The sequence below is a fragment of the Paenarthrobacter nitroguajacolicus genome (assembly GCF_007786235.1).
Lineage (GTDB): Bacteria > Actinomycetota > Actinomycetes > Actinomycetales > Micrococcaceae > Arthrobacter > Arthrobacter nitroguajacolicus_A.
This window is the reverse complement of record NZ_VNFK01000019.1, coordinates 57,158-103,136: the sequence shown is the minus strand read 5'-3', so window position 1 is coordinate 103,136 and position 45,979 is coordinate 57,158. Positions and strand designations below refer to the sequence as shown.

At 64.2% G+C, this 45,979-nt stretch carries 43 protein-coding genes (1 of these 43 only partly in view); 14 read left to right on the top strand and 29 right to left on the bottom strand.

Features of this window, described 5'->3' with window-relative positions; translation table 11 throughout:
• Window positions 1-192: 192 nt before the first annotated feature.
• Complete coding sequence (locus FQP90_RS19725) at window positions 193-627, top strand: hypothetical protein (protein ID WP_144652762.1); 435 nt, start codon at window positions 193-195, stop codon at window positions 625-627.
• 158 nt (window positions 628-785) lie between these two features.
• Here the strand turns inward: FQP90_RS19725 and FQP90_RS19720 are convergent, their stop codons facing one another.
• Entirely contained in the window at window positions 786-2,132 is a 1,347-nt protein-coding gene (locus tag FQP90_RS19720; RefSeq protein WP_144652761.1) for an aspartate aminotransferase family protein, read from the bottom strand.
• A gap of 127 nt (window positions 2,133-2,259) precedes the next feature.
• Between FQP90_RS19720 and FQP90_RS19715 the strand changes: the two genes are divergently transcribed.
• Complete coding sequence (locus FQP90_RS19715; protein ID WP_144652760.1) at window positions 2,260-3,789, top strand: PucR family transcriptional regulator; 1,530 nt, start codon at window positions 2,260-2,262, stop codon at window positions 3,787-3,789.
• Between the two features lie 59 nt (window positions 3,790-3,848).
• On the opposite strand, the gene FQP90_RS19710 is transcribed toward FQP90_RS19715, so the two are convergent.
• The gene (locus tag FQP90_RS19710; RefSeq protein WP_144652759.1) at window positions 3,849-5,354 is read right to left on the bottom strand and encodes a CoA-acylating methylmalonate-semialdehyde dehydrogenase; all 1,506 of its coding nucleotides are present in this window, start codon (window positions 5,352-5,354) and stop codon (window positions 3,849-3,851) included.
• Window positions 5,355-5,674: 320 nt separating this feature from the next.
• Here FQP90_RS19710 and FQP90_RS19705 point away from each other — a divergent pair, with 320 nt between their 5' ends.
• Both FQP90_RS19705 and FQP90_RS19700 read left to right on the top strand, forming a co-directional pair.
• Window positions 5,675-6,715 (top strand): DUF4073 domain-containing protein, encoded by a 1,041-nt coding sequence (locus FQP90_RS19705; RefSeq protein WP_144652758.1) that lies wholly within the window; start codon window positions 5,675-5,677, stop codon window positions 6,713-6,715.
• A 105-nt stretch (window positions 6,716-6,820) separates the two neighbouring features.
• Window positions 6,821-8,539: a PHP domain-containing protein gene (locus tag FQP90_RS19700; protein ID WP_144652757.1), complete on the top strand. Its 1,719-nt coding sequence runs from the start codon at window positions 6,821-6,823 to the stop codon at window positions 8,537-8,539.
• A gap of 30 nt (window positions 8,540-8,569) precedes the next feature.
• On the opposite strand, the gene FQP90_RS19695 is transcribed toward FQP90_RS19700, so the two are convergent.
• From FQP90_RS19695 to FQP90_RS19680, 5 genes are all read right to left on the bottom strand, one after another.
• Complete coding sequence (locus tag FQP90_RS19695) at window positions 8,570-9,712, bottom strand: App1 family protein (protein ID WP_144652756.1); 1,143 nt, start codon at window positions 9,710-9,712, stop codon at window positions 8,570-8,572.
• A 26-nt stretch (window positions 9,713-9,738) separates the two neighbouring features.
• Window positions 9,739-10,464 carry an alpha/beta fold hydrolase gene (locus FQP90_RS19690; RefSeq protein WP_167510525.1) on the bottom strand — a complete coding sequence of 242 codons (726 nt, stop codon included), beginning with the start codon at window positions 10,462-10,464 and terminating at the stop codon, window positions 9,739-9,741.
• On the bottom strand, window positions 10,376-10,921 hold the full coding sequence (locus FQP90_RS23390; RefSeq protein ID WP_167510524.1) for a hypothetical protein: 546 nt from the start codon (window positions 10,919-10,921) through the stop codon (window positions 10,376-10,378). Before FQP90_RS23390 ends, FQP90_RS19690 begins: the two co-directional genes overlap by 89 nt.
• A gap of 182 nt (window positions 10,922-11,103) precedes the next feature.
• On the bottom strand, window positions 11,104-12,405 hold the full coding sequence (locus FQP90_RS19685; RefSeq protein ID WP_144652754.1) for a cation:proton antiporter: 1,302 nt from the start codon (window positions 12,403-12,405) through the stop codon (window positions 11,104-11,106).
• Window positions 12,406-12,472: 67 nt separating this feature from the next.
• A complete protein-coding gene (locus FQP90_RS19680) occupies window positions 12,473-13,063 on the bottom strand; it encodes a TetR/AcrR family transcriptional regulator (RefSeq protein WP_144652753.1) in 591 nt (196 codons plus the stop codon).
• A gap of 97 nt (window positions 13,064-13,160) precedes the next feature.
• Between FQP90_RS19680 and FQP90_RS19675 the strand changes: the two genes are divergently transcribed.
• From FQP90_RS19675 to FQP90_RS19665, 3 genes are all read left to right on the top strand, one after another.
• The gene (locus FQP90_RS19675) at window positions 13,161-13,994 is read left to right on the top strand and encodes an alpha/beta fold hydrolase (protein ID WP_144652752.1); all 834 of its coding nucleotides are present in this window, start codon (window positions 13,161-13,163) and stop codon (window positions 13,992-13,994) included.
• A 209-nt stretch (window positions 13,995-14,203) separates the two neighbouring features.
• Window positions 14,204-15,553, top strand: coding sequence for an MFS transporter (locus FQP90_RS19670; RefSeq protein ID WP_144652751.1), 1,350 nt, complete (start codon window positions 14,204-14,206; stop codon window positions 15,551-15,553).
• A 98-nt stretch (window positions 15,554-15,651) separates the two neighbouring features.
• Window positions 15,652-16,638 carry a malate dehydrogenase gene (locus FQP90_RS19665; RefSeq protein ID WP_144652750.1) on the top strand — a complete coding sequence of 329 codons (987 nt, stop codon included), beginning with the start codon at window positions 15,652-15,654 and terminating at the stop codon, window positions 16,636-16,638.
• A 6-nt stretch (window positions 16,639-16,644) separates the two neighbouring features.
• Here the strand turns inward: FQP90_RS19665 and FQP90_RS19660 are convergent, their stop codons facing one another.
• Complete coding sequence (locus FQP90_RS19660; RefSeq protein ID WP_144652749.1) at window positions 16,645-17,586, bottom strand: LysR family transcriptional regulator; 942 nt, start codon at window positions 17,584-17,586, stop codon at window positions 16,645-16,647.
• 71 nt (window positions 17,587-17,657) lie between these two features.
• Here FQP90_RS19660 and FQP90_RS19655 point away from each other — a divergent pair, with 71 nt between their 5' ends.
• Entirely contained in the window at window positions 17,658-19,406 is a 1,749-nt protein-coding gene (locus FQP90_RS19655; RefSeq protein ID WP_144652748.1) for an L-aspartate oxidase, read from the top strand.
• Window positions 19,407-19,437: 31 nt separating this feature from the next.
• Here FQP90_RS19655 and FQP90_RS19650 read toward each other — a convergent pair whose 3' ends face one another.
• The 12 genes from FQP90_RS19650 to FQP90_RS19595 all read right to left on the bottom strand — a co-directional run bounded on the left by FQP90_RS19650 (window position 19,438) and on the right by FQP90_RS19595 (window position 31,631).
• Window positions 19,438-22,302, bottom strand: coding sequence for an FAD-binding and (Fe-S)-binding domain-containing protein (locus FQP90_RS19650; protein WP_144652747.1), 2,865 nt, complete (start codon window positions 22,300-22,302; stop codon window positions 19,438-19,440).
• Window positions 22,303-22,439: 137 nt separating this feature from the next.
• Entirely contained in the window at window positions 22,440-22,673 is a 234-nt protein-coding gene (locus FQP90_RS19645) for a DUF6480 family protein (RefSeq protein WP_144652746.1), read from the bottom strand.
• Between the two features lie 125 nt (window positions 22,674-22,798).
• On the bottom strand, window positions 22,799-24,061 hold the full coding sequence (locus FQP90_RS19640) for an MFS transporter (protein ID WP_144652745.1): 1,263 nt from the start codon (window positions 24,059-24,061) through the stop codon (window positions 22,799-22,801).
• Complete coding sequence (locus FQP90_RS19635; RefSeq protein WP_244296876.1) at window positions 24,058-24,522, bottom strand: MarR family winged helix-turn-helix transcriptional regulator; 465 nt, start codon at window positions 24,520-24,522, stop codon at window positions 24,058-24,060. The genes FQP90_RS19640 and FQP90_RS19635 overlap by 4 nt, the downstream gene beginning before the upstream one ends.
• A 100-nt stretch (window positions 24,523-24,622) precedes the next feature.
• Window positions 24,623-25,495 carry an SMP-30/gluconolactonase/LRE family protein gene (locus FQP90_RS19630; RefSeq protein ID WP_144652744.1) on the bottom strand — a complete coding sequence of 291 codons (873 nt, stop codon included), beginning with the start codon at window positions 25,493-25,495 and terminating at the stop codon, window positions 24,623-24,625.
• Window positions 25,496-25,505: 10 nt separating this feature from the next.
• Complete coding sequence (locus tag FQP90_RS19625; RefSeq protein ID WP_144652743.1) at window positions 25,506-26,963, bottom strand: MFS transporter; 1,458 nt, start codon at window positions 26,961-26,963, stop codon at window positions 25,506-25,508.
• Between the two features lie 169 nt (window positions 26,964-27,132).
• Window positions 27,133-28,422, bottom strand: coding sequence for an adenylosuccinate synthase (locus FQP90_RS19620; RefSeq protein WP_144652742.1), 1,290 nt, complete (start codon window positions 28,420-28,422; stop codon window positions 27,133-27,135).
• Window positions 28,423-28,617: 195 nt separating this feature from the next.
• Window positions 28,618-29,148, bottom strand: a complete 531-nt coding sequence (locus FQP90_RS19615; protein ID WP_144652741.1) for a hypothetical protein — start codon at window positions 29,146-29,148, stop codon at window positions 28,618-28,620.
• On the bottom strand, window positions 29,145-29,816 hold the full coding sequence (locus FQP90_RS19610) for a hypothetical protein (protein ID WP_144652740.1): 672 nt from the start codon (window positions 29,814-29,816) through the stop codon (window positions 29,145-29,147). Before FQP90_RS19610 ends, FQP90_RS19615 begins: the two co-directional genes overlap by 4 nt.
• The gene (locus FQP90_RS19605; RefSeq protein WP_144652739.1) at window positions 29,806-30,330 is read right to left on the bottom strand and encodes a signal peptidase I; all 525 of its coding nucleotides are present in this window, start codon (window positions 30,328-30,330) and stop codon (window positions 29,806-29,808) included. Before FQP90_RS19605 ends, FQP90_RS19610 begins: the two co-directional genes overlap by 11 nt.
• Window positions 30,327-30,986, bottom strand: coding sequence for a SipW-dependent-type signal peptide-containing protein (locus FQP90_RS19600; RefSeq protein WP_144652738.1), 660 nt, complete (start codon window positions 30,984-30,986; stop codon window positions 30,327-30,329). Before FQP90_RS19600 ends, FQP90_RS19605 begins: the two co-directional genes overlap by 4 nt.
• Window positions 30,987-30,989: 3 nt before the next feature.
• A complete protein-coding gene (locus tag FQP90_RS19595; protein ID WP_244296874.1) occupies window positions 30,990-31,631 on the bottom strand; it encodes a SipW-dependent-type signal peptide-containing protein in 642 nt (213 codons plus the stop codon).
• Window positions 31,632-32,040: 409 nt separating this feature from the next.
• Here FQP90_RS19595 and FQP90_RS19590 point away from each other — a divergent pair, with 409 nt between their 5' ends.
• A complete protein-coding gene (locus tag FQP90_RS19590) occupies window positions 32,041-32,673 on the top strand; it encodes a uracil-DNA glycosylase (protein ID WP_144652737.1) in 633 nt (210 codons plus the stop codon).
• A gap of 221 nt (window positions 32,674-32,894) precedes the next feature.
• On the opposite strand, the gene FQP90_RS19585 is transcribed toward FQP90_RS19590, so the two are convergent.
• Complete coding sequence (locus FQP90_RS19585; protein ID WP_439898660.1) at window positions 32,895-33,962, bottom strand: ABC transporter substrate-binding protein; 1,068 nt, start codon at window positions 33,960-33,962, stop codon at window positions 32,895-32,897.
• Window positions 33,963-34,020: 58 nt separating this feature from the next.
• Between FQP90_RS19585 and FQP90_RS19580 the strand changes: the two genes are divergently transcribed.
• From FQP90_RS19580 to FQP90_RS19570, 3 genes are read left to right on the top strand one after another with little or no spacing between them, the layout of a single operon-like run.
• Window positions 34,021-35,160 carry an iron chelate uptake ABC transporter family permease subunit gene (locus FQP90_RS19580; protein ID WP_144652736.1) on the top strand — a complete coding sequence of 380 codons (1,140 nt, stop codon included), beginning with the start codon at window positions 34,021-34,023 and terminating at the stop codon, window positions 35,158-35,160.
• Window positions 35,157-36,212: an iron-enterobactin ABC transporter permease gene (gene fepG / locus FQP90_RS19575; protein ID WP_144652735.1), complete on the top strand. Its 1,056-nt coding sequence runs from the start codon at window positions 35,157-35,159 to the stop codon at window positions 36,210-36,212. Before FQP90_RS19580 ends, fepG begins: the two co-directional genes overlap by 4 nt.
• Window positions 36,209-37,030: an ABC transporter ATP-binding protein gene (locus FQP90_RS19570; RefSeq protein ID WP_144652734.1), complete on the top strand. Its 822-nt coding sequence runs from the start codon at window positions 36,209-36,211 to the stop codon at window positions 37,028-37,030. The genes fepG and FQP90_RS19570 overlap by 4 nt, the downstream gene beginning before the upstream one ends.
• 64 nt (window positions 37,031-37,094) lie before the next feature.
• Here the strand turns inward: FQP90_RS19570 and FQP90_RS19565 are convergent, their stop codons facing one another.
• From FQP90_RS19565 to FQP90_RS19545, 5 genes are all read right to left on the bottom strand, one after another.
• Complete coding sequence (locus FQP90_RS19565) at window positions 37,095-37,517, bottom strand: DUF3151 domain-containing protein (RefSeq protein WP_039239501.1); 423 nt, start codon at window positions 37,515-37,517, stop codon at window positions 37,095-37,097.
• Window positions 37,517-38,536: a class II fructose-bisphosphate aldolase gene (gene fbaA / locus FQP90_RS19560; protein WP_144652733.1), complete on the bottom strand. Its 1,020-nt coding sequence runs from the start codon at window positions 38,534-38,536 to the stop codon at window positions 37,517-37,519. Before fbaA ends, FQP90_RS19565 begins: the two co-directional genes overlap by 1 nt.
• Window positions 38,537-38,714: 178 nt before the next feature.
• Window positions 38,715-39,647 (bottom strand): endonuclease domain-containing protein, encoded by a 933-nt coding sequence (locus tag FQP90_RS19555; RefSeq protein WP_144652732.1) that lies wholly within the window; start codon window positions 39,645-39,647, stop codon window positions 38,715-38,717.
• Between the two features lie 131 nt (window positions 39,648-39,778).
• Window positions 39,779-40,477, bottom strand: a complete 699-nt coding sequence (locus FQP90_RS19550; protein WP_144652731.1) for a TrmH family RNA methyltransferase — start codon at window positions 40,475-40,477, stop codon at window positions 39,779-39,781.
• Between the two features lie 95 nt (window positions 40,478-40,572).
• Window positions 40,573-41,745, bottom strand: a complete 1,173-nt coding sequence (locus tag FQP90_RS19545) for a hypothetical protein (RefSeq protein WP_144652730.1) — start codon at window positions 41,743-41,745, stop codon at window positions 40,573-40,575.
• A 261-nt stretch (window positions 41,746-42,006) separates the two neighbouring features.
• Here FQP90_RS19545 and FQP90_RS19540 point away from each other — a divergent pair, with 261 nt between their 5' ends.
• Both FQP90_RS19540 and FQP90_RS19535 read left to right on the top strand, forming a co-directional pair.
• Entirely contained in the window at window positions 42,007-42,837 is an 831-nt protein-coding gene (locus FQP90_RS19540) for an HAD-IIA family hydrolase (RefSeq protein WP_144652729.1), read from the top strand.
• Window positions 42,838-42,848: 11 nt separating this feature from the next.
• Window positions 42,849-43,604 (top strand): tyrosine-protein phosphatase, encoded by a 756-nt coding sequence (locus FQP90_RS19535; RefSeq protein WP_144652728.1) that lies wholly within the window; start codon window positions 42,849-42,851, stop codon window positions 43,602-43,604.
• Between the two features lie 6 nt (window positions 43,605-43,610).
• On the opposite strand, the gene FQP90_RS19530 is transcribed toward FQP90_RS19535, so the two are convergent.
• From FQP90_RS19530 to FQP90_RS19520, 3 genes are all read right to left on the bottom strand, one after another.
• Window positions 43,611-44,735: a thioesterase domain-containing protein gene (locus tag FQP90_RS19530; RefSeq protein ID WP_144652727.1), complete on the bottom strand. Its 1,125-nt coding sequence runs from the start codon at window positions 44,733-44,735 to the stop codon at window positions 43,611-43,613.
• Between the two features lie 93 nt (window positions 44,736-44,828).
• Window positions 44,829-45,401, bottom strand: a complete 573-nt coding sequence (pyrE, locus tag FQP90_RS19525; RefSeq protein ID WP_144652726.1) for an orotate phosphoribosyltransferase — start codon at window positions 45,399-45,401, stop codon at window positions 44,829-44,831.
• 10 nt (window positions 45,402-45,411) lie between these two features.
• Window positions 45,412-45,979, bottom strand: partial view of a LacI family DNA-binding transcriptional regulator gene (locus FQP90_RS19520; RefSeq protein WP_144652725.1) — the 3' portion only. 419 nt of this gene lie beyond the right edge of the window; only the last 568 of its 987 coding nucleotides appear in the window; its start codon lies beyond the right edge, outside the window — the gene reads right to left on this strand; its stop codon occupies window positions 45,412-45,414.

The following is a 45,979-nucleotide window of genomic DNA, read 5'->3' as shown; positions in this document are numbered from 1 at the left end:
GACTTCCAAGGCGCCACCTCCACCATCGCCTTCTCCTTCACCGGCACCCAGCGCACCGAAACCACCAAGTAACCACCCACCGGCACCACCACCAAGCCCCGCCGGGTCTGATCGGATTCACTACCCCAGCCCGATCAGCCCCGGCGAACACCCATGGACAAGAACCACGACCTAAAGAAGGAGGACGGCACTATGACAACGCGGAACAGCTTCCTGCGCACCTTGGTGATCGTCGCCGTCGTCGTTCTTGGTCTGGTAGCTGCCCCCACGGCGGCCTTTGCCGCCTTCACGGACATGGACCGGGCGACTCCCGCTTTCTCGGCCGCGAGTATTCCGGCTCCGGCCAGTGCCAACGTGACCATGAGCTGCTCTTTTGGGCTTCGCGCCACGGTCACGGTGAACTCGTTCAGCGCTGCCACCCACGCCAACTATCACGACGTGAAGCTCTTTGATCGCTCCGGAAACCTGGAATTCACCGGCGACCTGAGCAAGGCCAGCGGCAAGAGCTACACTTCCGGCCTCGAGATCATCGGCACGTGGACCTACGAGATCCGCGGATACTACAAGGTCCCCGGCACCTCCAATACGTGGACGGGGAAAGTGCTCAAGGGAACGCTGACCTGCTGAGTCCCTGCCGTACCCAGAAACTCCAAGGGCCCCGACACGCTAAAGCAGATGGCGTCTCGGGGCCCTTGGCCTGTTCGCCTGCGATGAGCCCCAGGGTGGCACCAGAGTGCGGGAAGGCTACGAAGCATCCCGGTACCTGGCCGAGTTCCCCGAATCTGTCAGCGGACGGCGGCCAGGGCGTCGTCGTATATCGCCAAAGCCTGGCGTACTTCTTCGGGGGTCACGACGGCGGGCGGCACCACGTGCACGCGGTTGTCAGCAATGAAGGGCAACAGTCCGCGGTGGAGCAGTTCCGCTTTCAGCTTGCCCATGAACGCGGGGCTGACAGGCGTGCGGGCCTGCCGGTCTTCGACCAATTCCAGGGCCCAGAAAACGCCACGGCCGCGGACTTCACCGATGACATCGTGCTTGGCGGCGAGGGCTTTAAGGCCGGGCTCCAGGTGATCGGCGCCGATGCGCGCGGCGTTCCCAACGATGTTCTCTTCCTCGAAAGCCTCGATGGAAGCAACGATTGAAGCCGCTGCCAGGGGGTGGCCGGAATAGGTGAGACCGCCGGGGAAGACTCGATCATCGAAGCCTCGCGAAATTTCTTCCGAGATAATGACGCCCCCCACCGGGACGTAGCCGGAATTCACGCCCTTGGCGAAGGTGATGAGGTCAGGCCGGACGTTGAAGGCGTCCAGGGCAAACCAGTCGCCGGTACGGCCGAAGCCGGCCATGACCTCGTCAAGGATCAGCACGATGCCGTGCTGATCGCAGAGGGCGCGGACGCCTTCGAGGTACCCGGGCGGCGGTAGCAGGATCCCGGCGGTACCGGGGACCGTTTCGAGGAGTACGGCGGCCACGGATTGCGGCCCTTCAAGTTCAATGGTCCGGCGCAGGTGCTGCAGCGCGCGTTCAGCTTCCTGCTCCGGGGTTTCGGCCCAGAACTCGGAGCGGTAGAGGTAGGGACCAAAGACGTGGATGTGGCCGCGCGAGTATTCGTTGGGGATGCGGCGCCAGTCGCCGGTGGCCACAATCGCGGCGCCGGTGTTGCCGTGGTAGGAGCGGTAGCGGGAGATGACCTTGTCCCGGCCAGTGTGCAAACGAGCCATACGGATGGCGTTCTCGTTGGCGTCCGCACCGCCGTTGGTGAAAAAGACCTTGTCCATGTTCGTGGGAGCGTGGGAAAGGATCTTCCGGGCTGCGAGGGCACGGGTGTAGTTTGCATGCGCGGGAGCCACGGTGGTGAGCGTGTCCAGTTGTTGCTTAATGGCCTCCACCAGCCGAGGGTGCTGGTGGCCGATGTTGGTGTTGACCAGTTGGCTGGAGAAGTCCAAATAGGTCCTTCCTTCGTAGTCCCACACCGTGCTGCCCGAACCTCCGGCAATGGCCAGGGGCTTGAGCGAACCCTGCGCAGACCAGGAGTGGAAGACGTTCGAAGTGTCCAAGGATGCGACCTCGGCGTTGCTCAAGTCCTCCACGTTGTTAGCGGGAGCGGCCAGAACGGTCCGGGTGGGAGTCATGGGATGGTTCCTCTCGAAGGCGGGTGGGGCTTTTCCTCCATCATGGGTTTCGGCGCCCACGAACGCCTCCCGACATTTGTATAGTTAGCCTGGTCTGGACATACATTTTTCCAAGGAGCTCCTGAGCATGCCGCCCACTCTTAAGACGATCCTTCACAACAGCTCCCTCAACCTAAGGTTGGTAGTCCCTGAAGGTGCGGATCCCGCCTTGGAGGCCCCTGTTTCCTGGGTGCACAGTTCAGACTTGGACGACCCCACACCGTTCCTAGATCCTGGGCAATTGCTGCTGACGGATGGAACGCAGTTTTCAGTGGACGATGCCTCCGGGCCGCTGTACAGCGAATACGTGGAACGGCTGGTCAAGCACGGGATCAGCGGGCTGGGTTTCGCCACCCAAGTGATCCATGGAGTCCTGCCCCCGGGATTGGAAGATGCGTGCCGCCAGCAGGGGCTGCCGTTACTGGAAGTGCCCGACCGGACTCCGTTCATCGCGGTCATCCGCTTCGTGGCCGACTGGCTCGCCCGGGAGCAGCATGCACGGTCTGAATGGTCCCTCCAGGCACAACGCGCCATTGCCAGGGCAGCCCTCCGGCCCGACGGGCTCCGATCAATTTTGGCCGAGCTGGAACGCCAGCTCCATGGTTGGGTGGCCTTGTTCGACGCCGCTGGGAACCACATCCTGATGCCCCACAACCGTCCTGTGCCCTCAGCGTTGATGCCGGGCGTGAAAGAGGCCGTCACCAAGGCGCTGGACCAAGGCTCACGGTCGGTATCGCAACTGACGGTCGACGGCGAACAGGTCACCTTACAGACACTGGGGCGCCGCCACTATCTGCGGGGCGTTCTTGTGCTCGGCGCCATTGAACCGTTGGACCCTGCGCGTACGGACATCATCAACAGCGTGATCGCTTTGGCCAGCTTGGCCTTGGAGCAAACACGCACCCTGGACACGGCCCGCCGCCACCTGCGGGCCGGCGTTTTTGAACAGTTGCTGGCAGGAAGCACCGATGTTGCCGAGCGGACCGCACGCCAGGTCTGGGGCAGGCTGCCGGCAGAGCCCTTGGTGGTGACGGTGGCACATCAGCCAGGACAAGGGCAGAACCTGTTGGAAGCCCTTGAACTGTTGTCGGACGATCACCGCGGAGCAGTTTTCTATGCCCAACGGGACCAGAACGTGGTTGTCCTGGCAGGCGCCGCCCTGCAGGACAAAGTTGCCGTGCTCTTGGAAAGATATGGCGCTGCCGCGGGGGCATCCGGTGAGGCGTCCTTCGCCGACCTCGCCCGGGCGCTGAGGGAAGGTGAACGGGCCCTTCAGCGGGCCGTTGAGCTGTCCCGACCGCACGTGGCCTTCGACCAAATCTCTGAAGGCGGCATGCTGGGATTGCTCCGGCGGGACGAAGCCGGATCCGTCGCAAGGCGGCTCGTCGATCCCCTCGCCAGGCACGACGAAAGAGAGCAGACGCAGTTGCTCCCCACAGTGACAGCCTGGCTGCGAAACAACTGTGTGTGGGACAAGACTGCGCGCGAACTGGGAATCCACCGGCACACGCTTCGCAACAGGATCGATGCTGCCGGGTCCGTCCTGGGACTCAACCTCGACAGCCTGCGCGACAAGCTGGAACTGTTTGCCGCCGTCGAATTTCTGGAAGAGCGTTAGCCGAAAAAGGGCGGGATGTGAGAGAGCATCCAGCAAGTCCGACGCTCGCTCACATCCCGTTAGTTCTGCGGGAAGCCCAGGTTGATCCCGCCGTGGCTGGGGTCGAGCCAGCGTGAGGTGATGGCCTTTTCGCGGGTGAAGAACTGGAAGCCCTGCAAGCCGTAGGCCTTGGAGCTGCCGAAGATGGAGTCCTTGAAACCGCCAAAGGAGTAGTACGCCACGGGCACAGGGATCGGGACATTAATGCCGACCATCCCCACCTCGACCTCGGCCTGGAAGCGGCGGGCCGCACCGCCGTCGTTCGTGAAAATCGCCGTGCCGTTGCCAAAGGCGCCGGAGTTGATCAAGTGCACGCCCTCTTCGTAGCTGTTCACGCGGACCACTGCCAGAACGGGGCCGAAGATTTCCTCGGTGTAGACGCGGGAGGTGACCGGGACGTCGTCGATCAGTGTGGGGCCGAGCCAGAAGCCGTTCTGGTCTCCATCCACGGTGATACCGCGACCGTCCACCACCACCGTGGCGCCGTCCTCGATGGCGACATCGATGTAGGAAGCAACTTTGTCGCGGTGCTGGCGGGTGACCAGCGGGCCCATGTCGCAGTTGCGGCGCCCGTCGCCGACCTTGAGCGTAGCCATGCGTGCGGTGATCTTTTCGATCAGCGCATCGGCGACAGGTTCGACGGCGACCACCACGCTGATGGCCATGCAGCGTTCGCCGGCGGAACCGAAGCCGGCGTTGATGGCGGCGTCGGCCGTCAGTTCGAGGTCGGCGTCGGGCAGGACCAGCATGTGGTTCTTCGCGCCGCCCAGGGCCTGGACGCGCTTGCCGTTGCGGGCGGCGGTCTGGTAGATGTACTGCGCGATCGGAGTGGAGCCGACGAAGGAAATCGCCTTCACATCGGGGTGTTCCAGAAGACCATCAACGGCTTCCTTGTCGCCGTGCAGGACGTTGAATACGCCATCCGGGAGTCCCGCCTCGGTGAAGAGGGCAGCGAGCCAATTGGCCGCCGTCGGGTCCTTTTCGCTCGGCTTCAACACCACGGTGTTACCGGCGGCGATAGCGATCGGCAGGAACCACAGCGGCACCATGGCGGGGAAGTTGAAGGGGCTGATGATGCCCACCACGCCCAGCGGCGACTTGGTGGAGTAGACGTCGACGCCGGAGGAGACATTCTCTGAATGCTCACCTTTGATGAGGTGCGGGAAGCCGGTGGCCAGTTCCACGACTTCCTGGCCCCGGGTGATTTCTCCCAGGGCATCGGAGACCACCTTGCCGTGCTCGGAGGTGATGATCTCTGCGAGTTCGCCCTTGCGCTCGTTCAGCAGTTCCCGGAAGCGGAAGATGATCTGCTGGCGTTTGGTAATGGACAGGTCACGCCAAGCGGGGAAGGCCTTGTGCGCGGAGGAGATGGCCCACTCGATGTCCTCGGCGTTGCCAAGGTTGACCAGCTTGGTTTCCCTGCCCAGGGCGGGGTCGAAGACCGGGGCGGTACGGTCGCCCGACGACGGGGACTCGGCGCCTCCGATCCAGTGCGGGACCACCTGGAGTTCGTTGATTTCAGACACTGCGTACTCTTTTCTGCCGACGGGATCGATGTGTGAAGCATCCGGTTCAACCGTAGGGAAGGGTCCAGCCGCAAACAGCACTACATTGAGCGAAAAATCACCAGCAGGGTGGACATATGTACAGGACTGGTTTGGGCGCTCAGGACCCCTGGCTATACAACTTGGAGCCGCTGTTGAGGCAGGGAATCGCCTCATGATTCGTTCAGATCACCAAATGGCCAACCTGTCATGACAAGTTGGCCATGGTCCATTTGCCGGCAATTCATCGGACGTCTTTACGTTCTGAGGGTCAACGCACCCCTTGAGTGAAAGGTTCCATCATGACCTCCCCCAGCCGCCGCTCTGCAATCGCAGCATCAATCGCAGGGCTGGCTACCATCGGCGCCACGGCCGCCGTCGCTTCTCCGGCGCAGGCCGCCGGGAACGGACACGGCAGCAACCGCCCTTCCGGCAAAGCCACAATCTTCACCGTCATCAGCGATATCCAAGGCGATCTGGCCGATTTTGATCTGGCGCTCAAAGACATCGAAAGTACCAACCCCAGCAAGCGAAGCGCGGGCCTGGTGGTCAATGGCGACATCACCCCGCGGGGCTACGACTTCGAGTACGACGCCGTGCGGAAAGTGCTGGACGCCAACACCCACGCCGCCAATGTCCACTGGGCCATCGGCAACCACGAGTTCTACGTCCCCAAGTACTCCAATCCCAACACACTCGCCCAGGCCACGTGGCCCAACGGAACTACTGAAGCTTCGCTCTTCCAGAGCTTTTTCACCTTCACCGGCCGGGACAAGGTTTACACCGAAATTGACCTTGGAGGCGTGCCGGGGCTGATCCTGGGTACCGAGAAGTACATGCAATACCACGATGCCAAGCTGTGGGACGAGGTCTGGCTCAGCGAAGAACAGCTCATCTGGTTCGAGCAGCGTCTGGCTTACTGGGCCCGCAAGGGACAGCCTGTCATGGTCTTCACCCACCACCCGTTCCCGGACACGGTCTCCGGGACCCGCAACAACCTGTACAAGAAGGACTACCTGCAGGTTGACCGGCTCTTGGGCATCCTGGGTAAGTACAAGAACGTCTTCGTCTTCACGGCCCACACCCATTGGGCGCTCCAGTTGGCTGACTGGGAAGTTCGCCGCACCGTCCCCGGCACGGGCAACCTGCAGGGATTCCAGGTCATCAACACCGGCGCAGTCCAGACCCTCTGGGAGGACAATGGAGCCGGCGGTGAGCGCGCCCTGGATGGCCGTGAAGCCAGTGGGCTGCAAGTAGAGGTCTACAAGGACTGCGTGGTGGTCAAGGCCCGCGACTATCGACGAGGTGAATGGATCAAGGAAGTTCAAATTCCGCTGTTCTAGCAGGGCCCAACTCCCCCAATCGTTCCCGCCCGGTTAACCTCCCTGCCATCCGGCTTCCCTACTGTGATCCCGCTGGGGGATCGGAATCAACAGAGGGAAAGCGCTATGTGCACCGGAGAAGAAAACACGACCACCCACAGTAGAAGTGTGGAGCTGGCCGACGCCGAGTTAAAGACCATGGGACTGAGCCGCCGACGCATCCTGCAATCGGCCGGCATTCTGGCCGCCGGTACAGCAGCTTCAGCCGCGATGACCCAGCCGGCAATGGCGAACCCGGGCGGGAACGACCCCCAACTGAAGTGGCTCGTCGGTGACCATCACGTCCACACGCAATACAGCCACGACGCGAAGTACATGATCAAGCAGCAGCTGGACACCGCCCAGGCCTACGGCGTTGACTGGCTGGCCTTAACGGAACACAGCAACTTCGGCCATGCCAACAACGGCGGCGCCGTCAACGCCAACAAGGAAATCCAGGCGCAGCGGGCAGCACGTCCTGACCTGCTGATCTTCCAAGGGCTTGAGTGGTACATCCCCGGCGCAGAGCACGCCTCGGTCCTGGTAGCGCCCGGCCCCAACGAAGTCCACCTCCTGCGCACCTTCGAACTCGTGTGGGACGGCAAGCTGAACCAGTGGGAGAAGCCAACCCCCGGCACGGCACAAGTGGAGACCTTCGAGCGCAAGGCCGTGGAAGCCATCGCTTGGTTGGCCAATCAACGGCGCTCCGGCTACATCGAGGACGTCGTCGCCCTGGCCAACCACCCCATGCGCCTGGGCATCGATTCCCCGCACGAACTCCGGGCGTGGCGCGACGCCGCCCGCGAGGTCATGATCGGCATGGAAGGTGCACCCGGTGCCCAAGGATCAGGAGTGAGCCAGTTCTCCAGGGCCGGTGACCAGCGCGGCGAATACACCAACAACCCCACCCAATACAGCTTCCCCGGCTACCCGGCGGACTCCTTCCGGCCCTACGGCGGCTTCGACTGGGCCACCGCAACCGTGGGCGGCGTGTGGGACTCCATGCTCGCCGAAGGGCTGCCGTTCTGGATCACGTCCAACTCGGACAACCACCTCACGGTCAAGGACACGTGGAAGACCGGCCCTTACCCCGCCGAGGAGCCCTACCTTAGCCTGCCCAATGAATTCGACCGTTGGTCCGTCACCGGCAAGCGACCCGACCCGTTCGACTCCGGCGAGAAGCAGGGCGGCAGCGACTACTGGCCGGGACAGTTCAGCCGGCTGCACACCGGCGTCACCAAGCGCTCCTACACCGGCGTCCTGGAAGCCATGCGCAACGGCCGCATGTGGGTGGACCACGGACACCTGCTGCAAGGACTGGATGTCCGTGTCCGCGAAGTACGGGGAAACGGCAATGGCAACGGCCGCAACGGCGTTACCCTCGGTTCCCGTCTGCAGGTGAGGCGGGGCGCCGACGTCGAAATTTCCATCACCATTACGACGACGGGCTACCGCAACTTCGCGGGCATCCTGCCAAAGCTTGCCCACGTGGATGTGATCGGCGGTGCCGTCACTGGCGCAGCGTCCGACCGCGACACCTTGAAGGCTCCTGGAACCACGGTCTGGAAGCAGATTGATGTATCCGGCCGCACCGGAACGTTCACCATCAAGCACGTCATTAAGGACGTTCAAAAGTCCTGCTACTTCCGCCTGCGCGGGAGCGACGGAAATCGCCACGGCGCTGGGTACTACGGTGCTTCCGTGGACCCCGCCGGCCCCCTTCGCCACGGTGACAACCTCGGCGACGCCGATCCGTGGACTGACACTTGGTTCTACGCCAACCCTGTGTTCATCGACGTCGCATAGCTGCTGCTTCCGCAGCGGGGGCGGATGCAGTCAGTCGGTGGCTGCTTGAATGTCGCCTTCCTCAGGATCGTCGGCAGACCGGACTTCGTTCCGGATAACACCCAACTCCTCAAGCTGGGCCGACATCCCTGCACCGTCCGGGGCGTAGATCCACGGGACCCCGGGGGTGGGTTGCCCGCCGGACTTCGAGCGCCCGCCCGCGAGTACCGCTTCGCCTGCGGAGAGTTGGCGGATCGCGATGGCCTTGACGTTCTCCGGGTGGCGCTGGGCGAATTCGGAATAGATGGCTTCGTCGTGCTGTCCGTCGTCGCCTACCAACAGCCACTTGACGTGGGGGAACTCCCCCGCGAGGCGTTCCAAGGAGTTCCGCTTGTGCTCCTGGCCGCTGCGGAACCAGCGATCAGGAGTAGGGCCCCAGTCCGTCAGCAGTTTGGGACCGGCAGGGTAAAGGTTGCGGGACAAGAACCGTGACAACGTTGGGGCCACATTCCAGGCGCCGGTGGACAAGTACAGCACGGGCGCGGACGGCGCCGTCCTGGCGATCCGCTCGTACAGCACCGCCATGCCTGGTGTCGGGGTCCTCGCGTGCTCGTTGAGCACGAACGTATTCCACGCGGCCAAGAAGGGCCGGGGCAGCGCCGTGACCATGACGGTGTCGTCAATATCGGAGACGACGCCGAAGTCAGTGCCGTCCGCGACAATCCGCACGGGCGCCTCCACGGTTTCGGATGCACCGGACTGCAGGGTGATGGTGTGCCACCCGGAGTCGAGGGCTACCGGAATCCGGGCGTCCACCACGCCGCCGCGGTCAGCGACGACATCATGCACTGTGCCGGCGATAGTCACTTTCACCGCGGCGTTGGCCACGGGGGCACTCGTGAAGTTTCGCCAGCCGCGCATGCTTTCCTGCAACGGCTTGGCGTGGCCTGCGGCGTCCCGGGGATCACTGCGCACCACCCGGGCGAGTACCCGAACCCAGGACGTGGAACCGTAGCCTGTATAAGGAATCACGGTCTCCACCCGGCCACGCCGGATGGCAAGGCGCGTCTGGAAACCCAGCCACGCGTCGTCGAGCCTCATGGCGAGGTGGCGACGCCCGTTGCTGGCCGGTTTGGGACCGTCACTTTCAACGGCGTCGGATGGGGGGCGCGGTTTCATGGGACGGGGAGACATACGTCCAGTCTTCCACGGCCTGCCCGCTACGGCAGCGCCGCCATCCACTTCATCAAGTACGGCATGGCATCCAGCGCAACAGTCCCGTGAGTGGCGTCAGGCAGGACATGGGATTCGACGGCGGTCCCGCCTTGCGTCTGGGCCGCGACGTACGCGGCGGTGATTTCCGGCCGGACCAGGGTGTCTTTTGCCCCTTGGGCGACGAACAGCGGAGCGGTCAAGGGAGCCTGTGCCGGGGTGTTCTCTGCCAGGAGTTGGCTCCAACCGGGTGCCTGCGTCGGGTCGCCGGTCACGAAGGAACCGATCAGCGGGTTGGCAATGGTGTGCAGCTCACTGTTTTGGCCAAGGAGGCAGAGTTCAGCCATTTTGGGAGCCGCGGCCGCCCCGGCAGGAGTGAGAATCGTGGTGAGCGGATCATTGGGAAGCCGGGACGAGTAGGCCTGCGCGTAGGAAGTAAACGCGTACGCCCCGATGGTCACTCCTGAGACGTCACCAATGTCCGCGCTCAGAAGGGCTCCGAGGTTGGTGGCAGGAGCCGCCACCGCCACTCCGGCGATGGCAAGTTCAGACGCATAACTGGCTGCCCGCTGGGCAGCGAAAATCGAAGCGTGCCCACCTTGGGAGTGGCCCCACAACACCACCCGGTTGCCTGCGCCGATCCCCTCAATCCCCCGGGCCGCGCGGGCGATGTCCAGGACGTTGGCCGCCTCCGTTGCACCAATCAGGAACGACGAAGGACCAGCGATTCCCATCCCCGGCGTAATCGGTGGCAACCACCACGTGACCCGCAGCCAGGAGGTCCGACAGGCCTTCAATGAAGACGAACGGTGCAATACCACTGGAAGGAGCGCACCTTGGCGCCGTTCCGGTGGTGGGGTGCGCCCAGGACACCACCGTGCGGGTGCCATCGGCGGCGGGAGCATCCGGTGCGATGACAAGACCCGAAACCAGTGTGTCGGCCCCGTCGACGTCGGTGGAGTGATAGAGGACTCGCCAGGCGATGGCGCCTTGAGGGGCTCCGACCACTGGTTCCTGCCGGACGATAGTGCCGGGAGCTGCCGGGCCCGGCGCAGGCGTCGGTGCGATGTAGAACGGAGCCACGGCCTTCTCAGCGGCCGCGCCCTCCCCCACCCGGACACCAAAATCGATCAGCCGAACCGCGCCGGGGGCCACCGCTATCCCAACAACGATCAACACACTGAGGAGCACTCGGCGGACAATTGTTCCGCGGCGGGACCGCGCATGCGGTTCGTGGGATCGCGTCCGCCCGCCAGCCATAGTGGCCCCTCTGATTCGGAAGTGGGAGTTGTACCGAGAAACATACGACGCGTTCGCGAGTAGATGCCAGAACTTTGCCAAAGACCGTAAGGCGGCACCCCGGCCACCCCGCCCTACACTGCAGTGGCCGGAGCGCGCCCTTCGTCGCCATGCTGTTTGCGCGCTTCAGCGAGCCGAAGCCTATCCAGCCTGTTCATCAAGGGCGCAGTGGTGGCCCCATGCACCACGATCGACAAAGCCACCACCAATCCAACCAGCGCCCACAACCCGCGTGCCTCGGCGTCGAAGTTTCCATGGCTCAGTGCGAAGGCAACGTAGAACAGAGAACCGATTCCGCGGATCCCAAAGTAGGAAATGGCCAGGCGTTCGCGGGGGCCGGTCTTACCGCGCATGAGCCCGATCCATCCGGCCACAGGGCGCACCAGCAGGAGGAACGCCAGGGCTACGAGTACCTCAGGCCAGCCAATCCCTTCCAACAGCCCGCGGGCTATGGCACCCCCGAGGAGGACCAGGATCACTACCGTCATCAGGCGCTCGAGCTGCTCCACATAGCTGTGCAGCACTTGGTGGTACGCATGGTTGTGCTCGGCGGATCGAATGGTCAGAGCACAAATGAAAACTGCGATGAATCCGTAGCCCGCCACCATTTCCGTGGCGCCATACGCCAGGAACGTAGCCGCCAGAGCCACGAAGCCCTCGGAATGCTCGGACAGGCGAAAACTCTTGCGCCTTGCAGCGAAGAAGACCAGGCTCAACAGCTTGCCCGTTCCGAATCCGATCAGGACGCCCGCAATTGTGCGCCACAGGATGTCCAGGGCAACCCATTCCCCCAGCCAGGCCGCGGGCGCGGCCCCCACCAGGCTGATGAGGATGGCGAGGTAAACGAAGGGAAAGGCAAGCCCGTCATTCAGCCCTGCTTCAGAGGTCAGGGCAAAGCGGACCTCGTCTTCGTCCGGGTCTTCTTCACTGTCCGCCGGTTTGCCCACCTGGACCTCAGAGGCCAGCACCGGGTCGGTGGGGGCGATCGCCGCCGCGACAAGGATGGCAGCAGCCAACCCCAGGCCCAGCACCCACAATCCCAAGAGCGTCATCACCAGGATGCACAAGGGCATGACGATCCCCAGGAGACGCCACGTGGTGGACCAACCACGCCACCGGAACGGTCGGTCCAAAGCCAAACCGGCGCCCATGAGGGAAATGATGACGCAGATTTCGGTCAGATGAGTTGTGAACTCCCCATATTTGACGGGGTCAGGATCCGGCAAATCGGGGAGCAAAGTGAACGCCAGGATTCCGCTGCCGAGGAAAACCATGGGCATGGACAACGGCATGCGGCGCAACAATTTTGGCAAGACGGCAGCGGCCAACACTGCAAAGCCGGCCGAGAGGAACAAGATGCTGGGGATTTCAAACACGAATAGTCTTCTTCCTGCCGCGCCGTTCGGCGCGTCTCAGAAGCCTAGTGCCGCCAGCGCTGTTCTGCTATCCAGCCGATCCAGCCGATCCAGCCTGGGCAGTAACCAACGCCGCGTCAATCAGCACCTCGGCAGCTTGCCGCGCCTGGCCGGCAGCGTCGGGCGTTCCGGCGATGGCCGCCGTCGTTTGTGCGCCTTCCGCGAGAATAGCCAGCTGTGGAGCCAGGTAGGCCGGCGCACCTGCCGCCTTGGCAAGCTGACCGACGTACTCCTGGAACGATTCCTTGTGCTTCCGCGCATACTCAGCAACGTCAGGGCTGATGGCACCGAGTTCGGCGAAGCTGTTGATGAAGCCGCATCCGCGGAAGGAGTCCTGGCAGAACCATCCGGCCAGGTAGTCGAAGATGGCGAGGAGCCGCTCCTGGGGCGTTCCCGCTTGTTGCACCGTAGCGTCGAGCCCCTCCGTCCAGGACTGATGCCGGCGTTCCAGCACGGCCATGACAATGCTGCTCTTTGAGGGAAATTCCGCGTAGAGCCTCTTCAACGAGACCCCTGCTGCTGTGCGAAGTTCATCCATCCCGACGGCCTGGATGCCCTTGGAGTTGTAGAGCTCGTCGGCAGTGGCAACGATGCGTTGGCGGAGTTCGGAATTATCCATGCACCCATTCTACTTGCATTGAGAACGAACGTTCTCTACGATGGAGAACACCAAGGGAGAACGCTCGTTCTCCACTTCGAGAAAAGGGACACAGATCATGGGCTTCATCAAGGTTGGCACCGAGAACAGCACGGACATTGAGCTCTACTACGAGGACCACGGCGCAGGCCAGCCTGTTGTCCTGATCCACGGCTACCCCCTCGACGGCGGCTCGTGGGAAAAGCAGACGGCAGCCCTGCTGGACGCCGGCTACCGCGTCATCACCTATGACCGCCGCGGCTTTGGCAAGTCCAGCAAGCCCACCACGGGCTATGACTACGACACCTTCGCAGCAGACCTCAATACCGTCCTTGAAACGCTCGACCTGCAGAACGCCGTCCTGGTCGGCTTCTCCATGGGCACCGGCGAGGTGGGCCGCTACCTCGGCACGTACGGCGAAGCCCGCGTAGCGAAGGCTGCGTTCCTGGCATCCCTCGAACCATTCCTCCTTCAGACCGACGACAACCCCACGGGTGTCCCATCCTCCGTGTTCGACGGCATCCGCAGCGCAGCCATCGAGGACCGCTACGCCTGGTTCACCAACTTCTACAACGACTTCTTCAACACGGACAACTTCCTGGGGAACCGACTCAGCGAGGAAGCCCTGCGCAACGCCTGGAACGTGGCAGCCGGCTCGTCCTGGTACGCGTCCTTCGCAGTGGTGGACTCCTGGCTGACGGATTTCCGCTCCGACATCGAGAAGGTCACCGTCCCGTCGCTCATCGTCCACGGCACCGACGACCGGATCCTGCCGATCGACTCCACCGGACGCGAGTTCACCAAGCGCCTCCCTTCCGCCGAATACGTTGAAATCGAGGACGCACCGCACGGCATGCTGTGGACGCACGGCGCCGAGATCAACCAAGTCCTCCTGCGCTTCCTGGCCAAGTAGCAAAACAACGACGGCGGCAGGTCGCCTCGCGGTTCCATCGGGACCCGGGCGAGCTGCCGCCGTCGCGCGTTGACGTAGCGCACGTCACGTCCTATGCTTTATGAATCGATTCAAGAAGTAACCTTCCTCACGCTGAATGAGCACCACTTCAGTCTTGGATGGGAAGAGCTCTTGTTCCTTGCCAACGACGACATAGGAGTTCAGACGCAATGACGGTCATGCACGGGAGGGATGTCCCCTCCAGCCAGGACGAAGCCACCGGTCACAAAGATCCGCGGAAAGCCGCCATGAGCGGCTGGGTCGGAAGCGCACTGGAGTACTACGACTTCGCCCTCTACTCACTGGCAGCGACTCTTCTCTTTCCCACCATCTTCTTCCCCACCGAGAATGCCACCGTGGGCATCATTGCCTCGTTGGCTACCTACGCCGTCGGCTACGTTTCCCGTCCGCTCGGCGCCGTGGTCCTTGGCGCCTACGGCGACCGGCACGGACGTAAAAAGGTACTCGTCTTCGCGATGCTGCTCATGGGCTTCGCCACCTTTGCCGTCGGCCTCCTGCCGACCTACGGACAAGTGGGGCTTCTTGCTCCCGTCCTTCTGGTGATCCTCCGCTTGGTGCAGGGTTTCGCCGTTGCGGGTGAACTCGGGGGTGCCAGCGCGATGATCGTTGAGCACTCTCCCGATGCGAAGCGCGGCTTCTTCGCGAGCTTCAGCCTCCAAGGCACGCAAGTGGGGTCCATCCTCGCCACAGCCGTCCTGATTCCGCTCGCTGCGCTCCTTCCTGAGGAAGAGTTCCATTCATGGGGCTGGCGACTGCCGTTCCTGCTCAGCGCCGTGGTGATCGTGGCGGGATATGTCATCCGCCGCCGCGTGCAGGAGCCTCCCGCGTACCTGGCCCAGTCCGAGGACTCCGGGGCCAAACGCCGGTTCCCGCTGGTGGACCTCCTGCGCACCCATCCCTGGGTTCTGGTTCGCTGCATCGCAATGACCTTCACCAACGTGATCGGCATGGCCACCCTCATCTTCGGCGTGTCCTTCGCCACCCAGAAGGGCTACGGTATCGGCTTCTCCAGCAGCGAGTTCCTCTGGGTGACCATGGCCGCCAACGTAGCCGCGGTAGTCACCATCCCGATCTTCGGCGCCCTGTCCGACCGGGTCGGCCGGCGGGCACTCATGGTGGCCGGTGGGCTGGCCGGCGGCCTGCTGACCATGGGGTACCTGTGGGCCATTGAACAGGGAAGCCTGCCGCTCGTCTTCATCTGCGTTGTGATCGTGCAAGGCATCCTCTTCCAGATGTGGAACGCCACCTTTGCCACCTTCTTCCAGGAGCAGTTCCCCATGCGCATGCGGGTGACGGGCTTCGCGGTGTCACAGAACATCGGCCTCATGATCGCCTCCTTCTTCCCCAGCCTGTTCACCGCGATCGCTCCCCCAGGGTCGTCGAACATCCCCATGGTCATCGGCCTCACCACGCTTGGCATCTGCCTTGTCTCAGCCGTGGCCACACTCCTGTCCTCGGACACCAAGGGCAAGACCCTGGACGACCTCGAAGCCCGCTAGATCGTCGAAATCGCCGGAACGGCTCCAGTTCGCTGGTCCTTTCCGGCGATTTCGCGCGTCTCGAGCGATCTCGGAGCTAAGCCGGTACTGTCAATCGCATGAGCAGACCCATCAAGATCGCTGTGACCGGCGCGGCCGGCCAGATCGGCTACAGCCTCCTGTTCCGGATCGCCAGCGGTGCCCTCTTCGGCGCCGACACTCCTGTGCAACTCCGGCTCCTGGAGATCACGCCGGCGTTGAAGGCCCTTGAGGGTGTTGTGATGGAGCTCGATGACTGCGCGTTTCCCGCGCTCGATTCGGTGGAAATCGGCGACGACGCCGACCATATATTCGACGGCGTCAACCTGGCTTTACTTGTTGGCGCCCGTCCGCGTTCCAAGGGCATGGAACGCGGAGACCTGCTCAGCGCCAACGGTGCTATTTTCACGGCACAGGGCAAAGCCCTCAACAGGGTCGCTGCCGACGACGTCCGTATCGGCGTGACGGGCAATCCGGCCAACACGAATGCCTTGATTGCCATGAGCAACGCCCCGGACATCCCCGCCGCGCGATTCAGCGCCCTGACCCGCCTGGATCATAACCGTGCCCTCGGCCAGCTTGCTCGAAAAACACAAGTCCCGGTCGGGGAGATCCGCAGGATGACCGTCTGGGGCAATCACTCTGCGACGCAATACCCGGACATCTTCAACGCGGAGGTGGCGGGCAGAAACGCGGCCGAGGTGGTGAACGATCAGGACTGGATTGAGAACGAATTCATCCCTACGGTCGCTCAGCGGGGTGCAGCGATCATCGAGGCCAGGGGCGCATCCTCTGCGGCCTCTGCGGCGTCGGCAACCATCGATGCAGCCCGCGACTGGCTGCTTGGCACCCCCGAGGGCGATTGGGTTTCGATGGCCGTTGCCTCCGACGGCTCATATGGGGTGCCCGAAGGTCTTGTTTATTCATACCCAGTGACTACCTCAGGCGGAAACTGGGAAATTGTCGAAGGACTGGAAGTGAACGACTTCAGCCGCAGGAAGATGGACGCCACAGCCGCTGAGCTTTTCGACGAGCGAGCTGCCGTGGCTGATCTCGGTTTGATCTGACCGCCGTCAGTGCCGTGGAGTTGGGGTGACCAGGCGAGCAAGGTCGGTTCCGGGCGCCGCCAGTCGGTCCACTGTGCTGAAGATGAACTCCTGCATTGCGGCTACGGCTGCTGAGGGTCCAATGTCGTTGCGTCGGGCCAGGTTGACGGTCCTGGTCAGCGAGGGATTAATCAAGCGGGCACTACGGAGTCCGGGCCGACCGATGACTACCATTGCCGGCACCACCGCCACCCCCAGTCCCCGTTCCACGAACCGCAGCACGGCGTCCATCTCGGCGCCTTCCACGGCGATCACCGGTTCCAAGCCGCCGGCGGAGAACGCAGCGTCGGTAGCCATCCGCAGCTCATAGCTTCGGTTGAAAGCCACCTGCGGAATGCGCGCCAATTCTTCGAGGGTGAGTTCTTCCGGGGAAGCCGATCCGGAGGCGGAGACAACCACCAGTTCCTCGGTCAGCAACGGAATCAGTTCAGTGCCCTGCACGGCGGGGTCCGTTCCACGGGTGACCACCAGGGCCAGGTCCAGTGCGCTTTCGTGCAGGGCATCAACCAGGAATCGCGAACCGCCTTCAGTGATGTGCAGTTCCACTCCGGGATGCGCGCTTCGGAAGGAGGCCAACACATCGGCCACCAGTGAGACACACAGGGTAGGTGGAGCGCCCAGGCGAATGCGGCCACGGCGCAACCCTGCGAGTTCGTTCATCTGCTCCCGTGCGGTCTGCGCGTCACCGAGCATGCGCCGGGCGATGGGCAGCAGGAGCTCCCCCGCATTCGTCAGGGTCGCCCCGGACGGCCCGCGATGGAAAAGAGCCATTCCAAGATCAGCCTCGAGTGCTGCGATCTGCCTGCTGAGGGAAGGTTGCGCGAGAAACAGTTGCTCCGCCGCGCGTGTGAAATGGCCCACTCGGGCGACCGTCTCAAAGGAGCGTAATTGCTCTAACTTCATGGCCATAGCGTAAACGCATGGGCTTCACTCAAACAATTCATTGGAGACATGACGCAGCTCCTTTTAGCGTTGAAACCATGAACCTCAACACCAACCCAGAACGCCTTTTGTCTACCACCGTGCTGGTCATCGGCACGGGCGGCGCCGGCCTGCGAGCGTCCATCGAACTCGCCCAACAAGGCGTGCAGGTGCTGGCAGTGGGTAAGCGCCGCAAGCATGACGCCCACACGAGCCTGGCCGCCGGTGGCATCAACGCCGCTTTGGGCACGATGGATCCCGAGGACAGCTGGCAGCAGCACGCGGCCGACACCTTGCGGGAGTCCTATTTCCTGGCCGACCCGTCCATCGTCGAGACAGTAGCCCGCAATGCGGCCCGCGGTATCGAGGACCTTGAACAGTGGGGCATGCCATTTGCCCGGGAGGAGGATGGCCGCATCTCACAGCGCTTCTTCGGCGCGCACAAGTATCGCCGCACCGCCTACGCAGGGGACTACACCGGCTTGGAAATCCAGCGCACGCTGATGCGCCGGGCCGCAGAATTGAATGTGCCGATCATCGACACCGTCTACATCACCCGGCTGCTCGTGGCCGACGGCACCGTCTTCGGCGCCTATGGATTCGACATCGTTGACGGTACCCCCGTGCAGATCCACGCCGATGCGGTCATCCTGGCCGCCGGCGGACATACCCGCATCTGGCGGCACACGTCGTCCAGGCGTGATGAGAACACCGGAGACTCCTTCCGCCTGGCTGCCCTGGCCGGAGCCCGGATCCGCGACGCCGAGCTGGTCCAGTTCCACCCATCCGGCCTGGTGGAGCCCGACGACGCGGCCGGTACCTTGGTCTCCGAGGCGGCGCGTGGAGAAGGGGGAATCCTCACCAACGCGCTGGGTGAGCGCTTCATGGAACGCTACGACCCAGAGCGCATGGAACTGTCCACCCGCGACCGGGTTGCGCTGGCCGCATTCACCGAGGTCGCAGAAGGTCGCGGGACCCAGAAGGGCGGCGTCTACCTGGACGTTTCCCACCTGCCACGTGAAACCATCATGGAAAAGCTGCCACGGGTCTATCGCACCCTGATCGACCTGCAGATGCTGGACATCACCACCACAAAAATCGAGATTGCGCCCACCGCGCATTACTCGATGGGCGGAGTTTGGGTTGCACCGGAGGACCACGGAACGGGAGTGAACGGCCTGTACGCAATCGGCGAGGCATCCTCCGGGCTGCACGGCGCCAACCGCCTGGGCGGCAATTCACTGATCGAGCTCCTCGTCTATGGGCGTATCACCGGCGAGCATGTGGCCCGCTACGTCCATTCGCGCACCCATATCGTCCGGGATGCCGCTGCCGTCGGAATAGCCCGCGGGGAAATGCAGTCACTGCTCAGTGAACGCGGAACGGAGTCCGCTCGGCGGCTGCAGCGTGAACTACGCAACCTCATGACCGAACACGCCGGGGTGGTACGCACCGAACAGGGACTGGAACAAGGACTCGCCAAGCTGACCGCTTTGGAGGAACGTGCCCAGCTGGTTACCGCTCATCCGGACATAGCGGGGTTCGATGACCTGGCCCACGCCTACGACCTGCTCGGCTCCCTGCTGGCAGCACGAGCCACCCTTGAGTGCGCCCTTGAACGCCGCGAAACCCGCGGCGCCCACAACCGTGCTGACTTCCCCACGGCAGATCCCTCACTCCGGGGGAACTTTGTCTGGTCCACGGATGAGGGCGTCAGGTTCGAAAGCCTGCCGCTGGCTCCGGATTCCTTCCGCGCCTTGGCCGAGGCCAACGCGGACGACTCCGTCGCGGGGAAGCTCGTCGAGTAGAAGTCCGGAGCCAACCATCCTGGTCCGTGGTTCAGGATGGTTGGCGGGTGACCTCTTCCAGCAACTCCAGTACGTGCCGGTACTGCGAACCCGTTGCACGTGTCATGCCAAGTTCGCAGGTCCGGTTACAGGAGGCGTGGGCCGCGGCGTTCATATCCGCCACGTCGACTGCCTGACGTGCCGTCGCCGACTCCGTCAGTTCCGGATGCAACATTCCGCGGTCACCGGCAAACGCACAACATCCCCAGTTTTCGGGGATCTCCACGCGCGCTGCCACGGCCCCTGCCACTGCGCCGAGAGCATCATTGAGGCCCATCCGTGTGGACGAGCACGTTGGATGCAGGGCCAACGACTCAAGCTTTTCGTGCTGGGGCAGCCCGGGCAAGATCCGCTCGGCGGCGAAGCCGACGGCATCCACAATGCGCAGGGGAAGCTGACCGCCAACGGGGGTTTCCGATGCGACCGCATGGCGCAGGCCCTCCGTGCAGGAAGACGCATCACAGACAATGGGCAACTCCCCTCCCCGGGTTGCCTCCCGGAGGGCAGCCAGTGTCCTCGCCTTCATGGTCTCCTGGCCCTCCAGCATCCCCTTGGAGGACCATGGCGTTCCGCAGCACAAGCCGTCGATGCCTTCCGGTACCAGGAGCGTGATGCCTGCGCGGGCAGACAGCTGCTCGAAGCTGTACTGCACTCCTCGGCCCGAATCTCCGGAAGAGGCACCTGCCGGCCCAAACCCTGCCGGCCCAAACCCTGCCGGCCCAAACATCGTGCCCACGCACGCCGGAAAGTACACAGCGTCAGCGTCGCCTGCCGGGAGGGTTCGTTTCCGGGCCGCCCCGCCGGCTGGAAGCTCCGCGGAGTAGAGGGGTACAGTGTCTGCGCCCAACACTGCCCGCGCCGCTTTGTTGGGGAGCGAGATGACAGCCTCCGGAAGCTTGTCCACCACGGTCAAGGCAAGCGCTGCGCCGCGGGTGACGCCCTCCCAGTGCTTGGCTGCCGTGCTCCACGCGCCGTTGGCGAGTTTGCCGGCGTCGTTCTTCCTGAGACGCTTCACCAGCGATCCGGTGTTGATGTCCACCGGACAAGCAGTTTGGCACATGCCGTCCACGGCGCAGGTTTCCACCGACTCGTAGTGGTAGTCGCGTTCCAGCTCCTTCACCAACGCCAGGTCTCCGGCCAGCCGGGCAGACTCAATGGCCCGCAGCGTGACGATCCTCTGCCGCGGCGTGAGGGTGATGTCCTTGCTGGGGCACACCGGCTCGCAATAACCGCAGGAAACGCAGCGGTCCACTTCCTCCGCAACCGGCGGCGCCGTTTTGATGTGGCGAAGATGGGCCATGGGATCCTCATCCATCACCACACCCGGGTTGAGCATCCCCGCAGGGTCGAAGAGGCGCTTGACGGTGCGCATGACGTCATAGAGCTCGTCGCCGTACTGCCTGCGAACGTAGGGAGCCATGACCCGCCCGGTTCCATGTTCGGCCTTCAGTGATCCCCCTTCGGCCAGGACAAGGTCCACCATGTCCTCGGTGAAGGCGCTGTAACGCTCCAGCTCCGATGGTGTGGCAAAGGCGTCGGTGAGCATGAAGTGGACGTTGCCATCTTTGGCATGGCCGAAGATCACGCTGTTGCCGTAACCATACTTCTCGAACAACCCGATGAGCCCCCGGCACGTGCGGCCCAGGACTGGCACCGGGACCACAACATCCTCCAGAAGTGCCGTTGTCCCCTGGGGACGCGCCCCCGCGACGGAGGCGTAGAGACCTTTTCGCAGCTGCCACAATTGACCGCGTTCCCGGGCATCGGCGGTGAACTGCGCTGGGGTCGACAAGCCCAGGCCCTGCAGGACTCCGGCACCGCCCAAGCGAAGCTCCTCCAGCTGCTCGGCGCTGCTTGCGGAATACTCCACGAGCAGGGCGGCATGGTCGCGGACCGCTATGTCATGGACGACGGCGGGCGCCCCCTTGAGCGTCTGGCCCACCTTCAGTGACAAGGCATCCATCAGCTCAATGGTTGCGGCCCCCGTATCCACCAGCGTGGGCAACGCTTCATTCGCTGACTCAAGGTCGGGGAAGACCAGGAGGCCGGCAGCAGCGTGCTGGAGGAGTGGAATGGTCCGGAAGACCGCCTCCGCCACAAAGCCCAAGGTGCCTTCGCTGCCAATGATCAGATGAGCCGTGATGTCCACCGGGTTCCGGTAGTCCAGCAGTGAGTTCAGCCCATAGCCCATGGTGTTCTTCATGGAAAACTGTTGGCGGATTCTCTGCACGGAATCCGGGTTGTTCCGGACACGCTCGGCCAGCCGGGCCAGGCCCCCATACAGTTCCGGCTCCACGGCGCGGAGCTTTTGATCTGCATCCGGTGCCCCTGTATCGATCACCGTTCCGGAGGGGAGCACCAAGGTCAGGGATTCCAAGGTCCGGTAGCTGTTGTCCACGGTGCCGCAGTTCATGCCGGAGGAATTGTTGGCTACAACGCCGCCAATGGTGCACGCGGCTTCGCTGGCCGGGTCGGGCCCGAACTTTCGACCATGGCGTGCCAGCCTTGCGTTCAGTGCCCTGACCGTCACGCCAGGCTGGACGCGGACCCTGGCGCCGTCGTCGAGCACCTCGATGTCCCTGAAGTGCCGGCGAACGTCCACCAGTACGCCGTCGGTGACAGCTTGACCGCTCAGGCTGGTACCGCCGGAGCGGAGCGTCAGCGGCACGCCCTGAAGTGCGCTGGCCCGCAGCAAACCACCTACCTCGGCAGCGCTCTCCGCCGTGACCACCGCCTGCGGAATCAGCAGGAAATGCGAGGCATCGTGGGCGTTCGCGTGCAGATCGATCGCCCGGGTACTGACACCCTCTGGATTCTGCACGGCCGCACGGAAGTCGGCCAGGTCAAGGGAAGCCACTAGGCACCATCCAATTCGGTACGGGAACGCAGGAGGACCACGGTGACAGTCGCCACCAGTCCCACGTCCCAGCCTAGTCCGGAGTGGTGATGCCTAGTCCGGAGTGGTGAAGCGCCCCGGGCCATTGCCTACGCTCGCTAGTCGAAGAACCCCACGATGTAGCCGATGAAATAGAGCAGCGACAGCAAGACGCCCGCACCGATCGCCGCCAGCCAGAAGACCTGCGTGCCCTTCCTGGGTCCGCCCTCATCGTGGCCCTGCGGCCCTGCAGTCGAGGCTTCCCCGGGAGGTGTCTCGCCCGGCGGCACCCCTCCTCCGGGTTCCAGGCCAGTGAGCTTGTCTTCGTAAGGATCGGGGTTGCTTCCTGACACGGTAACTCCCTTGACGGCACGACTGGTGCTTTTGTTCAGCGTATCGGGCGGGGCGCAGCGCGCCTAGGGGGCGTTTGCTGCGGGAGGTTTGCGCCCGTCGTCGTCAGCGTGCGTCCGTTAGCCACTCAGGAAGGTTGGGCTGCGCGCCTCCGGAGCCGGGCCCCGCGTATGCGTTCACGCAGTGTCTTTTGGCTGCGGCGGCTGACCAGGACAATCGAGGCGATGCCCGCGACGAGGACTACGGCACCGCCCGCTGCCACAGCCCATCGGGGGCCGAACTCTGTGCCGATCCAGCCCATGAGCGGAGCGCCAATTGCGGTACCCCCTTGCAAGATGGCGAGGTACAAGGCCAAAACACGCCCGCGGAATTGGGGTTCCACGGACAACTGGATGGTGGTGTTGCAACTGTTGAGGAAGGTGATCGAGGCCAGTCCGACCGGGACCAGCACAGCGGCGTAAATCCAGAAGGTCGGGGAGATGCTGGCCAGGAGCGTGAAAGCACCCAAGCTCAGCGCTCCCCCGAGCATGTAGCGGAGCCGCGGGCCGGAGCGGCGGGCAGCAAGCAGCGCACCTGCAAGGGTGCCCACAGCCATGATGGAGCCCAGAAGTCCGAATTCCTCCGGTCCCATACCGAACTCGGCGGCCGACATCATGGAGTTGGTGACCGGGAAGTTCATGCCGAAGGCCCCCAGGAGCCCCACCATGACCAGGATGAGGACCAGGTCCGGGCGCTGGCGAACGTAGCGCAGGCCGTCCATCACCTGATGCTTGCCGCGGACCACCGGGGTGCTTGGCTCGAGCTGGGAGACCTTGACGCGGAAGAGGGAGATGATGACGGCCACAAAGCTTGCCGCGTTAAGCAGAAACACGGGCCCGGTGCCGATCCACGCGATGAGCACGCCGGCAATCGCCGGGCCGGTAAGCCTCGCGCTGTTGAATGATGCGGAGTTCAGTGCCACTGCGTTGGAGATTCTGTCCGGTCCCACCAGTTCCGAGACGAACGCTTGCCGGGCCGGACCGTCGATCGCTGCGGCGATTCCCAGTGCCAGTGCGGCCAAATAGACATGCCACAACTCCGCTACGCCCGTCACCACCAAGAGGCCGACAACCAGCCCGCAGATCCCCATGGCGGTCTGGGTCCACAGCAGGATCACGCGTTTGCGGTAGCGGTCGGCAAGCACGCCTGCGTAGGGTCCCAGCAGCAGCATCGGAAGGAACTGCAGTGCAGTGGTGATTCCCACAGCCGTCCCGGAGTGGTTGGTGAGGACCGTCAGGACCAGCCAGTCCTGGGCGACGCGCTGCATCCACGTTCCAATATTCGACACCAGGGCGCCCCCGGCCCAGAGCCGGTAGTTGGGATTTTCCAGCGCCCGGAACATGGCACTCATTTGGCGCTCATTTCCTGCATGATGTGCGCGGCGCGGCTGAGCGTCAGTCGGTCCTCCTCGCTGAGTCCCGCAACCCGCTGGGCCAGCCAGGCCGTGCGTTGGCTGCGTGCCTCCGCCAGGACTTCCTGTCCTGCGGGAGTGATGCTGATCTGGACCTGGCGTCCGTCTCCTGGATGGGATTGGCGGGCGGCGAAACCCTGGTCCGTCAACGCGTTCACTATCCGGGTCATGGAGGGGGCCTGGACGTGCTCCCGCTCCGCGAGTTCCCGAAGGGTCTGCGAACCGGCGTTGAGATGGGCCAGCACTGTGTACTGGCCCGGGGTAATGACATCGCCGGTGGCTTCGATGCGGAGCCTGCGCGATGTGCGCATCACCGCGGTTCGAAGATCGATGGCCAAGGTATCGGCACGAATGCCCTCTGCTTCGGGGGCTGCGGTGGATGCTGGGTTGGTTGCCGTCACTGGGAGGCGCCTCCTGGGATGGGATAATAGTTAGCAATGCTAATTAGCTCCGCTAACTATTATGCTCCCCTCCATGGACGAATGTCGAGCGGTGGATCGGTTAGTGCCGGCTGGCAGAGTCGCGCGTCGACGTGCGGAGCCGGTACAGGCTGGTAGTCGCCGTGATGTAGAGGTCCTTGCCATCAGGCCCGCCGAAGCACACGTTGGAAACCCGCTCCGGAACGTCGACGGCGGTCAGCAGCTCGCCGTCGGACGAGTAGACGCGCACGGCCGACCCCGCGGACGTCCACACGCGCCCTTCGACGTCAACACGGAATCCGTCCGAGGCTGCGTCGTCCTCCAGCTCAACGAAGGTCCCACCAGCCCCGCACCCGCCGCCGTCGACCGGGTAGGCAGCGATCCTGAGCGGTACCCCGAGCCCCGGTCCCGCCGTATCCGCCACATAAAGCAGCGATTCGTCCGGGGAAAACGCCAGTCCGTTGGGGTGAATGAGGTCCGTGACCACGGCCGTCAGTTCTTCCGTGATGGGGTCGAAGCGGAACACGAAGCAGCCATCATATTCCTGCTCACCTTCGTACCCTTCAGTGGTCCCCGGCAGAATCCCGTACGGCGGATCCGTGAACCAGACTGTGCCGTCCCGCGCCACCACCACGTCGTTGGGCGAATTGAGCCGATGGCCACCGAACGAGTCGACGATGCCTGTCACCACGCCGTCGTGATCCCGCTCAACGCGCCTGCGGCCGTGGCTGCACTGCACCACGCTGCCGTCGTGGTCCAGGGTCCGCCCGTTGGTGTATTCGACGGCGGTGGCGTACTCGCGCGTCTGCGCTGTGGCGGGGTTGAACTCCAGGATGCGGTTGTTGGGGATGTCGCTCCAGCGAACCGTCTGCGACTGCGGAACCCAGAGCGGGCCCTCGGCCCAGACTGTTCCTTCAAACAACTTCTCCAAGGTGCCGGTGATGAGTTCGTCCATGCGTTCGAGACTAGTCGTTGGCAGGTTCCGAACTGGGATTCCTGGCTGGTTCCGTGGTTCCGGCTTTGCTCTCCGCCGGCATGGCAAGGACTGCTGCCACAGTGAGGACGGCGCTGGCCAGCACAGCCAGGAAGACGGCTCCGGACGCTTGCACCGTGGTTTGCGGATCCGGGCCGCCGCTGGGACCGTTGGCATAAATGGCATTGGCCACTGCGCCAAGAACCGCCACACCAATGGCACTGCCGATGGAGCGTGCAAAGAGGTTGGTACCGGTGACCACGCCGCGCTCGTTCCACTCCACGCTGGTCTGAGCGGCAATGAGGCTCGGCGTTGCGACCAACCCCAGGCCGAGTCCCACGATGAAGCACGCCACGGCCACCAGGAGGACGTTGGGGGATGAGGCAGTCAAGGCAAGGACAGCGGTGCCAATGACGGTGATCAGGATGCCGATAATGGCAGTCTTACGGAAGCCGATGCGAAGGTAGAACCGGCCGGCCTGCGACGCGCTGATCGGCCAGCCCAGCGTCAGGGCTGCCAGGGCCAAGCCAGCGAGCAGAGGTGACGTGGACAAGGCGCCCTCAAGGAACGTGGGGACGTAGGAAGTAAGCCCAAGCATCACCGCACCAACACCGAAAGCGACCATCGCCGTCGTCGCCAGGAGCCGGCGAGAGACCACCCAGGGCGGCAGCACCGGCTCTGCGGCCTTCCTTTCGACCAGCAGGAACGCGACGAAGACCAAAGCTCCCACGGCGAAGACCGTGATGCTGATGGGCGAATTCCAAGCCCAGGCCTGGCCGCCCTGGAGGGCTCCGAGGATAAGCAGGCTCAAGGAGATGGTCAGGAGCCCGGCGCCCACGTAGTCGATCCGGTGCTTGGTAGGCTCAACGTTCTCGTGGAAGGTACGGATCAGCATCCAAGCGGCCAGGAGGCACAGCGGAATGTTGATGAGGAAGATCCACCGCCAGATGCCAAGGGACGCGAAAAGGCCTCCGAGCGTTGGTCCCACGACAGACGAAACAGCCCACACGCTGGCCAAGTAGCCTTGCACTTTGGCACGCTCGGCAAGCGTGTAGATGTCGCCGGCAATCGTGATCGCCACAGGCTGGACGGCGCCCGCCCCAAGTCCTTGAAGGACCCTGAACGCGATGAGTGCCGGCATACTCCACGCCACTCCGCAGAGAATCGAGCCGAGCAGGAAAAGGCCGATGCCGAGCAGGATCACCGGCTTGCGGCCCAGGACATCCGAGAGCTTGGCGTAAACGGGCACTGAAACGGCCTGCGCCAACAGGTAGGCGGAAAACAGCCAAGGGAAGGAGGCGAACCCGCCAATGTCCTCAACGATCGAAGGCACTGCCGTGGCAACTATGGTGGCATCGATCGCCACCAAGCCCGTTGCGAGCATCAGTGCAATAAGGATTGGTCCGCGCCGGGAACGGAACCCGACTCCTTCTTCAGTTGCTGTCGTCATGTCTCTGGTCCCGTCGTCATCACCGGTTTCGTTCCACATGGCGTAACCCCGCATGTCGGCGAATTAGTCCCGGATTCACGAGCCGTTCGACCGTGGAACAACAACGGCGGTCCACCTCCGGTTCCGTAAGGAACCAAGGTGACCCGCCGTCGTCGAAGTTCAGTAAAAGCTAGTCGTTGATCAGGTCGTGGACCACGATCGTCTGGTCGCGGTCCGGGCCGACGCCGATGGCCGAGAAGCGCGTACCGGAGAGCTTTTCGAGGGCCAGCACGTAGTTGCGCGCGTTCTCCGGGAGGTCCTCCAGGGTGCGGGTGCCAGTGATGTCCTCGGTCCAGCCGTCGAAGTACTCGAAAATCGGCACTGCGTGGTGGAACTCGGTCTGCGTCATGGGCATTTCGTCGTGGCGCACGCCGTCAACGTCGTAGGCGACGCACACCGGGATCTGCTCGATGCCCGTGAGGACGTCCAGCTTGGTGACGAAGTAGTCCGTGAAGCCATTGACGCGGGAAGCGTGGCGGGCCAGGACGGCGTCGTACCAACCGCAACGGCGGGGGCGGCCGGTGTTCACACCGAACTCGCCACCGGTCTTCTGCAGGTACACGCCCATTTCGTCGAAGAGTTCCGTGGGGAACGGGCCTGCGCCAACGCGCGTGGTGTACGCCTTGATGATGCCGATGGACCGCGAAATACGGGTGGGGCCAATGCCCGAGCCAACAGAAGCGCCGCCGGCTGTGGGGTTGGACGAGGTGACGAACGGGTAAGTGCCGTGGTCCACGTCCAGGAACGTCGCCTGTCCGCCTTCCATGAGCACAACCTTGCCTTCGTCCAGGGCATTGTTCAGCTCAAGGGTGCTGTCGATGACCAGCGGGCGAAGCCGCTCGGCGAAGGACAGGAAGTAGTCCACGATCTCATCCACCACGATGTCGCGGCGGTTGTAGACCTTGACCAGGAGTTCGTTCTTCTGGCGCAACGAACCTTCCACCTTCTGGCGGAGGATCGACTCGTCGAAAACGTCCTGGACGCGGATGCCCAGACGGGCCACCTTGTCCATGTAGGCCGGGCCGATGCCGCGGCCGGTGGTGCCGATGGCGCGGCTGCCGAGGAAGCGCTCGGTTACCTTGTCCAGCACCTGGTGGTATGGGGCTACCAGGTGGGCGTTGGCCGAGACGCGCAAGCGGGAAGTGTCCGCACCGCGGGCTTCGAGGCCATCGATTTCCTGGAAGAGTGCCTCGAGGTTCACCACGCAGCCGTTGCCAATAATGGGAATGGCGTTGGGGCTCAGGATGCCCGCGGGAAGGAGCTTCAGCTCGTACTTCTCACCGCCAACAACCACGGTGTGCCCGGCGTTGTTACCGCCGTTGGGCTTGACCACGTAGTCAACGCGGCCACCGAGCAGATCGGTTGCTTTGCCTTTGCCTTCGTCGCCCCACTGGGCTCCGACGATCACGATAGCGGGCATGGGATCCTCCCCCATTCTTTCGGGCCAGGCCGAGATGGCTAGGCGCCGTACATGAGAATGCCCCGACGTTACCGGTGCAGCCTGCCACAAGGGCTGGCATGCGCAAGAGTTCGGGGCTCTTACCAGCCAAGTTTAGCCGATGGCGCCGCTTTCTCTTGTGTCAAGGCACAGTGGTGGACCACTCGGTGAAGTTTGCTACGCCACATTGGTGCACGATCCCCCGATGCCTGCAAGGATCCCCGCATTTGCCCGGACGGACACCGGCGTGGACCTCCAACCGTTGGCTGAGGTGAAGATATCTATGTTGAACTGGGTGTTGAATCCCAGGAGGCCACCCAACAGCGTTGCGGGTATGTCAGTGGTGTAGCCGGCCGGTGATCCTGTGGTGTTGGACGGCCCCGGATAGCCCTGCAACGTGGTCACCGTGGAACCTGCCGTGACCAGGTGAACGTCCATGACGGTGTCCGTCAGATTCGGATAGCCGGCCGGTGGCTTCCAAAAGACCCGCACGTACGCCCCAACCCCAAGGAAGACCGGGTGGTACTCGCATGGGCCGTTCAGCGTGGCAGGGGGAATGGTGATGGTCCCGAAGCTGCCGCGCACAACCTCGTCCCGCTGCCACGCTGCCTCAGTCACGGAATGCGGGCTCGAGGCCGTGAAGAGCAAGACCAGCGGTAACAGCAGGGCGCCAAGAGACGCCAGGACCCTCTTCGGGGCCTTTTTCATGGGCCTGCACCCCGCAGGCGCGACAATCCAAACCCGGCCGCCACGGCAAGGAAACCGAGGAGCGCAAAACCGCCCAGCCTGGCTCCCGTTTCAGCCAAAATGCTCGACGGCGGCCCGGTTGGCTGCGCCGGGACCGAACCGGAGGCGCCGTCCCCGGAGGCACCGTCTCCAGAGCCGCGAACGCCCACCACGATTTTCATCCGACTCCCCCGCATTTCCTGCGGTACGTCCTTTGCGAGCCACGCAGTCACCAGAACGTACTGTCCCCTGGTGACGGCCCATCCGGGTTCCATGAGGTTCATTCGCAGGCCTTCGGCCCGATTCAACTCTGTGGGCGCCAGCAGGCTCCGGTGACCTCCCGGGCACATGCCGCCGGACCAGGGCTGATCGCACGCACGCAACTCAACGCTGAGGTACTTCCTGAGTCCTGCGTCGTCATTGGCGCCTGGCTCCAGCCAAATTTCCAGCGTGCCCGCCGCTTCACCCGGCGCGCGGATGCCAATCGCCCAATCCGCACTCCCGCCAGGGGTGAGGTGGTGCACCTGGCCAGCCGGACCGGCGTCGAGCTCCAACCAACCGGAAGGTTCCCCGTCCGCCCCGAAAGCGGGAACGGCACCCAGCAGGAGCACGCCTGCCAGCCCTGAAGCCCAAACCCCCTTACGCCGCAACGTGCTGCCCGCTCCTCCGCCGCGGCGCGTGGCGGGGCCACAGGACCCATGTCACCAGGGCGGACACCGCCACAGTCGTGGCGCCAAGGACCACCGGATTGGCCGCCGCTGTCAGCGGATAGGCGAGTCCGGGCGCGGACCAGAGAACCAGCCGTACGCGCTGCACTACATAGGGTGCGGGGTCGGATTCGGTGTTGGCGTCGCCTTTCATGGTGATGGTCCGTGCTGCCCCGTCCGCGGGCCCGATTGTTTGGACCCGGTGCGTGATGGGGAGCTTTCCCGGCCTGTCCACGGTCACGACGTCGCCAATGGTGACCTCGGCTGCGGGGATCTCCCGGACCACGGCGAGTGATCCAGCCGGAATGGCTGGTGCCATGGAACCCGTCTTGAACATGACCAACGTGATGTTGAACAGGAGTGCGCAGACAACGGCAAGGATGCACACGGCACCGCCCGCAGCTGCCATATTCAGCAGGGCTTCCCGTAGCCGGCCGCTGAGCGGACGGCGGTTCATGTGCTTGAGGTGGCAGTGAACTGCCAGGTAGCGGTGGCCGTCTGGCCCTGCAGGGCGTTGTTGGCGCCCACCGGCAGGGTGACCTCAAAGCAGAATTGCGTCGGCGCCCCGGGCAGCGTGGCCGTAGCGGCCGCCAAGGGATTCACGACGCCGGCCGCCTGGCCCGAGGTGAACGGCTTGGCTCCGTCGCTACCCACCACAAACGCAGGCGTCCCTGTGAAGGCAGACGCGGCGCAGGTGGCTGATCGCACCACCCGGTAGCGAAGCGCCGCCCCCAGGTCTGCGGTTCCGATGCCGCTGCTGGTCACCACAGGAACACCCAGGACAACCTCGCCAGCTATCGACGTCGCCTTGGTCCGGATGGCGAAGGGCGCGTAGACAACTGTGCCCGGGCTCATGGAAACGGCATTGAACACCAGCGCCGCCCCGGGAGATGCGTCGTTTGGGCTCCATGTTCCCTGGGCGTCATAGGGTTTGGTGACGTTGGATTCCGTGACGAACACGCTGGCCCCGAACGACCCTGCGGCAAAGTCACTGTCTGTCCACGACGCCAGTGTCACCGTGCTGCCGAGTCCCAGCACCAACGCTCCGGCGAGGATCGCACGGATGCGGAGGAGCGCCGCACCGTGCTTGGTCTTGGCTTGTCGACGACCCATGGATCACTGCGATTGTGCGGCGAATTCCCAGGTGGTGGACCCTGTTTGGGCTTGGACAACCGCGCCCGCCGTGACCCTGAAGCAGAGGTTCACGGGGGCTCCGGGGTCGGTGCCGGCTCCCTGGGCCAGATCGAAAGTGACACTTGCCGGCGTCGATCCCAGCGTCTGTCCGGCAGTGACCAGTGTCTCCGTGACGGTCTCGGCGCAGCCGAAATCTTCCGACTGGGTGAGCTCGTAGGTCAAGCCCGCCAGCGAGCCCGTGGAGGCCTCAGTGGACAGGGTGACGGTGGCATCGTACGTGGAGGCTCCGTCCAACCTGACGGCAAAGGGAGCCGTGACCACGTCACCGGGCGACAAGTTCGCAGGATTCGTCGTGAAGCCCAACGTGGCCGGCGAGCCCACGGGGTTCTCCGTGAAGGTTGTTCCGTTGGTACTGCCCTGCAGGTTGAAGGAGCCTGCTGTGAAGGTGCCTTGCGCGAAATCGGAATCGTTCCACGCGGCCAGGGTGATCGCCGCACCAACTCCGAGGACCAGGCCACCGGCCAGGATAGCGCGGACTCTGGGAGCCTTTCCGGGGCTGCCCTTGCCCCGCTCCAGATCCGCTTCTGAGGATGAACCTGAGGATGTTTCTGTTGATGCAACCACTATTACCCCCACGATAGATGTGATGCCGTCGATCGAAAGATCGGAGCCCGGAGGTGGGGGTCCCCGGATGGTTTCCCCCAAAACCGATAACTTCAACCCATCATCCCCGCGCCACAAAGTCAACGGGTTCAGGGGCACGGCCCGATTTCCGCCGGATACTGCCCGCTGCGAATTGCAGCTTGTTCAGCATGAGCGGCCTCGCGACGAACAACTCCGCCGTCGAGATACCCGACACGTTTCCCGGGCAACACGCCGCGTCGCATTCGGAGGCGCGCCGCACCGGGCCCCGTTCGCCCCCATAGTCCGGTAAGGTTAGTTAGCCCCCAACAGCACCCTTTGAGGTTCGGCAGCGGCATGCCCGCGGCCCCTTGGAATGGTGCGCTGTAACACCTAGGAGACCTAACCCCTGATGCAAGAACTGGCGACTGAATCACCCGAAGAAATCCTCTGGAACCGCCGCTACGAACCGCACATTGCCGAGGTCAACGAGCTGTGCGACTCCATCAAGGAGCAGAAGCCGGGCAGCGAGGTCCTCTACATCGACCCCGCCCACAGCATGGATGACTGCCGCATCGTCAGCCTTTTCTCCAACCAGCGCACCAACACCGGCGAGGGTTTCATCACCCCGGGTGACGACGAAGCCAACACCCGCATGCTCGGCATGCAGTGGCAGTTGGGCCTCCGTCCCGAGCTCATGATGCCGTGGAACGCCTACCCGTGGATCGAACCCAACGAGGAACCGGGCAAACTGACTCCGGCCAACATCACCGAGGGCCTCAAGCCCCTGCTTCGCCTTCTCCAGCTCTTGCCGCGCACCTCGGCCCTGGTGGCACACGGCAACGAAGCACACCGCCTCGCCGACCAGCTCATGAAGGCCGCACCGGCCAGCATTGCCCGCCGCGGCTTCAAGACCTTCAAGGTCCGTTCGCTCGGCGGCCGTTCCTTCGCCGGCACTCCGGTCCGCCAGCAGGAATACCTGGACGCCATCCACGGCGCCTACGCCGAGGCCATGGCACGCACGGGCATTCCCCGCAAGGCCTGATTACACCTTCGTTGTGGGGCCCGCTTTGCGCCCCAATCCCCCGGGAAACCCCGCAGACAAGGCCCCACAACACACACCTTCGTTGTGGGGCCCGCTTTGCGCCCCAATCCCCCCGGGAAACCCCGCAGACAAGGCCCCACAACGCACACGACGACGGCGGCCCTCACCATTCCGGTGAGGGCCGCCGTCGTTGTTGGGGTGCTTGTGTTGGGGTGGTGGCGTTAGCCCACCAGCATGCTGCGAAGGTCCTTCAGGATCAGCTGCGCGCCTGTGGGGCCCAGGCCGAGGAACCAGACGTCGTCGCTGACGGCCTTGGCCTGGCCGGACTTGACCGCACCGAGCTTGGGCCAGACCGCGCCTTCAACCACGGACGTCTCGCCGGTGGCTGCGGGATCGCCGTAGCTGCTGTAGAAGATCCAGTCGGCGTCGCCTTGCTCGATGTTCTCGGCCGAGATCTCGGCTGCGAGTTCGTCGATGTTCTGGTTTTCCGGGCGGGCCAGGCCGGCGTCCTTCAGGATGACGCCGATCAGCGACTTGTTTGCGTACAGGCGGATCTTGCCCGGCAGGAAGCGGACCAGGGAGATCTTGGGGTCGCCTTGGACGTCCTTCTTGAGGGCGTCAGCTTGCTCCTGGTAGTCGTTGAGAGCCTCCACAGCCTTGTCTTCCTCGCCCAGCGACTTGCCCACCAGGAGGAAGTTTTCCTTCCACGGGAAGCCCGGGCGGATGCTGAAGACCGTGGGGGCAATGGCGGACAGCTGCTTGTACAGCTTGTCGGCGCGCAGTTGGCTGCCCAGGATGAGGTCCGGCTTCAGCGCCGCAATTGCTTCAAGGTTGAGGTCTTGGATGGTTCCCACCGATGCCACATCCTTGACCTTGTCGGCCAGGTAGGTGGGGACGGGGTTGGCGCCTTCGGTAGTGGCCATGCCCACGGGCGTGATGCCGAGGGTCACGACGTCGTCGAGTTCGCCGGTATCGAGGACCACCACGCGGGCGGGCTTCTTCTCCAGCGTGGTTTCGCCGTTGGCGTGCTTAAGGGTGCGCGGGAAAACGCCGGGGGCAGCGTCCGTGCCGAGCTTGGCCGTTTCCTGGTCGGCAGTGGTGAATTTGGAGCCGCCCGTGGCAACATCAACGTTGCCGGCAGTGGAACCGGAGCCACCACTGGTACCGCAGCCCGCGAGGAGGGCAACCACGACGGCGGCACCGGCCACCTTCATCGCGAGTTTGCGCACTGCAATTTTGCGATGGGGGGAAGCCTTGCGCGGCTCTACTTCAAAATCGTCATTTTTCACTGGGTAAGGCTAACCTAATTAAGGCACACTTCTGTGACGTTGTGACAACCGTCACGGAATGGCCGTCTTATTACTGCCCCACCTCTCCGGAACGGTCCCTGTTGTGTCCCCATTGATGGCTCCTGCTCCCAAGCCACCAGCCGGCGAGCCAGCAAGCACCGCCCCGCCAGCCGACAGCACGGCCCCACGTTCCGGCGTCGTTACTAAATCCCGCTGGCGGATCCTCTTCCTGGTCCTCGCGGCGGCAGTCCTTCTCGGAGCCGTGGTGCTGAGCCTGGGAGTCGGAGCGAAGTTCATCCCGGCGTCCACCGTTCTGGAAGCCTTCACCAACCCGCAGGACACCGCCGATCACGCGATCATCCTCGAAAGCCGCTTGCCGAGGACGTTGATGGGGATCGCCGTCGGAGTTGCCCTGGGTGTAGCCGGGGCGCTGATTCAGGCCATCACACGAAATCCGCTGGCCGATCCCGGGATCCTGGGGGTCAACGCGGGTGCATCGTTTGCAATTGTTCTGGCCATTGGCGTCTTCGGCATCGGATCGCTGAGCGGCTACATCTGGTTCGCTTTTGCGGGGGCCATTCTTACGACGGCGGCCGTGTACCTCATCGGTACCTCGGGCCGGAACGTGGTGAATCCCATCCGGCTGACACTGGCCGGAGTTGCCCTGGGCGCGGTCCTTACCGGTATCGGCTCCGGGCTCACATTGTTGAATCCCAAGGCCTTCGACCACCTTCGATCATGGAGCATCGGTTCGCTGGACACCCGCAGCATGGAGTCGGTCCTGACCGTGGCGCCGTTCATGGGCGCGGGGCTCCTGGTCGCCTTGTTCTGTGTCCGCGGACTCAACGCCGTGGCATTGGGCGACGACCTTGCCACCTCCCTCGGCGCCAACGTCAACCGCACACGCATCCTGGGCGTCGTCGCCATCACCCTCCTCAGCGGCGCAGCAACCGCCGGGGCCGGGGCCATCGGCTTCGTGGGACTGATGATTCCGCACGTGGCCCGGTGGATCGTGGGTCCGGACCAGCGCTGGATCCTGTCCACCACGGTGATCCTCTCCCCCATCCTGCTGCTGGTATCGGACGTTGTCGGCCGGGTTGCCGCGCCCGGTGAGCTGCAGGTAGGTGTGGTGACGGCCTTCATTGGTGCGCCGGTACTGATCGCGCTGGCCCGCCGCCGGAAGGTGAGCGGGCTATGAGCCGCCTGGACTCCATCGACTTCGGCCGGCCTGTTGCCGTGGTCCGCAACCGTTCGCTGAGCCTTCGGTTCGATCTCCGCAGCATCGTCGTCTGCCTTCCACTGATCCTGGCCGCGCTTGCCGTTGCCGTTGCCTCACTGGCCACCGGCGACTACGAGGTCTCCGTGCCGCAGGTCCTCCAAGCCTTTACGGGCGATGCTCCGGGACTCGCCCAGACCATCGTCATGGAGTGGCGCCTCCCCCGGGTGTTGGCGGCGTTGGTGTTCGGTGCGGCGCTTGGTATGAGCGGCGGCATCTTCCAGTCCATGACCCGCAACCCGCTGGGCAGCCCGGACATCATCGGCTTCAACACGGGTGCTTACACTGGCGCGCTGATCGTGATGCTGACCGTTGGCGGCGGCTACCTTGGCATCGCAGCGGGCGCCCTTGCAGGTGGCGTCCTCACCGCCCTGGCCGTCTATCTGCTGGCTTACCGCCGTGGTTCCCAGGGCTTCCGGCTCATCATCGTGGGCATCGGCATCAGTGCGATGCTGGCCGCCTTGAACCACTGGCTCATCCTGCAGGCCGAACTTGAGGCCGCCCTGGCGGCAGCCGTTTGGGGAGCCGGGTCCCTCAACGGCATCACGTGGGAGCAAGCGGCGCCTGCCGCCGTCGTGGTTGTTGTGGTGGGCCTGGCCACGCTGGCTGTGGCGCGCCGGATGCAGCTTCTGGAAATGGGCGACGACGCCGCCCGCGCCTTGGGCGTCCGGGCGGAGCCGACCCGTCTGCTCCTGCTCATCCTGGGCGTTGCGCTGACGGCTGCCGTCACTGCAGTGGCCGGTCCCATCGCGTTCGTGGCCCTCGCGGCACCGCAACTCGCACGTCGACTCACCCGAAGTGCCGGCATCACCCTGATGCCTTCCGCGGTGATGGGCGCCTTCCTGCTGGTGTCCAGCGACCTCGCGGCGCAACGTCTCTTCGCTCCGATCCAACTGCCCGTCGGCGTTGTCACGGTGTGCATCGGCGGTATCTACCTCGTCTGGCTGCTGGCCAGGGAAGCAAGGAAATCATGAGCCTCACCACTGCCGCGCCACAGCTCCACGCCGAAGGCCTGACCATCGGCTACGAGCAGCGCATCATCTCCGAAAACCTCAATGTGCGCATCCCCGAGGGGCAGTTCACGGTGATCGTCGGGCCGAATGCCTGCGGCAAGTCCACGCTGCTGCGTGCCCTCGCCCGGCTCATCAAGCCCCGCAGCGGAGAGGTGCTGTTGGACGGGAAATCCGTGACATCGCTGCCTGCAAAGGAACTGGCGCGCCGGCTCGGGTTGCTCCCCCAATCTTCCATTGCTCCCGACGGCATCACCGTGGCGGACCTCGTGGCACGCGGCCGCTACCCGCACCAGAAACTGCTGCGGCAATGGTCCGAGTCCGACGAGGCCGCCGTCGTTGACGCCATGGAAGCCACGGGCGTCGCGGCCTTGTCCGGGCGGCTGGTGGACGAACTGTCCGGCGGCCAGAGGCAGCGCGTATGGGTGGCCATGGTGCTCGCCCAGCAGACCCCGCTGATGCTCCTGGACGAGCCCACCACGTTCCTGGACATCGCCCACCAGATCGAGCTGCTGGAACTGTTCCGCGAGCTCAACCTGGACAAGGGCCACACACTGGTTGCCGTGCTCCACGATCTCAACCACGCCAGCCGCTACGCGGACCACATCATCGCCATGAAGGACGGCGTGGTGGTGGCCGAAGGTGCCCCCGCCGACGTCATCACCGAGTCGTTGGTGGAGGAAGTGTTCGGGATGGCCTGCAGGATCATCGACGACCCCGTGACGCACACGCCGCTGGTGGTTCCGCTGGGACGCCCGCGGCACTCAGCCGTCACGGACTAACGCCCTTAACGACGACGGCGACCCTCGCCTTTTGGTGAGGGTCGCCGTCGTCATTTGCTTGGCTTTAGCGGGCTTCGAGCGCTGCCTTGGCCTTCGGGTCCGAGTCGTTCAGGAACTTCTCGATCCGCTCCGGCTCCTCAGCCTCGCCGATGGCCGATGCTGCGCGGCCCAGTGCGTAAAGCGCACGCAGGAAGCCCTGGTTGGGCTCGTGCTCCCACGGGATGGGTCCGACGCCGCGCCAACCGTTGCGGCGCAGCGAATCGAGGCCGCGGTGGTAGCCGACGCGGGCGTAGGCGTAGGACTCGATGGTCCGGCCCTCCGCCCAGGCTTCCTCAGCCAGGATGGCCCACAGGAGGGACGACGTGGGGTTCTGCGCTACGAGGTCCAGTGCTTCCTTGCCGAGGGCCAGGTGCTGGTAGATCTCGTTTTCGGCGGGCAGGAGCGTGGGCTCCGGCCCCATCAGGTTCTTCCGGAATTCGTCGGACATTAGAAGGTCTTGCCAACCGATCCGAGCTGCTGGGCGGCTTCTACGATGCGTGCGGCCATGCCGGCTTCGGCGGAAGCGCCCCAGACGCGGGGGTCGTAGGTCTTCTTGTTGCCCATTTCGCCGTCGACCTTCAGGACGCCGTCGTAGTTGGAGAACATGTGGCCGGCAACGGGGCGGGTGAACGCGTACTGGGTGTCGGTGTCGATATTCATCTTGATGACACCGTAGGAAACGGCGTCAGCGATCTCCTGCTCCGTGGAGCCCGAGCCGCCGTGGAAGACGAGGTCAAACGGGCTTTCCTTGCCGATCTTGGCGCCAACCTCAGCCTGGATCTGCTTGAGCAGTTCGGGGCGGAGCTTGACGTTGCCCGGCTTGTACACGCCGTGCACGTTGCCGAAGGTCAGTGCGGTCAGGTAGCGGCCGTTTTCGCCAGCACCAAGGGCCTCAATGGTGGCGAGGGCGTCCTCGGTGGTGGTGTAGAGCTTCTCGTTGATCTCGTTCTCAACGCCGTCTTCCTCGCCACCAACGGTGCCGATTTCGACCTCGAGGATGATCTTGGCGGCAGCTGCACGCTCCAGCAGTTCACGGCCGATGCGCAGGTTCTCGGACAGGGTCTCGTGCGAGCCGTCCCACATGTGCGAGTTGAAGATCGGGTCCTTGCCGGCCTTGACGGCTTCCTCGGAAGCGGCCAGCAGCGGCAGAACGAAGTCCGCCAGCTTGTCCTGCGGGCAGTGGTCCGTGTGCAGGGCGATGTTGACGTTGTAGTTCTTGGCAACTTCACGGGCGAACGCGGCGAAGCCCAGGGAACCGGCCACCATGTCCTTGACCGAAGCGCCGGACCAGTAGGCTGCGCCACCGGTGGAAACCTGGATGATGCCATCGGATTCGGCCTCGGCGAAACCGCGGATCGCAGCGTTCAGAGTCTGCGACGACGTCACGTTGACCGCGGGGAAAGCGAATCCGCCAGCCTTTGCGCGGTCGATCATCTCGGAGTAAATCTCTGGGGTTGCAATGGGCATGGTGACTCCTATGCTGAATTCGTCTGTGGGTTGGTAACCCTGGAGTAGACCGCTTACGGCTAGCACCCATCCTAGCGATATCCGCGGGGACGCCGTGTTTCGGGTCACGGGGGCTCTTAACACTTCCGCCGAGTTGGCATTTAATGACAATCCCGCGCGCTGCAATTGTCATTAAGTGTCACCTCGCGCGCCAGCCGCGGCTTTGGAGCGCGCGGCGGACTTTATGTACGACGGCGGGCCGCTCACCTTCGAGGTCATGCTTGGAAATCCGGACTTCCAGCCAGCCAAGGGCGAGCGACTTCTCCTGGCGCTCGATATCCCGCAAGTGTTGCTCGGCGCCGCCATGGTGATGGCCGTCGTATTGGAGGGAGACCCGGTGCTCAAGGTAGGCGGCGTCCGGCCACAGCACGGCATGGCCGAACTGATTGCGGATCGCGTGGTTGAGCACGGGTTCGGGCAGGTTCGCGTTGACCAGGGCCAGGCGCATCCGCGATTCGGGGGCGGAGTCGGCGCCGACGCGGATGAGTTCCAGTGCCGCCCGCGCAGTCCGCACTCCCCGCATGCCCGGATGGCTTCCCACGGTGTGCTTCAACTCCTCGATGCTGCACAACGCTTCCTTGGGTACCGGGAAATCGGGGCCATGGGAGCACACCAGGTGGTCGCCGGCTACAACCAGGTCCTCCACGGTCCACAGCGCGGCCAAGTCCAGCCACGTCCGCGCGGGCGAAGTGACCCGGACGCCGTCGTACTCCACTGTTTCCTCCGGAAGGAGGGTGAAGAGGTGACCCGCCACGTTGACCCTGCGGGGAAAACTGAATCCCCGCCGTCGTGCAAGATGAATGCGCCAATCTCCACTGTGCCGGGCAGGCACGGGGATACCCCAGATCCGCGCCGCCGACAGCGAGACGAGGATGGAGGAGTCATCCAGGTCCGTGTAGGCGCGCAAGGCGGCGGCTCCGGAAGCATCGGACGCGGCCGGGACTCGAATTCCCCGGGAAACCAGCAGCAAGTCCTTGGCACGGGTCCGTGACCGGGTTACCCCGGCCTTGTCCGATGCGTGCACAGAGAATGAACCCGTGGCCAGATGATCCGGAAGTGGTGCCCTGCGCATGCCCCATTCTTGCCGGTCTGCCAGGGCGCCGACCGGGTTATCCACAGCCAAGGCCGCACCCGCCACGCCGAGATGGCACTTAATGACAATCCGACGCTCCGGGACTGTCATTAAGTGGCATCTCGGGGAAGCTATGAGACCGGCTGTTGGAACACGTGGCGGCGCACCCACGCGTGCATGGCGATGGCTGCGGCGGAGGCTGCGTTCATGGAACGCGTGGAGCCAAACTGCTCAATGGACAGGGTTGCGACGGCGGCATCGTGCACCTCAGGCGTGAGGCCGGGGCCTTCCTGCCCGAACACCAGGACGCAGTTCTTGGGGAGGTCGTAGGTCTCCAGCGGCACGGAATCCGGGAAGATATCGATGCCGATCACGGCAAGCCCCTCCCCCTCAGCCCACTGGACAAAATCCTCGACGGTGGGGTGGTGGCGGACGTGCTGGTAGCGGTCGGTGACCATGGCCCCGCGACGATTCCACCGCCGTCGACCAATAATGTGGACCTCCTTGGCCAGGAAAGCGTTGGCCGTGCGCACCACCGTGCCGATGTTGAGGTCGTGCTGCCAGTTCTCAATGGCAATGTGGAAATCGTGGCGCTTGGAGTCCAGGTCCGCCACGATCGCATCGTGCTTCCAATAGCGGTACTGGTCCACGACGTTCCGGCGGTCGCCGTCCCGCAACAGATCCGGGTCCCAGTGTTCGCCGACGGGCCAGTCGCCTTCCCAAGGCCCGACGCCGACCTCCGCCTTCGCTTCGGCCTCGCCTTCTGCGGTGGTCCCCTCCTGGGACACGGCAGGGGCGGGCAGGGCTGTGTTGGGGGGTAGGTCAGTCACCCCTCAACTTTAGCCCTGCCGTTTCCCCGCTTGAGTCCGTGCCCCGATTGAGCCCGTGGCCCGATTGAGCCCGTGGCCCGCTGGAGTGCGGGCTCCTAGACCATCTTCCACTTGTTGATGCGGTAGGAGTTACCCAACTGTTCGAAGAGCCCCGGGTGCGCGTCCCAGTACGTCTTGTGTCCGCTGACGCCCAGCATTTGGGGGGTTCCCCATGGCGTCACCGAGAAGAGGTTCACTGCCTGGATGGCTTCACCACGGGCGTTGGTGCAGGTGAATGCGATCACCACGGCCTCGCCCCGGCGGAACTCACGGATTTCCGGCATGGAGGTCTTGAAGTCGGAGGTGCACTTGTGGCCCACCAGGTTCTGCGGCAGTTCAGTGGCTGTCATGCCCTTGTATCGGGTTTCGATGTCCTTGATGGCTGCCTGGACCTCCTTCGGGTCCTTGCCGAACTTGCCCTCGTCCGACTCCGCAAAGAAGGCGTAGGCGAGCGCTATACCGTCACCGTCGGTCTCAACAGTGCCCTGGGCTTTCTTCTGGATTTCCTCGCCGGATGTCGGGTCCTTGGTGATGCCGAACGACTCGTCGTGGGTCCACTCGGCCAAGTACTGGAAGGACGATTCCCCCGTCACCCATTTGCTGAACAGCGGATCGCCATCAGCCGGAACGTTGCTGGGGCCAGCCAACCCGTCCCAACCAGCGGGCAAGGGGATGGCCCCGGCCGGGATGTCGGTGGACGCCGACGCGTCACCGGAAGGCTCAGCCTCGGTGGAGGGATCCGCAGAAGGCTCAGTGGCGGCATCCGAGGCGGCATCCGAGGACGTCACCGACGGCGACTCAACAGCCACGGGCTTGGTCATCGCCGGGATCAGCCATGTGAACGCAACTACCAGCGCAATAATCACGACGACGGCCACGCCACCCAGGATGAGGAACAGTGACTTCTTGTTGTGGTCACCCGGGTTCTGGCCGGGCCCGCCGGGCTGGCCCGGGTAGGGACCGCCCGGATAGCCGGGCTGGCCCGATCCGCCGGGTTCGCCGGGCTGGCCCGGGTAGGGACCGCCCGGTGGGGGGAATCCCGGTTGCGAAGGCAAGGCCTCGGTCTGGCCTTCCGGAGGCCGGGCCGGCTGCTGTGCTTCCGGCTGGTAGATGGGCTGGGTCTGGCCCGGCTGGTACTGGCGGTACGGCTCCTGGCCGGTGTCGTAGCGAGGCTGCGGCACGCCATCCGGGTTGTAGGGAGGCTGCGGCGCTCCGTTGTTATTGCTCATGGCAGGCCCTTTCAAATGCGTAAGTGGGGACCTACTGAAGCGCTGGCGACACGAAAAATCCACCATGTCGATCCCCCGACCCACGGTGGTGGCACACCAGCGCCGCCCCAAGCCTAGTGGGGCACTGGGCGCCAAAGGCAAGTCACAGCAGATATCGGCATGGGCAGAACTACCCACATACGCGGGATTCCAGGATGTTAAGGGCGCGGATTGATGAAAGACTGGGTGGCAGTGCATGAACAACCCCAGCCGGAGGCAAATATGGCAGAAGAATCCACGCCCCACACGTCCGCGTCCGTTTACCGCAACGGCCACGAAATCGAATGCTGGCTCACGGACATGGACGGCGTCCTGGTCCATGAAAACCAGGCGATCCCCGGCGCAGCTGAACTCATCCAGCGCTGGGTGGATACGTCCAAGCGCTTCCTGGTGCTGACCAACAACTCCATCTTCACCCCGCGCGACCTCGCAGCCCGCCTCCGTGCGTCCGGCCTGGAAGTCCCGGAAGAGAACATCTGGACCTCTGCCCTGGCCACGGCGCAGTTCCTTAAGGACCAGGTCCAGTCCTCGGATTCGGGCAACCGCGCCTACACCATCGGCGAAGCTGGCCTCACCACCGCGCTGCACGAGGCCGGGTTCATCCTCACGGACACCGACCCCGACTTCGTGGTGCTCGGCGAAACCCGTACTTACTCCTTCGAGGCCATCACCATGGCCGTCCGCCACATCCTGGCCGGTGCCCGCTTCATTGCCACCAACCCGGATGCAACCGGCCCCTCCAAGGACGGCCCCATGCCGGCAACCGGCGCCATCGCTGCCATGATCACCAAGGCTACCGGCCGCGAGCCGTACATCGTGGGCAAGCCGAACCCCATGATGTTCCGCTCCGCAATGAACCAGATCGACGCCCACTCCGAGACCACCGCCATGATCGGCGACCGCATGGACACGGACATCGTGGCCGGCATGGAAGCGGGCCTGCACACGGTCCTGGTGCTCAGCGGTATCACGCAGCGCGAGGAAATTGTGTCCTTCCCGTTCCGGCCCAACCAGATCCTGAACTCCGTGGCCGACCTCAAGAGCCAGATCTAAAGGACAGAACAATGGCTGTGCTCAATCTGCGTCCCTTGGCCGGCGGCCGGATACTCAGGGGGAGCCAGCCGTTCGGTTTGGATGCCGCTGCAACGTCGGGCTTCCTGGCGGAGCACGGCATCCAGGCCATCATGGACTTGCGGAGCGAGCTTGAGCGGTCGCTGGTTCCGTGGCTGGTTGCCGACGGCGCCGGCGGTTCGGACTTGAGCAAGCACGACGCCGGCGCGTCTGCCGCCGTCGTCCCGCCCGCCGTCGTCCCGCCCGCCGTCGAACTCATTCACAACCCTCTGGACCCCAACGCCATCGCCGGTTCGCTCCAAGCCGTAGAGACGGCCGAGGACCTTGGTGAGCTGTATCTGGGGTGGGTCCGGATCCGGCCCCAGTGGGTGGCCGACGCCCTGCGTCCTGTTGCCCGCGGCAAACGCACGCTGGTGCATTGTTCGTTGGGCAAGGACCGGACAGGGGTTATTTCGGCCATCGGACTGCTCGCAACCGGCGGAACCGAAGACGACGTAGTGGCGGACTACGCTGCCACCACGGCCAACCTTCCCGATGTCCTGGAGGTCATGGCAGAAACGTGGCGCCTGAGCGTCCCTTCAACACCGGCAGAGTATTTCAGCCCGGACCTCATGATCCTGCAGAGCCCCGAAGCTGCGATGCGCCATTTCCTGGCCGGCTTCGCACGCGAGTACGGGGACGTTCACAGCTTCCTGCGAGAGGCGGGCCTCACCGCCGTCGAGGTTAAATCGCTGGGCAGTGGCACCTAGCGGTACCTAGGCCGGCCGGATGATCTTGCCGTTCGGCTCTTGGTAAGACGGCTCCGCGGGCTCCGGCGGCAAGGGCTCAAGCTCATCCTGGACCCGCTCCAGCAAGGGCCGGTACACGCCACCGTTCCATTGCGGGCTGGCGTGCGCGGGCCTGGCGCCCTCGGTGCTGAGCGTGGGCAGCGCCATGTTGGCCCCGAAGACCTTGCTCCATCCGGCTCGAGCAGACTCGTAGTCCACAGTGCCGTCCTTGGAGTTACCGAGGAACGCCATCCTGGCACCGCCGATCTTTCCGGCAAACCGCAGGCCATCAAAATGGTAGATGTAGGCAGATTCCGTCTGGATCAGCACGCTGGAAGGAGCGATCGGCGAGAGTTGTTCAAGGCTTTGGTCCAGGATCTGCCGCCACGTGCGCTCGTCCTTATGGACCACCCGCTCCCCCAGCTCATAGCCGCCGCGCAGCACCGACGGAATGCGGAAGCCATTCTCGTAAAGGAACACCACGCCGTCGAACCAGCTCTGGTCGAGGACGTCCGCCCGGCTGAAAGGGCTCGAATCCAGGACGATCAGCTGCGTCTCCACCCCATGCAGTTCCAAAAGTCGGGCGGCCACCTGGGTGGCGAGCATTCCGCCGAAACTGTGGCCGTAGAAGTACAGCTTCTCCAGTTCCAGCTCGCGGACGTGAAGAATGATTTCGCGGACGACCTCGTCAACGTCCAGTCCCAGGTTGGAATATCCGACGGCGGCAAGGCGGCCACGCTGATGCAGGGCGGGACGCAGGGAGTTCAGGATCCACTGCCCCTCCTCCCAGCTGGTTTTGTACCCGGGGAACAGGAACCAGCTGGCCTTGGGGAAATACAAATCCGAGTAGGGGTCCGGGACTCGGAGGATCTTGGTGGAGCGCCGTTCGGCCTGTACGCGCCGGGTGAAAAGCATGTCCCCGGCAAGCGCAGCGGAAGCTCCGGCGGTGATGAGGAAGTTACGGCGGGACGTCTTCTTGAGCCGGGCAGCGTAAGGCAGGATCCGGGCCCATGAGCCCGGATCCTCGGCCTTCTGCGGCTCCGGAGACACCGGCGTGGGGAGGTTTTCGTTCACCTCCGGCGGTGCCGGGAGTTTCCCTACTTGAACGTCCACGCAGCAAGCATAGGCTTCACGGGCAGTGCCTTACAGCCCCGGAGACTGCGTACAGCCAATGCCCGTAAGATGCGTCCTTCAGGGCACAAACTTTTAGTCGAGGCCCAGTTCGTCCTTGCCGAAAGCGAAGAGGTACGGAACGCCGGTTTCGGCTTCGATCTTCTCTTTGGCGCCCGTGTTGCGGTCAACGATCACGGCGACGGCCACCACATTTCCACCGGCCTTGCGGACACCCTCGACGGCGGTCAGCGCGGACCCGCCGGTGGTGGACGTGTCCTCGAGGACCACCACGTTGCGGCCCTCAACGGAGGGGCCTTCCACCTGGCGGCCCATGCCGTACGACTTCTGGGCCTTACGCACAACGAACGCGTCCACGGCACGGCCGGCGTCGGCAGCAGCGTGCATCACAGCGGTTCCGACGGGGTCGGCACCCATGGTGAGTCCGCCGGCGCACTCAACCGAAACGCCGGCGTCGTCGATCATTGCCAGCATGACCTGACCCACCAGCTTGGAGGCCTCGTGGTGCAAGGTGATGCGGCGGAGGTCGATGTAGTAGTCGGCTTCCTTGCCGCTGGAGAGGATTACCTTGCCGCGGACCACCGCCAGTTCTTTGATGAGTTCAAGAAGGCGGGCACGGGCAGCTGCGGTGTCAGGCGAGGAAGTCATGGCTTCTAGTTTAGTGGAGCGCAGGGGACGCCGTTGTGGAGCGGATGACCAAGCGGGGTTTCACGATCTGCTCCCCGTTTGCTCCTTCTCCTTCCAGTTCCCGCAGCACTGCTTCCATGCAACGGCGTCCAAGTTCTTCGAAGTCCTGTTTGACGGTGGTCAGCGGCGGCATGAAGAACTCCGCTTCGGGCTGGTCATCGTAGCCAACCACGCTGATGTCTCCCGGCACCTGGCGTCCGGCTTCCTGCACGGCGCGGAGGACGCCTACGGCCATTTGGTCGTTCGCGACGAAGACTGCCGTGATGGCGGGGTGGTTGGCCAGTGCCAACCCGGCGCGGTACCCGGACGCAGCATCCCATGCGCCCTGTAGGAGGACGTTGGCTTCAAGACCGGCGTCGCCGAGCGCTTCCTGCCATCCCTTGATGCGCTCGGCGGCGTCAATCCAATGCGGCGGTCCCGAAATGTGGGCAATATGACGGTGCCCGAGCTTCATCAGATGCTCCACCGCCAGCCGGGCTCCCAACCGTTGGTCGAGCGAGGCGCCGGTGAGTTGGTTACCCGCGCCGGCGCCTACTGCC

Bases quoted from the DNA above. Each gene is read 5' to 3' on its own strand.
- FQP90_RS19725 (WP_144652762.1), top strand. From the start codon at position 193: ATGACAACGCGGAACAGCTTCCTGCGCACCTTGGTGATCGTCGCCGTC.
- FQP90_RS19720 (WP_144652761.1), bottom strand. From the start codon at position 2,132: ATGACTCCCACCCGGACCGTTCTGGCCGCTCCCGCTAACAACGTGGAG.
- FQP90_RS19715 (WP_144652760.1), top strand. From the start codon at position 2,260: ATGCCGCCCACTCTTAAGACGATCCTTCACAACAGCTCCCTCAACCTA.
- FQP90_RS19705 (WP_144652758.1), top strand. From the start codon at position 5,675: ATGACCTCCCCCAGCCGCCGCTCTGCAATCGCAGCATCAATCGCAGGG.
- FQP90_RS19700 (WP_144652757.1), top strand. From the start codon at position 6,821: ATGTGCACCGGAGAAGAAAACACGACCACCCACAGTAGAAGTGTGGAG.
- FQP90_RS19695 (WP_144652756.1), bottom strand. From the start codon at position 9,712: ATGTCTCCCCGTCCCATGAAACCGCGCCCCCCATCCGACGCCGTTGAA.
- FQP90_RS19690 (WP_167510525.1), bottom strand. From the start codon at position 10,464: ATGGGAATCGCTGGTCCTTCGTCGTTCCTGATTGGTGCAACGGAGGCG.
- FQP90_RS19680 (WP_144652753.1), bottom strand. From the start codon at position 13,063: ATGGATAATTCCGAACTCCGCCAACGCATCGTTGCCACTGCCGACGAG.
- FQP90_RS19675 (WP_144652752.1), top strand. From the start codon at position 13,161: ATGGGCTTCATCAAGGTTGGCACCGAGAACAGCACGGACATTGAGCTC.
- FQP90_RS19670 (WP_144652751.1), top strand. From the start codon at position 14,204: ATGACGGTCATGCACGGGAGGGATGTCCCCTCCAGCCAGGACGAAGCC.
- FQP90_RS19665 (WP_144652750.1), top strand. From the start codon at position 15,652: ATGAGCAGACCCATCAAGATCGCTGTGACCGGCGCGGCCGGCCAGATC.
- FQP90_RS19660 (WP_144652749.1), bottom strand. From the start codon at position 17,586: ATGGCCATGAAGTTAGAGCAATTACGCTCCTTTGAGACGGTCGCCCGA.
- FQP90_RS19655 (WP_144652748.1), top strand. From the start codon at position 17,658: ATGAACCTCAACACCAACCCAGAACGCCTTTTGTCTACCACCGTGCTG.
- FQP90_RS19640 (WP_144652745.1), bottom strand. From the start codon at position 24,061: ATGAGTGCCATGTTCCGGGCGCTGGAAAATCCCAACTACCGGCTCTGG.
- FQP90_RS19630 (WP_144652744.1), bottom strand. From the start codon at position 25,495: ATGGACGAACTCATCACCGGCACCTTGGAGAAGTTGTTTGAAGGAACA.
- FQP90_RS19625 (WP_144652743.1), bottom strand. From the start codon at position 26,963: ATGACGACAGCAACTGAAGAAGGAGTCGGGTTCCGTTCCCGGCGCGGA.
- FQP90_RS19620 (WP_144652742.1), bottom strand. From the start codon at position 28,422: ATGCCCGCTATCGTGATCGTCGGAGCCCAGTGGGGCGACGAAGGCAAA.
- FQP90_RS19615 (WP_144652741.1), bottom strand. From the start codon at position 29,148: ATGAAAAAGGCCCCGAAGAGGGTCCTGGCGTCTCTTGGCGCCCTGCTG.
- FQP90_RS19605 (WP_144652739.1), bottom strand. From the start codon at position 30,330: ATGAACCGCCGTCCGCTCAGCGGCCGGCTACGGGAAGCCCTGCTGAAT.
- FQP90_RS19600 (WP_144652738.1), bottom strand. From the start codon at position 30,986: ATGGGTCGTCGACAAGCCAAGACCAAGCACGGTGCGGCGCTCCTCCGC.
- FQP90_RS19590 (WP_144652737.1), top strand. From the start codon at position 32,041: ATGCAAGAACTGGCGACTGAATCACCCGAAGAAATCCTCTGGAACCGC.
- FQP90_RS19580 (WP_144652736.1), top strand. From the start codon at position 34,021: ATGGCCGTCTTATTACTGCCCCACCTCTCCGGAACGGTCCCTGTTGTG.
- fepG (WP_144652735.1), top strand. From the start codon at position 35,157: ATGAGCCGCCTGGACTCCATCGACTTCGGCCGGCCTGTTGCCGTGGTC.
- FQP90_RS19570 (WP_144652734.1), top strand. From the start codon at position 36,209: ATGAGCCTCACCACTGCCGCGCCACAGCTCCACGCCGAAGGCCTGACC.
- FQP90_RS19565 (WP_039239501.1), bottom strand. From the start codon at position 37,517: ATGTCCGACGAATTCCGGAAGAACCTGATGGGGCCGGAGCCCACGCTC.
- fbaA (WP_144652733.1), bottom strand. From the start codon at position 38,536: ATGCCCATTGCAACCCCAGAGATTTACTCCGAGATGATCGACCGCGCA.
- FQP90_RS19555 (WP_144652732.1), bottom strand. From the start codon at position 39,647: ATGCGCAGGGCACCACTTCCGGATCATCTGGCCACGGGTTCATTCTCT.
- FQP90_RS19545 (WP_144652730.1), bottom strand. From the start codon at position 41,745: ATGAGCAATAACAACGGAGCGCCGCAGCCTCCCTACAACCCGGATGGC.
- FQP90_RS19540 (WP_144652729.1), top strand. From the start codon at position 42,007: ATGGCAGAAGAATCCACGCCCCACACGTCCGCGTCCGTTTACCGCAAC.
- FQP90_RS19535 (WP_144652728.1), top strand. From the start codon at position 42,849: ATGGCTGTGCTCAATCTGCGTCCCTTGGCCGGCGGCCGGATACTCAGG.
- pyrE (WP_144652726.1), bottom strand. From the start codon at position 45,401: ATGACTTCCTCGCCTGACACCGCAGCTGCCCGTGCCCGCCTTCTTGAA.